General features: G+C 67.4%; 41 protein-coding genes and 7 pseudogenes. 25 read left to right on the top strand and 23 right to left on the bottom strand.

The genetic code is table 11. The annotated features are described in order from the left end of the window. Positions 1 to 150: pseudogene (locus ACIP93_RS37375) on the bottom strand (5,10-methylene tetrahydromethanopterin reductase); the annotation flags it as partial. Positions 151 to 450: 300 nt separating this feature from the next. Between ACIP93_RS37375 and ACIP93_RS37370 the strand changes: the two are divergent. Then, positions 451 to 1,182: a hypothetical protein gene (locus tag ACIP93_RS37370; RefSeq protein ID WP_401766837.1), complete on the top strand. Its 732-nt coding sequence runs from the start codon at positions 451 to 453 to the stop codon at positions 1,180 to 1,182. A 190-nt stretch (positions 1,183 to 1,372) separates the two neighbouring features. On the opposite strand, the gene ACIP93_RS37365 is transcribed toward ACIP93_RS37370, so the two are convergent. Beyond that, positions 1,373 to 1,855 (bottom strand): DinB family protein, encoded by a 483-nt coding sequence (locus ACIP93_RS37365; RefSeq protein WP_401766835.1) that lies wholly within the window; start codon positions 1,853 to 1,855, stop codon positions 1,373 to 1,375. A gap of 278 nt (positions 1,856 to 2,133) precedes the next feature. On the opposite strand from ACIP93_RS37365, the pseudogene ACIP93_RS37360 reads away from it, so the two are divergent. From ACIP93_RS37360 to ACIP93_RS37350, 3 genes and pseudogenes are all read left to right on the top strand, one after another. Then, positions 2,134 to 2,928: pseudogene (locus ACIP93_RS37360) on the top strand (helix-turn-helix domain-containing protein); the annotation flags it as partial. Between the two features lie 231 nt (positions 2,929 to 3,159). After that, the gene (locus tag ACIP93_RS37355) at positions 3,160 to 3,681 is read left to right on the top strand and encodes a hypothetical protein (protein WP_401766833.1); all 522 of its coding nucleotides are present in this window, start codon (positions 3,160 to 3,162) and stop codon (positions 3,679 to 3,681) included. Between the two features lie 144 nt (positions 3,682 to 3,825). Then, the gene (locus tag ACIP93_RS37350) at positions 3,826 to 4,041 is read left to right on the top strand and encodes a hypothetical protein (RefSeq protein WP_401766831.1); all 216 of its coding nucleotides are present in this window, start codon (positions 3,826 to 3,828) and stop codon (positions 4,039 to 4,041) included. Here ACIP93_RS37350 and ACIP93_RS37345 read toward each other — a convergent pair. Continuing rightward, a complete protein-coding gene (locus tag ACIP93_RS37345; RefSeq protein WP_401766828.1) occupies positions 4,031 to 4,351 on the bottom strand; it encodes a hypothetical protein in 321 nt (106 codons plus the stop codon). The two genes, ACIP93_RS37350 and ACIP93_RS37345, sit on opposite strands and share 11 nt — an antisense overlap. Before the next feature lie 159 nt (positions 4,352 to 4,510). Between ACIP93_RS37345 and tpg the strand changes: the two genes are divergently transcribed. The 3 genes from tpg (at position 4,511) to ACIP93_RS37330 (ending at position 5,981) form a co-directional block, all read left to right on the top strand. Beyond that, the gene (gene tpg / locus ACIP93_RS37340; protein WP_401766826.1) at positions 4,511 to 5,101 is read left to right on the top strand and encodes a telomere-protecting terminal protein Tpg; all 591 of its coding nucleotides are present in this window, start codon (positions 4,511 to 4,513) and stop codon (positions 5,099 to 5,101) included. 232 nt (positions 5,102 to 5,333) lie between these two features. Beyond that, complete coding sequence (locus tag ACIP93_RS37335) at positions 5,334 to 5,732, top strand: hypothetical protein (protein ID WP_401766824.1); 399 nt, start codon at positions 5,334 to 5,336, stop codon at positions 5,730 to 5,732. An 84-nt stretch (positions 5,733 to 5,816) separates the two neighbouring features. Then, a complete protein-coding gene (locus ACIP93_RS37330; protein ID WP_401766821.1) occupies positions 5,817 to 5,981 on the top strand; it encodes a hypothetical protein in 165 nt (54 codons plus the stop codon). Positions 5,982 to 6,905: 924 nt separating this feature from the next. On the opposite strand, the pseudogene ACIP93_RS37325 reads toward ACIP93_RS37330, so the two are convergent. Next, positions 6,906 to 7,062, bottom strand: a pseudogene (locus ACIP93_RS37325) (hypothetical protein); the annotation flags it as partial. Between the two features lie 202 nt (positions 7,063 to 7,264). Here ACIP93_RS37325 and ACIP93_RS37320 point away from each other — a divergent pair. Next, positions 7,265 to 7,762: a GNAT family N-acetyltransferase gene (locus ACIP93_RS37320; RefSeq protein WP_401766818.1), complete on the top strand. Its 498-nt coding sequence runs from the start codon at positions 7,265 to 7,267 to the stop codon at positions 7,760 to 7,762. A gap of 543 nt (positions 7,763 to 8,305) precedes the next feature. Beyond that, positions 8,306 to 8,842: a hypothetical protein gene (locus ACIP93_RS37315; protein ID WP_401766816.1), complete on the top strand. Its 537-nt coding sequence runs from the start codon at positions 8,306 to 8,308 to the stop codon at positions 8,840 to 8,842. A gap of 238 nt (positions 8,843 to 9,080) precedes the next feature. Here ACIP93_RS37315 and ACIP93_RS37310 read toward each other — a convergent pair whose 3' ends face one another. Both ACIP93_RS37310 and ACIP93_RS37305 read right to left on the bottom strand, forming a co-directional pair. After that, the gene (locus tag ACIP93_RS37310) at positions 9,081 to 9,497 is read right to left on the bottom strand and encodes an ASCH domain-containing protein (protein WP_401766814.1); all 417 of its coding nucleotides are present in this window, start codon (positions 9,495 to 9,497) and stop codon (positions 9,081 to 9,083) included. Positions 9,498 to 9,809: 312 nt separating this feature from the next. Next, a complete protein-coding gene (locus tag ACIP93_RS37305) occupies positions 9,810 to 12,713 on the bottom strand; it encodes an AAA family ATPase (protein WP_401766812.1) in 2,904 nt (967 codons plus the stop codon). A gap of 142 nt (positions 12,714 to 12,855) precedes the next feature. On the opposite strand from ACIP93_RS37305, the gene ACIP93_RS37300 reads away from it, so the two are divergent. Beyond that, entirely contained in the window at positions 12,856 to 13,167 is a 312-nt protein-coding gene (locus ACIP93_RS37300) for a hypothetical protein (RefSeq protein WP_401766810.1), read from the top strand. A 65-nt stretch (positions 13,168 to 13,232) separates the two neighbouring features. Then, positions 13,233 to 13,616, top strand: coding sequence for a peptidase inhibitor family I36 protein (locus ACIP93_RS37295; RefSeq protein ID WP_401766808.1), 384 nt, complete (start codon positions 13,233 to 13,235; stop codon positions 13,614 to 13,616). 514 nt (positions 13,617 to 14,130) lie between these two features. Here the strand turns inward: ACIP93_RS37295 and ACIP93_RS37290 are convergent. Continuing rightward, positions 14,131 to 14,733 (bottom strand): serine hydrolase domain-containing protein, encoded by a 603-nt coding sequence (locus ACIP93_RS37290; protein ID WP_401766806.1) that lies wholly within the window; start codon positions 14,731 to 14,733, stop codon positions 14,131 to 14,133. Next, positions 14,621 to 15,241 (bottom strand): serine hydrolase domain-containing protein, encoded by a 621-nt coding sequence (locus tag ACIP93_RS37285; protein ID WP_401766803.1) that lies wholly within the window; start codon positions 15,239 to 15,241, stop codon positions 14,621 to 14,623. The genes ACIP93_RS37290 and ACIP93_RS37285 overlap by 113 nt, the downstream gene beginning before the upstream one ends. Before the next feature lie 905 nt (positions 15,242 to 16,146). On the opposite strand from ACIP93_RS37285, the gene ACIP93_RS37280 reads away from it, so the two are divergent. Further along, entirely contained in the window at positions 16,147 to 16,524 is a 378-nt protein-coding gene (locus tag ACIP93_RS37280) for a DUF6415 family natural product biosynthesis protein (RefSeq protein WP_401766800.1), read from the top strand. 152 nt (positions 16,525 to 16,676) lie between these two features. Here ACIP93_RS37280 and ACIP93_RS37275 read toward each other — a convergent pair whose 3' ends face one another. Further along, positions 16,677 to 17,063 (bottom strand): DUF3052 domain-containing protein, encoded by a 387-nt coding sequence (locus ACIP93_RS37275; protein ID WP_401766842.1) that lies wholly within the window; start codon positions 17,061 to 17,063, stop codon positions 16,677 to 16,679. Positions 17,064 to 17,508: 445 nt separating this feature from the next. On the opposite strand from ACIP93_RS37275, the gene ACIP93_RS37270 reads away from it, so the two are divergent. Both ACIP93_RS37270 and ACIP93_RS37265 read left to right on the top strand, forming a co-directional pair. After that, entirely contained in the window at positions 17,509 to 17,985 is a 477-nt protein-coding gene (locus ACIP93_RS37270) for an ATP-binding protein (protein ID WP_401766797.1), read from the top strand. A 118-nt stretch (positions 17,986 to 18,103) separates the two neighbouring features. After that, positions 18,104 to 18,628, top strand: a complete 525-nt coding sequence (locus tag ACIP93_RS37265; RefSeq protein WP_401766794.1) for a DUF4231 domain-containing protein — start codon at positions 18,104 to 18,106, stop codon at positions 18,626 to 18,628. 405 nt (positions 18,629 to 19,033) lie between these two features. Here ACIP93_RS37265 and ACIP93_RS37260 read toward each other — a convergent pair whose 3' ends face one another. After that, positions 19,034 to 19,363 (bottom strand): hypothetical protein, encoded by a 330-nt coding sequence (locus ACIP93_RS37260; protein WP_401766792.1) that lies wholly within the window; start codon positions 19,361 to 19,363, stop codon positions 19,034 to 19,036. 350 nt (positions 19,364 to 19,713) lie between these two features. Between ACIP93_RS37260 and ACIP93_RS37255 the strand changes: the two genes are divergently transcribed. Together ACIP93_RS37255 and ACIP93_RS37250 are read left to right on the top strand one after the other, a co-directional pair. Next, a complete protein-coding gene (locus tag ACIP93_RS37255; protein ID WP_401766790.1) occupies positions 19,714 to 20,901 on the top strand; it encodes a hypothetical protein in 1,188 nt (395 codons plus the stop codon). Positions 20,902 to 21,235: 334 nt separating this feature from the next. Further along, a pseudogene (locus ACIP93_RS37250) lies at positions 21,236 to 21,424 on the top strand (transcriptional regulator); the annotation flags it as partial. A 15-nt stretch (positions 21,425 to 21,439) separates the two neighbouring features. Here ACIP93_RS37250 and ACIP93_RS37245 read toward each other — a convergent pair. The 4 genes and pseudogenes from ACIP93_RS37245 to ACIP93_RS37230 all read right to left on the bottom strand — a co-directional run. Then, a pseudogene (locus ACIP93_RS37245) lies at positions 21,440 to 21,673 on the bottom strand (DUF6193 family natural product biosynthesis protein); the annotation flags it as partial. Between the two features lie 51 nt (positions 21,674 to 21,724). Then, a complete protein-coding gene (locus ACIP93_RS37240) occupies positions 21,725 to 22,153 on the bottom strand; it encodes an Ig-like domain-containing protein (protein WP_401766840.1) in 429 nt (142 codons plus the stop codon). Between the two features lie 646 nt (positions 22,154 to 22,799). Continuing rightward, a complete protein-coding gene (locus ACIP93_RS37235; protein WP_401766787.1) occupies positions 22,800 to 23,153 on the bottom strand; it encodes a hypothetical protein in 354 nt (117 codons plus the stop codon). Next, complete coding sequence (locus tag ACIP93_RS37230; RefSeq protein WP_401766785.1) at positions 23,144 to 29,293, bottom strand: DNRLRE domain-containing protein; 6,150 nt, start codon at positions 29,291 to 29,293, stop codon at positions 23,144 to 23,146. The genes ACIP93_RS37235 and ACIP93_RS37230 overlap by 10 nt, the downstream gene beginning before the upstream one ends. A gap of 550 nt (positions 29,294 to 29,843) precedes the next feature. On the opposite strand from ACIP93_RS37230, the gene ACIP93_RS37225 reads away from it, so the two are divergent. Beyond that, positions 29,844 to 31,496 carry a lytic transglycosylase domain-containing protein gene (locus ACIP93_RS37225; RefSeq protein WP_401766782.1) on the top strand — a complete coding sequence of 551 codons (1,653 nt, stop codon included), beginning with the start codon at positions 29,844 to 29,846 and terminating at the stop codon, positions 31,494 to 31,496. A gap of 305 nt (positions 31,497 to 31,801) precedes the next feature. Then, entirely contained in the window at positions 31,802 to 31,927 is a 126-nt protein-coding gene (locus ACIP93_RS37220; RefSeq protein WP_401766780.1) for a hypothetical protein, read from the top strand. Positions 31,928 to 32,006: 79 nt separating this feature from the next. Here the strand turns inward: ACIP93_RS37220 and ACIP93_RS37215 are convergent, their stop codons facing one another. Next, positions 32,007 to 32,402, bottom strand: coding sequence for a transposase family protein (locus ACIP93_RS37215; RefSeq protein ID WP_401766778.1), 396 nt, complete (start codon positions 32,400 to 32,402; stop codon positions 32,007 to 32,009). On the opposite strand from ACIP93_RS37215, the gene ACIP93_RS37210 reads away from it, so the two are divergent. Further along, positions 32,322 to 32,582 (top strand): hypothetical protein, encoded by a 261-nt coding sequence (locus ACIP93_RS37210; RefSeq protein WP_401766845.1) that lies wholly within the window; start codon positions 32,322 to 32,324, stop codon positions 32,580 to 32,582. The genes ACIP93_RS37215 and ACIP93_RS37210 overlap by 81 nt on opposite strands. Positions 32,583 to 32,867: 285 nt before the next feature. Here ACIP93_RS37210 and ACIP93_RS37205 read toward each other — a convergent pair whose 3' ends face one another. Further along, complete coding sequence (locus tag ACIP93_RS37205) at positions 32,868 to 33,071, bottom strand: hypothetical protein (RefSeq protein WP_401766776.1); 204 nt, start codon at positions 33,069 to 33,071, stop codon at positions 32,868 to 32,870. A 200-nt stretch (positions 33,072 to 33,271) separates the two neighbouring features. On the opposite strand from ACIP93_RS37205, the gene ACIP93_RS37200 reads away from it, so the two are divergent. Then, entirely contained in the window at positions 33,272 to 35,461 is a 2,190-nt protein-coding gene (locus ACIP93_RS37200; RefSeq protein ID WP_401766773.1) for a GAF domain-containing SpoIIE family protein phosphatase, read from the top strand. A gap of 219 nt (positions 35,462 to 35,680) precedes the next feature. Here the strand turns inward: ACIP93_RS37200 and ACIP93_RS37195 are convergent. Then, a pseudogene (locus ACIP93_RS37195) lies at positions 35,681 to 36,842 on the bottom strand (IS3 family transposase). 442 nt (positions 36,843 to 37,284) lie between these two features. Next, on the bottom strand, positions 37,285 to 37,731 hold the full coding sequence (locus ACIP93_RS37190) for a peptidoglycan-binding protein (protein WP_401766770.1): 447 nt from the start codon (positions 37,729 to 37,731) through the stop codon (positions 37,285 to 37,287). Positions 37,732 to 38,043: 312 nt separating this feature from the next. Between ACIP93_RS37190 and ACIP93_RS37185 the strand changes: the two genes are divergently transcribed. After that, on the top strand, positions 38,044 to 38,364 hold the full coding sequence (locus ACIP93_RS37185) for a hypothetical protein (protein ID WP_401766767.1): 321 nt from the start codon (positions 38,044 to 38,046) through the stop codon (positions 38,362 to 38,364). A 100-nt stretch (positions 38,365 to 38,464) separates the two neighbouring features. On the opposite strand, the gene ACIP93_RS37180 is transcribed toward ACIP93_RS37185, so the two are convergent. Next, complete coding sequence (locus ACIP93_RS37180) at positions 38,465 to 39,037, bottom strand: HD family hydrolase (RefSeq protein ID WP_401766765.1); 573 nt, start codon at positions 39,035 to 39,037, stop codon at positions 38,465 to 38,467. Positions 39,038 to 39,060: 23 nt separating this feature from the next. Here ACIP93_RS37180 and ACIP93_RS37175 point away from each other — a divergent pair. Next, positions 39,061 to 39,345, top strand: a pseudogene (locus tag ACIP93_RS37175) (transposase family protein); the annotation flags it as partial. A gap of 349 nt (positions 39,346 to 39,694) precedes the next feature. On the opposite strand, the gene ACIP93_RS37170 reads toward ACIP93_RS37175, so the two are convergent. Beyond that, positions 39,695 to 40,561 carry a class I SAM-dependent methyltransferase gene (locus ACIP93_RS37170; protein ID WP_401766762.1) on the bottom strand — a complete coding sequence of 289 codons (867 nt, stop codon included), beginning with the start codon at positions 40,559 to 40,561 and terminating at the stop codon, positions 39,695 to 39,697. 320 nt (positions 40,562 to 40,881) lie between these two features. Between ACIP93_RS37170 and ACIP93_RS37165 the strand changes: the two genes are divergently transcribed. Then, complete coding sequence (locus ACIP93_RS37165; protein ID WP_401766760.1) at positions 40,882 to 41,007, top strand: hypothetical protein; 126 nt, start codon at positions 40,882 to 40,884, stop codon at positions 41,005 to 41,007. A gap of 141 nt (positions 41,008 to 41,148) precedes the next feature. Here ACIP93_RS37165 and ACIP93_RS37160 read toward each other — a convergent pair whose 3' ends face one another. Next, a complete protein-coding gene (locus ACIP93_RS37160) occupies positions 41,149 to 41,574 on the bottom strand; it encodes a tautomerase family protein (RefSeq protein WP_401766758.1) in 426 nt (141 codons plus the stop codon). A gap of 40 nt (positions 41,575 to 41,614) precedes the next feature. After that, a complete protein-coding gene (locus ACIP93_RS37155) occupies positions 41,615 to 42,319 on the bottom strand; it encodes an SDR family oxidoreductase (protein WP_401766755.1) in 705 nt (234 codons plus the stop codon). 176 nt (positions 42,320 to 42,495) lie between these two features. Between ACIP93_RS37155 and ACIP93_RS37150 the strand changes: the two genes are divergently transcribed. Continuing rightward, complete coding sequence (locus ACIP93_RS37150; RefSeq protein WP_401766753.1) at positions 42,496 to 43,131, top strand: TetR/AcrR family transcriptional regulator; 636 nt, start codon at positions 42,496 to 42,498, stop codon at positions 43,129 to 43,131. A 35-nt stretch (positions 43,132 to 43,166) separates the two neighbouring features. Here ACIP93_RS37150 and ACIP93_RS37145 read toward each other — a convergent pair whose 3' ends face one another. Then, complete coding sequence (locus ACIP93_RS37145; RefSeq protein WP_401766750.1) at positions 43,167 to 43,697, bottom strand: winged helix-turn-helix transcriptional regulator; 531 nt, start codon at positions 43,695 to 43,697, stop codon at positions 43,167 to 43,169. 56 nt (positions 43,698 to 43,753) lie between these two features. On the opposite strand from ACIP93_RS37145, the gene ACIP93_RS37140 reads away from it, so the two are divergent. Next, positions 43,754 to 45,328: an MFS transporter gene (locus ACIP93_RS37140; RefSeq protein ID WP_401766747.1), complete on the top strand. Its 1,575-nt coding sequence runs from the start codon at positions 43,754 to 43,756 to the stop codon at positions 45,326 to 45,328. Positions 45,329 to 45,510: the final 182 nt, after the last annotated feature.

The following is a 45,510-nucleotide window of genomic DNA, read 5'->3' as shown; positions in this document are numbered from 1 at the left end:
GGCCGCCGCCGACACCCCGCCGTTCCAGCGCAGGTCCTCCACCACCCACAGGTCGTCCGCGCCGAGCGCCTCGGCCCGCCGCGCGAAGGCGGGCAGCTCCTCGGGCAGCCAGTCGCGGTCGTACATCACACCGATCCGGAGATTCGTCATGCGACGGAACCTACGGTCCGACCGGAGAGGCGATCAATGGCTTTGCCGGTACGGGGCCGGCTGCCGCCGAAGCACTGGAAGCGGTGCTGGACACTCTGGTCCGGCGCGTCCTGGACGGCGGCACCGCCTCCGTGACCGGGTTCGGCAGGCTCCAGGCGGTCCACGCCGAGGACCGAGGGATGGGGGTCGCTGGGGTCGCCCGCACAACGGGGTTACCCGCATCACGGAGGCAGGGTTACCCAGGGGGAGTTGAGTACGGGTACTCATGAGCCGTCGACTGGACGATCACAAGATGTGCACATGAAGCGAACCGTTGGCGCTCGCCGCCACCTCCTCCCCGCTGTCGCCCTCTGCGCCCTGGCGCTCACCGCCTGCGGCACCACCCAGGCCGATGGGGCCGGTTCCTCGGCCAGGCCCGGCCCCGCGAAGAGCGTCGATGCCGCGGCGGCCCCGAAGGCGAAGTCCACGCCCGAGCCGCAGGAGGCCGAACAGTCGCTCGCCTACATGCGGTTCCTGAACAAGGTCGCCGCCCCCTGCTTCCCCGACCTCCCACAGGAACCGCCGCTCGACGACCAGGGGGCCGAGGAGGGCGAAGGTGCCGAGGGGACCGACTTCCCGCCGGAGCCCTCCCTCTCGGATGCGCCCCTGCCCAGCGAGCCGCCCCTCCCCAGCAGGCCGCCGTCGGACAGTGAGCTGAACCGGGGCTCCCACCAGTGGAGTGAGAAGGACAAGAAGGAGGAGGCGAAGCTGGAGGCCGGTCACAAGTGCGCCACCAAGGCGCACATCGACCGCGTCACCAAGGCCGTCAAGGGCCTCAAGGACCCCGCAGCGGTGAGCGGCGCCCTGACCCGGAGCGGTTACACAGGCCCCTTCGTCAAGACCCGCACCGCACCGAACGGCGGTACGTCCTTCTCCGTGGACCTGCGGATGTGGGGCAGCACCGAGTGCCTCGCCGGCACCGCCACGGGTGCGGTCCCGTCCGTCCGACAGCGCGACGTACTGGACCCAGAGGCCCCCTGCCCCCTCTCCTGAGCCCCCGCCCCTGCCCCGCCCCCACCGGTAAGGGCTTCAGCCCCGCACCGTCCTCGTCGACGCCCGGACGGCCGGTTCCGGGAGGCCCGCTTCCGCGGCAGGCGCCGCACGCTTAAGGCCGACGGTATGGTCAAGCCCGCCCGTACCGAAGTGATCGACGGCGTGACGTGCAGCAGCGTCCGCTGAGAACTCAATCGGCGGTAAGCAGCTGCTCCCGCAGGATGTCGGCGTGTCCGCAGTGGTGGGCCAGCTCGCGCAGGACTTGCAGGTACACCCAGCGCAGCGTGCGCGGCCCGGTACGGTGGCCGGTCACGACGGTGTCCAGCGACAGGTCGGCGGCCACCGCCCGGGTCGTCGCGCAGGCCTCCTGGTGGGCCGCCGTGACGGAGGCGACGGTGTCGTCGTCGGTGAGCCGAAAGGACTCGTCCGCGCTCTGGACCAGGCCGAGTTCCCGACGGGACGTGCCGCCGACGCATTCCTCGAACCACACCCGCTGCATCCACGTCACGTGCTTGAGCAGCCCGAGCAACGTGGTCGCCGACGAGACGAGTCGGCGACGGGCCTGCTCCTCGGTGAGGCCCTTAAGGGTCGCCTCAAGGGCGCTGCGGCCCTCCTCGACGAACGCATCGAGCTGGGTGCGTTCGTCATCCAACGGCACATCGAACGAACCCATCGGACTCCCCTCACGAGCACTGAACACAGGGCCGCCGTACACGCACAGCCGGTTCCCTGCTGTCTTCCCGGACAGCCAGCCCTCAACGATCACTCGGCTTTCGGTGGGAAAACCTATCGGTCGCCACCCTTCGATGACAACGCTCCGCCTTCACTGCGAGAGGCCAAAACAGCCTGTTGCACAGCTTGCCTGCCCCCATGTTGTGACCTCACCAGATGTGCGATTCAGCGTTCGATTCACGCGTGATTGGAGTATGGCGTCTATCGGAGGTGACCTCTGTGTCCACTGAGAACGAGCTGCTCAGCGCCGTCGATGCACTGCTGGGGCAAGTCGTGCCGGACGGTCTGCCGGATCCTGCGGAACGCAAACGTCTGCGGGAGGCAGCGGACCTGAGCCAGGCTCAGATCGCCACGGCGCTGGGCGCCCGCCGCGAGGCGGTCGGGAACTGGGAGACCGGGTGGACCGAGCCGCGGCCGCCGAAGCGCGCCGCGTACGCCCGGCTGCTGGAGGGCCTGGCCGCCCACTTCCCCACCCCGGCCGCCGACGCATCCGCCGCTGCGGTACCGGTGGTCCCGGAGGCGTTCACCGGCACCGCGCCTGTTCCCGCCCCGGCGACCGAAGCACTGGCAGCACCGGCACCGGCTGCTGCTGTGCGACCGGTACCCGCCGCGAAGCCCGCCGCGTCCTCGCGGTGCCCGGGTGCGAAGAAGACCACGGCGTCGGCGGCCGCCGCCGTCGACCCGCGCTTCGAGAACGGGCCGCTCGCCGTCGTCGACTGGGAGGACGGGCAGGTCTCGGCGTACTGCGTCGGCGGCTTGGTCCTGGACGTGCCCGCCAAGACGATCCCGGCCCTGGTCGACTGGACACGTGCGACCGACGACGCCCGGATCCGGGACATCACCCAGGCCCTGCCGCCCGAGTACGTCGACAAGCTGTTCACCGCACGGGAGCAGGGCCAAAACGAGGACCAGCTCCGGCAGATCGCCGCCGACGGCCTGGCCCGGATGTACTTCCGCGCCAACAACAGCCGCGCGCACGGCCTGGGCGTGGAGTTCACCGACGTGGAACGGCTCGACATCGAGCTGTGATCACCTGCCCACGGCAGGGGCCCCGATGTGACTGTGACTGGGCGCTTCCCCTGGCGGATGCGTGTTTCAGTTGGCGGGGCTGCGCGTCAGAGTTGGGTGCAGCGGTTGCCTTCAGTTCCCGCTCGCCGATCGTACGTGCAGTTACGTCTCGCGGGTGAGGAGGGATGGAACCGCAGGCTGATGTGTAGAACTGTCCCATCGGCGAGCCTGGCTCACATGCTGAAAGTCAACGCATTACCCGATGTGCCGCGCTGGGCCCGGCTCGCTGCGGTGGGCGCCGCCTCGACCAACGTGCCCTCGGCCCTTTGGCGCGTGGCCATCGCCGTCGGTGTCCCCGTTGGGCTGGCGCAATCCGAATACGATCAGATGGGGGCTCCTGGCCTGGGATCGTTGGCCCTCGTCGGCCTCAGTCTGATCTCCGAGGCCTTCGCATTCCTCACACTTGGGCTGGTACAGGACTGGGGTGAGGTATGGCCGCGTTGGATCCCACACCTCCGCGGGCGCCGAGTCCCCGTCATGCTGGGGACCGGTGTGGCGGGGCTTGGCGCGCTGGCCACGACTGTCTTTGGCGCACTGTTCGTCTACACGTCGCTCAACGCAGACTTGGCAGCCACCACCTGGGGCATCTGGCTGCTCAACATCGTCTACGCACCGTTGCTCTTGTGGGGCCCGCTGCTGGGCGCGGTCACAGTGCACTACTACCGGCGCCGGATGGCTGCATCTCTCGCGTCGGTATGAAGGGCCCGGATGCTGTGAGTGCGTCCTCGCAGAACGCGCAGCATGCCTGCCGCGCGGCGCCCCGGGCCTATTGGCCGGCCGGACTACTGGGGATCCGGGTCTGCCTCGTCCAGCGCAGCCGTCGTACGGCGGGAGCGCCGACGGATGACGTCGGGCATCTGGCTGGAGGCGGCGGCCGGGATGAAGAACAGCCCGATTATGCCGGGCCCGGTCACGACGGTGCTCAGCAGGCCCACCGACACCGACGGGTCGTCGACCGAAGCCACCCCGCAGAACACCGAGCTGACGGCCACGAACGCCAGCGACGCGAGGATCCACCGCTCCCGCAGCGGTGGCCAGCTCCTGCCCGCTACGTGGTGATGGCGAGGACGGTTGTCGGGACGAACAGAGCCAGAACGCTGAGGGACCAGTACGCACGTGGAGCAAGCGCCGACCTGCGGCGGAGCGGCTTATTGGCAAGCCACCAGAGCAAGGTGTACAGCCCGGCGATGGGGGCGGCGATGAGCAGCCAGCTCAGCATGCCGTCGTTCTCAGTCGGCTCCCGTACGGTCAAGCCAAGATCAGCGAGTGGCCAGTTCACCACGAAGTACCAGAGCAGCCAAATAGGCAGCGTGCCTGGGAGCCCAAGCAGAACATTCACCAGTAGCGGTGCCGACCAGTGCTTCGTCATCCGTCTCCCTTCGGCAGCGTGGCCAACTACGGCGCTCAGTGTGACCAACTGAAGCGCTCATTGGCCAACTGAAGCGCTGAGTCACAAGGGGCGGACACCGGCCGTACGGCGCCCCACCGTCGGCCTCTGTCCACAGGCCCAGTCGGGCCTGATGATCAGATGACTGATGACGACGTACTGCACGCGGCCCGGACCCGCGCCAAGATCCTGGAGGGCTTCGCCCGCGCGGAGCGCGCCCTGTTCACCCGGCCCGTGCCGAAGTCCGCGCGAGCGCAGATGAAATGCCTTCGCACGCGGGAGAAGGGTTCCACCAAGTCCCTGGCGGCGCGTCTGGATGTCTCCCGCAAGGTGGCGCAGCGCTATCTTGCGGGCGCGTCCACCAAGCCGAACAAGCGCCTGCAGGAGGCGCTGGTGGAAGAGACCGAGTCGGAGTGGCAGCCGCAGGTCAGGGCATGGGCGAGGCGGCGTATGGTGTCCTCGGGCGGGCTAGTCATCTCCTGCCGGACGTACTTCGGGTTCGGTCCGGGCGGCACCTCGGACGCGGGTCGCGTACGGGACATCACAGTCGCCGTCAGCCCTGCCCACGCGGCCGCCATCATCGCCGCACGGGAGGAGGGTGCAACGGAGATTGATCTGCATGAGGCGGTCGTGGAGGCCATCGCGGACGCCTGTTTCCGTCAAGGCGGTGGCGGACGTGCGGGCTTGGAGGTGAAATTCGCGGACGTGGAGTGGTTGAACATCAAGTTTTAGCAATGCGTAATCCGGGCGTGCTGTAGACCTGTGCGACCTGGCACGCCGAAACGAATTACCGGCCGGGCCCTCATTTCCGAATCCGGACTGAAAGCGAGTGCTGATGACCACGTCCGACGGGTGGTAGCCGCGCCGTGTCCCCGAGGTCGGCGGCCGCGCCGGCACCCCGCGCACGCCGGTCGACTACGGCGAAGGTCGGCCAGTTCTCGGTACGGCGCGCCGCGCGCGGGACATGACGCATGGCGAAGCGGCGGCGGCCCTCAAAGGAGCCGAACTCGACGCGCACCTGGCCCGCCGCAATGAGGCCGCGGTCGATGACAGCGGCCGCCGTGCTGCGGAGCTCGCGGAGTGGCAGCGCATCGTGCAGCTGCTCGCCGCGACCGGCGGCCCGTACGACCCGGACACCGACGCGGTCGTCCAGGAGGAGCTCGCCGCAGACCGCCGCCGCCGCGAGGAAGCCGAGCAGCAGCGCCGCCAGCAGCAGCAACTCGCCGACCGTGCCGAAGAACTCGCCCGGCTCGGCAGGGCCGGCCGACTCGACCAAAGTGTGCCGACCCGGGCCGGGGACGAAGCCGCCCGCGACCTCCTGGACGACCGCGGTGACTACCGCGCCGCGACGGTCGACGCCTGACTCGCCCGCGCCCTCGCCGACCAGTCCGGCCACTACGTCGACCCGGCCGCCCGCGCCGCCGCTGCCGGCTCGCTGCCCGCCCCGGTGCGTGCCCGTGCCACGCTGCTCGCCGCCCTCGCCCGCACCGGCGCCCCGGTCGACGGCGGCCTCCAGTTCGTCGGCCGCCTCGCCCAGGCCGACCCGGAAGCCGCGAACGCGCTCGCCGCGTGGCTCGACAACGCGGCCGCGGTGAAGGGAGGTACGCCGTGAGCGCGGCGGACAAGGTACCGGCGGCCGCCCTGGCGCGAGCACAGCGCGAGCGGCCACCGGTACGAGGACCTGCTCGCTGGCGGCTCGGTCCTCACCCGGACCGAGCTGCCCTTCGGCGAGAGCCCCTGGCCCGGCGACGACGGCTCCGACTGCAACCCGATCTGCCACTGCCCGCTGACCCCGCGCCAGTTCTGCATGGAGTGCGCCGGCTGTGCCGCGTGCGGGCAGTGCAGGAGCCCGCACGTCTGGCCGCCGATCCAGAACTGATCACTGACGGCTACCTCCCAGCTCACCGCGCTCCTGTGAGGTAGCTGTGAGCTGAGAGCCGGAAATGATCCTGTTGCCCTGTTTGCCTGTGAGGTGAGAACAACGAACCCCCAGGTCGACGCGTTGCTGTGAGGTGAGCTGGGAGTCTGGGAGGTGAGACGTACCGGACATCTGTGTCCTCCGCCAGGCGCCCTTGACCATTTGGCAGGCAATTTTGACGAACGTTGGGTTTCTGCCACCTGATCTTGATTGCTGACGGGGAGCTGGCGACGCCTACCGGCTGCTCCACCAGGCGGTGGCGGCGCCCATGGCGGTGGATGCCAGTGTGATCAGCCACACCGGTACACGTTGAACAGTCAGGTGCAGGCCGCCGCAACGGAACTCGAAGTACGGACGCTGCGCGTTGTTTGCAGTGTGGTTCCTGGGCAGCATGGTGGGCGGTCCCCTCGTAGGCCTGGCGGCTGCATCGGCGTGTACGCCTGTTGGCTCCTGTCGCGCGCCATTGGGTTGCACGGTGCGGTGACAGGAGACCGCATGCCTGCCCGCTCAGCCCGGCGGCCGACGCCGAGTCCAGTAGAGGCCCGGCATCGGTGCCCTCTTCCTGTGCCTTGCCGACGCTGTCGTCGTTGCCGACCACTGAGACCTGGCCGCAGGACCTTCAATTAGCTTGCCGGTCAGGTCACGGCGCACCGCCAGCTGGGGGTGGATCACTACGTGGATGCCGCGGTCCTGGCGGATCAGCTCGTAGGGAACTGAGTTGATCAGGAAGCGCGTCGTCGGTGACGACCTCGACGACGTTATGACCGCAGGACCATCAGGCACAGACATCGGCGGTGGTGGTCGAACTCGGCGACAGGGCGGATCCGATTGGAAGGCGCCGCAGTAGCTGCCACTGCGCGAGATGGGCACCGCCTACTCAAGGTTGGCCTCATTGCTGTCACGATCTGGGACTTCGTGCGCGTCCTATTCCCGAAAACCGTTGGGGAATGGCGCGGTCGTGATGGCAGGATGCGCGCATGCGCTCTGACGTCACTCTGCGGCAGCTCGATGAGGATCTGCTCCGAGACCTGCTGGATGTGGCCGTGGCCGAGGCGGACCCCCATGAGGTGATGCCCCCGGTGGCCGGGCCTGCTGGATGGACTGCCGAGCGTCGGACGGCGTTCTTGCGGTTCCATCAGTCGCGGTCTCTATCAGCCGATCCGGTGGAGGCCACCTATGTCATCGTCGTGGGGGATGCCGTGGTGGGGGCTGCCCGGCTGTGTCCCCTGGAGGGCGCAAAGCGTGCGGTCGAAGCGGGGGTGTGGATCGGACGTTCCTACCGCGGTAGCGGCGTCGGCGGCGCAGTGCTCAGCCATCTACTGACCCTCGCATGCGCCGACGGATTCGATTCACTGTTCTTGAGCACGACGCCCGACAACACGGCCAGCCAACGACTGCTTTCGGCACTGGGTGTCGATGTCGTCCACGAAGGCGACGCTGTCACAGCGTGGGTGGACCTCATCGCGGCCAGGTAGAAGCCAGGCCTCGAGGGGCGGAAGCAGCGCCGGCACTGCCCACCTGAGCGTTTGCGTCCAGGTCTCGCTGACTCGGCACCACGGCCCGCCCACCGTCCCGGTGGACAGGCCGTGGTGCCGAGTCAGCGGGCCGTGATCACGTTGCTGATCGGCCTATTGGGGGATCGGGGGATGGCCGGAGAAGCCAGTCGTCAGCCGGGCCGGATCGTCCGTACCCCGCTCCCGTCCCCGGCCCCGGCGGGGGAGGAGGCTACGCGACGGGTTCGTACGTCACGCTCTGCTCCGGGCAGGGCCCGGCGCCCACGGACCGCTCGGCACCCCGGCGCGGCCCCGAAGGGCCCGAGCAGCGCCGGGGGCGCTCGAAGTAGCCGTCCAGCCCGCAGCACCGCCCCGGGCACCCGGGGCGGCCACCGGACCCGACGGCTACCCCGTCCAGCGCGTCAGCGCCCAGCCGCCAGGCACGTACACCGCCTTCCTCGTGGAGGGCCGCCCGCGGCGCGCTGGATAAGGTCAGCGCACTTGTTCGATGCCCTGGGAGATTTCATGCTCAAGTCCTCGCTGCGCCGTGCAGTCGTCGCGGCCGTCACGCTGTCCGCGCTCACCGTTTCCTGCGGCGCCGACGCCAAGCCCGACCGTCCGCAGGCCGCCGCGTCCCACGCCGGCGCGGAGGGCGCTGCCACCCCGTCCGAGACGTCCGGGAAGGACGAACCTTCCGACCCCGACGACTCGTCCGACGAGTCGTCGGGATCCTCCGGTACGGCCACTCCCGCCCCCGAGGCCGTTCGAGACGCCTTCGCCGGGCTGCAGGCGACCCTCGACGACTCGTGCGCAGACCCGGGCAACTGCTCGTACGTCCTCAGCCGCACCTACGAGGAACTGCACGGCCTGGACGAGGCCATGAAGGCGGACCCGAAGGGCCCCGGCCACTTCCCCGAGCCGCTCGCCTGGATCAGGAAGCTCGACGCGAAGCTGGGCGGCGACCTCGGATTCGAGAACCTCAAGAAGAACCAGAAGCTGCTGATCAGTACCCGCGACAGGATCAACACCTGGATGCAGGGACACCCGGACGACTACCGCTGACCCCCGTCCCCACGAAGTCGGCCGGATCGCTCCCGCCACGCGTACCCCGCGCGAGGCGGCGTGGAGGGCGTGCCGGTGTACTGGCGGCCGGAGTCGGGCCGACGGAAAGGGTTCGCGCGTGCGCAGTGCCCGGTGAAAAGGACGCGGTGATCATCCGAAAGTGCTGAGGGGGCCGGTGTGCGGACGTCGAGGACGCCCGAGGGGTGGTGCTGCGGGAGTGGCGGGAGGAGGACGCCGATCACACGGGCTTGAGCACTCGGAAGCGTTCGGCGACGACGAGAGTGTCATCGGTAATGTCGGGGGTGCGACCCAGGAACTCGCTTACGCCATCGCTCTGGAAGAACTCTTCGTGGGCTGCTCGCCACTGTGCAACGTCGGAGTAGCCGCGCCCCTCGGCTCGCGCGAAGTCATCGTCGATTTCCTTCATGGGAACGACCCGCACGTCGACGAGTTCGATCGTGACGGCCGGACGACCCTCGGAATCGAGCACTGAGAACCGCTGGCCGCTCTGCGGCACTGCCTCTCCGGCGTGCTCATAGATCTCCAGGAGGCCTGTGAGCGCGGTCTTCTGACCGCTCAGGATCGCCGCCACGCCACGGTCACGTTCTGGTCCGGGAAAAGCGAGTTCAAGAGTCGGAAGATCGTCATGTCCCATCGGGAGATGGTACGAATCCGGGTCGCGTTGATCAACGGCCGCTTGTCCCGACACCCATAGCAAGCGCTTTCACAATACGCCCTAGTACAGCGGTCCTGGGCGCTTGGCCATGAGTGCGAGATGCACAGCCTCGGTCCCACCGCCGCGTGGCCCGCTCCCCGGCATCAAAGAGTGGACGCCGACCCGGAGGTTCTTGATCCGTCGACGGGCCGGTCCGGAACGCTTCGTACGCCCGGACGCCCGCCGAATCCCCGCCCTACCAGGACCAACCGTCCTGACAGGACCTGAGTGCCCACCCTGCGAACGCCATCCTCATTCCGGGTCCGAGCAGGGCGGACCGTAGTCCACGTCGGGGAAGTAGCGGTCCCACTGCGCGCGGGTGAGGGCGGTGGGTTCCCGGGCGCAGATCCGGGAGACGGCGTCCTTGGGGTCGGTCGGCCAGAGACGGGCGCCGTTGTCCGCGCTGCCCGTGAGCAGGGTCCTGCCGTCAGAAGACAGGGCCACGTCGTTGAGAGCGCCCCCCGGGCCGCTGAGCACGCCTGCGGGCCGGGGGCGGCGCGAGTCGGCGATGTCCCAGAGCCGCGCGACGCCGTCGTAACCCCCCGAGGCCAGGAGCCGGCCGTCCCCGCTGAGCGCCACGGAGATCACCACCTCGGTGTGACCGGTGAGCGCGGACAGGGCGGCCGGGCTCCCAGGCCGGGTGACGTCCCAGAGACGTACGGTGTGGTCGTCGCTGCCGGACACCAGGGTGTGACCGTCGGGGGCGAAGGCCAGGGACGTGACGAAGTGGCGATGGCCGGTGAGGACCGAGAGCCTGGCAGGGGTGCGAGGCCGGGTCACGTCCCACAGTTGCACCGTGCGGTCGTCGCCCCCGGTCGCTAAATACCTGCCGTCACGGCTGAACGCGACGGCCTTGACGTTGAGGCGGTGCCCGGTCAGTACGGCCTTTGCCGCGGGCCGGGAGCGCGTGGTGAGGTCCCACAGCCGAACGGTGTGGTCGTAGCTGCCGGTGGCCAGGGTCCGCCCGTCGGGACTGAAGGCGACGGCGAAGACCACCCCGGTGTGCCCGGAGAGAGTGGTGGCCACGGCGGGGCGCCGACGGTCGGACACGTCCCACAGCTGCACCCTGTGGCCGAAACCGCCCACGGCCAGGGTGTGACCGTCCGGAGCGAACGCCACGGACGCCACCGGACCGGTGCCCGTTACCTCACCCGTCCTCACTGGCCGATCGGTTTCGGGTACGTCCCACAGCTGCACGGTGTCGCCGCCCGTCGCCAGCCCGCGCCTCGTGGGGTCGAACGCGACCGCGGAGACGTTGCGGTTGCGGCCCGGGAGCGCCGTGGCGGCCGCGCCGAGCAGGCCGTCGCGGGCCTCCGCGGTGGGCGAGAGACGGTAGGCCGCTGCCATCAGCTGGGCGTGCAGCACGGGTTGGGTCTCGCGCAGCGGGTCCGCCTCGGCCACGACGTTGCGGGACAGGATGTCGTTGCGCTGCTGGGTGACTTCCCGCTGGACGTGCAGGGCGTACGCAGCCGCACAGGTGGCGAGGAGGGTCACCGCGGTCAGCAGGGCGACCAGTCGGCGCAACCGCCGGGTGTGCAGGGCGGTCTGCCGTTTCCTGTTCTCCTCGGCCGACACGCTGGCGTCGAGGAAGGCCCGCTCGCGCGCGCTGAGGGCGCTGAGGTGCTCCGGTTCGCCGAGGAGCTCCCTGGCCATCGCGAGTCGCGCACCTCGGTAGAGGGCGTCCTGGTCCCCGTCCAGGGAGTCCCAGAGCAGGGTCGCCTCGGTGAGCCTGCGGTGACGGCGAAGGCTTTCGCGGTCCTCGGTCAGCCACTGGTGCAGCCGTGGCCAGCACCGGATCAGCGCCTCGTGCGTGATCTCCACGTGGAGGTCGTCGAGGGTGAGCAGCCGGGCGCGGGCCGCCTGCTCCAGGACGGCGGTGGCATCGCCGCCGTGGTCGAATTCGTTGCGTGGCAGCCGTCTCTTGGTGTCCTCGGTGCCTTCGCCCAGTGCGGTCAGACGCAGGAACAGCTGCCGGGCGAGTTGCCGCCCGGTCGGGGTGAGGGAGGCGTAGAAGGACTCCGCGGTCCGTGCGAGGGCGCCTTCCACCCCGCCGGCGGCCTGGTGCCCGGCGAGTGTGAGCGCGTTGCCCCGGCGCCGGTGCCAGGTCTCCAGCAGGGCGTGCGAGAGCAGCGGGAGCACTCCGGGCCTGCCGTGGCACTCGGCGATGAGTGACGCCATGAGCGGGCCCTCGACGCTCAGCCCTGCGCGCACCGCGGGCTGGACGATGGCCTGGCGCAACTGCTCCCCGGTCATGGGGCCGAGGGTGATCTGGCTGTCGGCCAGTGCGGCGACCAGTTCGGCGTAGGGCGTGCAGTGCGCGTAGAAGTCGGCGCGTACGCTCAGGACGACGCGACACCGGCTGTTGGAGGCCTGCGTCGCGGTGCAGAGCGCGGTGATGAAGGAGGACCGCTCGTCCTCGCTCCGGCACAGGGTGAAGATCTCCTCGAACTGATCGACGACGAGGACCACCTCGGCCGTGGGGGGCCGCCCGGCCAGCAACTGCCGTACGAGCAGGTTCAGGTTCACCGGATCGTGCGCCAGCTCGGCGTGCAGTGTCCCGGCGGTGGTCCCGAGCTGCCCGGCCAGCGCGACCGCGCACTCTTCGAGAGGGTGCGGTCCCGGAGTGAGGAGCACGACGGCCTCCTGCTCCGCCTCCGCGCGCAGCCGGGGCAACAGCCCAGCTCTCAACACGGAGGACTTGCCCGACCCCGAAGCTCCGAAGACCGCCACCAACCGTCGTCTCGACAAGCTGTCGGCCAGGGCACTCGTCACCTGCTCACGTCCGAAGAACCGCTCGCTGTCCTCGGGTTGGAACGCGGCGAGTCCCGGGTACGGCGCACCGGCGGCGATGCCGTCGGCGCGGTCGCTCTCCGCCGGGGCGGCGCCCGCGGCGAGTTCCGCGGCGGTGCTGTGCCACAGCCGCTCCCACTCCTCCACGTCGCCGTCGCAGGCGCGGACGTAGGCGAGGGCGACCGGGAGCGAGGGCAGACTGCGGCCCGCCGCGGCGTTGGACAGCGTGGTGACGGAGTAGTGGGAGCGCTGCGACAGCACCCGATAGGTGGGGCTGCCCGCCTTCTGCCGCAGCCGCCGCAAGGCCGCCGCCCACCTCAACTCCGGGCTGTCCCCGTCCTCCAATGGTCGTTCGCTGCGCGGCACTGTCGTCCCCTCTCCGCCTGCGCCTTCCCACCCGTGATTGTTTCTCATCTGTTTGTTTCGTGCCTTGCTTTCGATGCCGGACAACGCGACCTGGCTAATTTGCCGAGGGTCAGCTCGACACCGAACTCATGGGAGGAACAGGATGTTCCGGAAACTCTCGACCACCGCGGCCGTGCTGGGGCTCGTGCTTGCGGGCCCGCTGATGCTGTCGGGCCAGGCCCAGGCTTCTCCGCGCGCGGCGGCCGCACCCGCTGAGATCTGCGGATACAACGACAACCTCGACGGGCAAGCCGTGTGGATCAACTGCGGAAACTTCAACCACCTGATCGAGACGTGGGCGCTGGGCTCGAGCAAGAGCTACCAGTGCGTCGCCGCCCATTCCCGGTACTACTTGGGGCCGACCTGGTTCATCAGCAGCTCCAAGTACGCCGGCGGGGAGGGCTGCACGCCGTGACGCCGCCGTCCCCCTCGGCCGTCTCTCCCTCGCTGAAAGCACCGCTGAACCTTCGGAGGAAACGTATGCGCAAGACCTTCGCCATGCTGGGCTCTGCCGCTGCCCTCGTCCTGACACTGGCCACGACTTCGGCCCAAGCGGCGCAGACGGCCCCCGCAGCCGGTTATGACCGCTGCCCCGCCGGGTCCTTCTGCATCTTCGACGGAGCCAACGGGACCGGCACCATCGCCTGGTTCCGTACCGGCTCGCCCGACCTGCGGGGGCAGTCGATGGACAACCGGACCTCGTCGTACTGGAACCGCACCAATGACGCATTCGCTCTGTACGACGGATACAACTACGGCGGAAGCTGCTGGTCGGTCTTCACCCACGAACCGTCCAACCTGACCGGGCGCTACCCCGAGTGGGACAACCGCTTTAGCTCCCTCACCAAGAGCGCCTGCGGCTGACCCACCCTCCCGCTGACGTGCCGGTGGATCCGCCCCCATGCCAATGAGGCGACGACAGGAGCGCGAGGGGCGGCGTCGCGTCACCGCCCGCCGTGCCGCTACGGCGGCACGGCGGATGGAGCGCCCCTGGGCGCCCCAAGCCTGTAGGGGCGGGGAGGATGCGTCGCGCGCGAATCCTGCCGCGGAAGCCGGGCGGGACGCTGCGGCCCGAAGACCGAGGCGCACGGCCCGCAGCCCGCCGGGGCACCGGTCTGCGGTGGGGAGGTGCCCCGGCGGATCCCCGGTTCGCCGAGAAGGAGCAGGACCAGGCGCTCCAGGGCAACAGCGAGGAGGTGCTGGACCTGAAATACGGACCGCGACCGATGACCTGCCCGGCCGCACTGGACACGCTGGAACGGGATGTGACCGGGCCGGGCTCCCGGACTGGACGCAGCAAGCAACGATGCCCCTCCACGCGGCGATGTCGCTCCGCGGCAACATATCCGAGGACGAGACCTCACCATGGCGCACATGGTCAAGGGCAGAAGACGCTCTCCACGGCCTTGCCCACCTCCAGCTCCACGGCGCTGGGTTTGACACTCAGGGTGAACGACATCGCGAGCTGGCGACGGCCGTCCGCCGAGTAGAAGGTCATGGCGACGGAGCCGGGGGCCGACCCGCCTGTGATGAAGAAGTCGTCGCCGCAGCGGCGGCCGCTGCCCCGGGGACGCGGCGTGGCGGGCAACCTGTCGGTAAGGATCCGCTGGAGTTCCGGCGGCAGCAGCCTGCCCTGGGTGAACGCCCGCTGGAAGGTGCTCATGTCCTGCGTGGTGGAGACCACCCCACCGGCTCCCGCTCCGGCGAGACTGGCGTTGAACCGGTCCACGTCGCGCAGCCTGCCGCCGGCGTCAGGGTAATAGCCGTGCCCGTGCGGCCCCTTGACGCCGTCCGGCGGCTTGACCATGAGGTAGGTCTTGGTCATCCTGAGCGGCTCGAACAGGTGCGTGCGCAGTTCGCTGCCCAGGTCATGGCCGGTCACTCTCTCGATGATCAGGCCGAGGAGGGTGTAGTTGGTGTTGGAGTAGGACCACTTCTCGCCCGGCTCCCCGGTCCGCGGCCGACCACGGCTCCACCTCACCAGATCCAGTGGGCGGTGGGGGGGTAGTGAAGTCGAAGACGTCGAACGAGGGTTCACTCTCGCTCCCGTCCGGGTTCGGCTTGCCCGCGTACCAGTCGGGGATGCCGGAGGTGTGCCGAAGCATCTGCCGTACCGTGATCTCGTCGGCCCGTGTCACCAGATCCTGCTCCACTACCGCGGGCAGCAGGTCGCCGAGCTTGTCGTCCACCCCCAGCTCGCCCTGTTCGACCAGTTGCAGCACCACGGTGGCCACCATCTGCTTGGTCTGCGACCAGATCCGGAAGCGGGCGTTCGCGGGTGTCGTGCCGCCCCGACCGTCCAGCAGCCGGGAGCCGGCGCTGCCCACCCCGACGGATCTCCCGTCGACGTAGGCACCGCCGACCGCCCCCACAACCCCAGGTGTCCCGGCCAGCTCCTCCATCGCTTTCTGCACATTCCCGATCCGGTCCGGGGCGGCGGTGGCAGGCCCTGCCTGAGCCATCATCAGCAGGGCGATACCGGCTGCCAACCCGGCCTTCTTCGCTGGCAGACGAACATTCCCGTACGGCACGACACGCCCCTTTTCGCGATCACCTTCCGAACCGGGGCATCGAGCCCCCGGCGCAGACCGCTGCGGTCCGCGTCCACATGAAAGGCGGAAAAGGGTTGCGGTGGCGTATGGGTTGGGCGATACACCCGCGATATGTTCAGCCCCCGGCGTACGGAAGAGAGCGGCGGACCGCCCCCCGCCCAGTCGGGGGACGCGAATCCGCAAGGACATCCCCGCCGACCAACTCGGTGCCATCGGCGACGGATGGATGATGATGTTCCCCATCGAACCGCAGCGATTCACACCGCATCGGGTCCAGGCACTCCTCGACGCAGCCCTCACCTTGATCACCCCACCGCCACGCAGCCACCAGAGCCCGGAACCCCGCTTGCCCTCATGAGCCAGGCACACGGACGACACGGCCCCACGTCCGCTGCCACCACGTCTCCGCGGAGCGGGAGGGCCTCGCGTACAAAGAAGAGCGGCGCCGCCTGAAGGCAGCGACCTGGCCGTGCCCGACCTGTGGCCGCAAGACCTACCCCGACGACGGAGCCGAAGCTCCCCACGGGGACTGCCGCGTCTGCCTCAACATCAAGAAAAGGGAACGCCACGAGGCTGAAGAGCGAGCTGAGCAGGAAGCCGCAGCAAAGCATGCCGGCTTCTTCGGGTTCCTCCACGGACGGAAGAACACGTAGCGCAGCTACACCGGTCCTGGCAGGAACGGGCTGTCCAGACACGATGGCGGTCGGCGTTGACCCGTTCGGACTGCGGTTTCCCCTGATTCGCAGAACGCCAAAACGAGAACCAGTCCACCAAGGACACTGGCAACGAATGCCCCAGTGGCGATGCCCGCCGTCCCACAAGTCCGAACAGCGAGGCCCTCTGTGCACACCAGCAGCTACACCGTCCTGCACGACCCCGACGGGCTGATCGAGGCGGAGCTCCCGCTGGATCGCGAGCCGTACGAGAGCCTCGTCAAGGCCGTCCTTGCGTGGACCGGCGAAGACATCCTCACCACCCGCGATCTGGAGCAGATCGCCCTCCAGCTCACCGGCCACGCCCGCGCGGTCACCTCCGACGTCCGCCGCCGCGCCGGCCAACTGCCCGAGGACAGCGGCCCCCGGGCGCTCGCCGACGTCGTCCTGCGCGAGGCAGAAGGCATTCTGTCCGCGCCGATCGAAGGCACCGTGCGCTGCGTCCACCACCGCGCCCGCCTCGTCCGCGCCCTCTACGAACGCCTGGACCGCCTGGAAGTGAAGTAACCGACAGCTGGCCGGGTTCACCGCCACCGAGACCGACAAGGACTGACCGGCCCGGAGCCGGACACACCACGGGCCCCGGTGATTTCCGGGGCCCGCCTCGGGGGTACAGCGTTCAACGAGGCCGCGCTGTTCGCGTTACACCGGCTCCAGGTTCACGAGGGACGGACCAGCTTGGTACCGATCCAGTCCTGCGCCGCCACCAGGCTGGTCCCCTGAGCCAGGCCGGCCACCTGCGCTCCTTCATGCACATCACCGGGGGCGACGTACCCGTCGCGGCCCGTCTTGGGGGTCACCAGCCAGATGCAGCCACCGTCCTTGAGACGGCTGGCGGCGTCCAGGAAGCCGTCGGCGAGATCTCCCTCATCGTCACGCCACCACAGCAGCACCACGTCGACGGTCTCATCCGCTTCCTCGTCGAGCAGCTCTGTGCCGGTCACCTCCTCGACCGACCCGCGCAGCTCGTCGTCGCAGTCGTTGTCCCACCCGATCTCTGCGACCGTCTGACCGGGAGTGAACCCCAGTCGCTTCGCCAGATTCATCTCCGTGGTCGTCACGACCAGCCCTGCCCTTCCTCGGCTTTCGAGGGGCGGCCCCTCTGCCCGCCCTGACGTTCAACGGGGACCGCCACCCGTACGTCACGCACGACCGCTGACCCCGGGCTGGACACGCCACGGGCCCCGGGGGATCACCCATGACATCCCCGGGGCCCGGTTGGGTTCCCACTGTCCAACGACCGCGCGGCCCCCGCGTCACATGCCTGTGCCAGAACGGCAGATTGATGCTCGGCTCCCAGGGTCTGCGGTCTGTGCCGACGGCCCCGAACGCACAGAAGCGGGCAGGAATGATGCGATTGAGCAGCTGTTTCCAAGCCCACCTGAAGCGTGACGGCGCCGCGTGAGGTTTCTGGGGCTGGCTGGGATGTGTGTCGATGTTCCAGGGGTAGACGCGATGAGTTGAATCGGGCCCCGGACTGAAGGCGGATACATGGATCTTCCCGCGCAGGACGAGGGTCTTGAGGCGGCGATTGTCCGCCCCCTCGCGGTTTCCGCTGCGTTTGAGGGCAGCGAGGAGATCGCGCAGGCGCGTGATCTGGCCCGGGTCTTCCTCACCTCGGTGCAGGCCGAGCATGGTCTGCCGGTGTCGAAGCGGGCCATGGGGATGACTCAGCTGGCGGTGAGCGAGCTGGTGACCAATGCCCGTAAGCACGCGCCCGGCCTGTGCGTGCTGTCCTTGCAGGTCGCGGAGGGGGCCGTCGAGGTCAGTGTGTGGGACAGCAGCACGACGCTTCCCGTGGTGCTTCCGGCAGACCCCTCGCGGGTCGGGCAGCACGGTCTGGAGATCGTGATGGCGATATGCCGGCGGTTCACCGTTCAGCGGGAGCCCGTGGGAAAGCGAATCACCGCGTCCATCGTGCTTGCCGACGATCCTGGCGGGAACGCTGCTGGCCGCCAGGCCATGTGAGTTGCCCCCTCCGCTACGCCAGGACGGCGGACACGCTCTCCAGCACGGCGCGCTGTCGCACGTCCAGCGGCACGTCGGCCGCTGTCACCAAGAGCGGCCCTGGAGCTGGCGAGCTTGCATGTTGGCGAATCGGGTGACACCGGCCTGCAGTGGTGATGATGATGCTGGCATGCGCAGACCGGCTTCGGACACTGAGCCCTGGACCTCCGCCTCCGACCCACTACTGGCACTGGCCGAGCAGGAGTTGGCGTTTTACCAGCGCAGGCGGGATGCCGCGCGGCGCGCGCACCGTGCAATCGAACTCGGTGCGCTGACGAGCGCTTCCGCGACGGTGGTAGCAGCCGGCCTGCACGCCCCAGCCTGGGTGACGACGGCAGTTGCTGGTATTGCCCTATTCTGTACTGGTTTCCGCCAGGTCTTCGCCCCGGGTCCCCGCTGGGTACTGGCGGCTCAGGCCCGGGAGTCTCTGCGCCGTGGGGTCAACCGCTACCGGCTGCTACCAGTGAGTGAACGGGACGACCAAGCACGGTCCCTGCTGCTCGCCGCCATTGAAGAAGTAGGCACCGAACAGGTCCGCCAATGGGCAGGGGGCCACGAGCAGACTTCTATCGGGGTGCCGCCCACCCCGCCGCCTACCATCTGACCTCGGGCTCCTCCGGCACGCGACCAGGACAGTCCCATGAGCTTCGCTGTCGCAGGACATCGGCCGGAGCGGATTCCGGCCCCGGTACCCGGCGATACCGTGGTGAGCAGCGCCAGTTCTGCCCTGTGGAGCCCTCGATGAGCGAACAGCCGGCCGACCCCGCCGCCCGGCAGCTGGAGCCCGCGGTCGCCGACGGATTGTGCGCGTACGCGGCCAGGGCCCGCGCCGACGCCGACCGGCTCGCCGCCGCCCACACCAACGCCGGACGGCTCGGCAGCCTCATTGTCGACGGCCCCGGCGCCCGCGTCACAGCTGCCCGCGCCGCCCAATTCCACGACCACCCGCCAGATGGGGGTGCGGCCGGTCCATGGTTATCGAGCGGGTGCACTGCGGTTCCCCGTGGCGCTAGGCCAACATGCGCTCTGCCGCGTAGGTGCCGTCCGGCAGCACCGCGTCGGTCAGTTCGAACTGCTCCCGCCTTCCTGCGGGGCTGCTCCAGGTGATCCGGGCGCCGGCGGGGCGGCTGCTGGGCCAGTGGACCGGCTGGCCGTCGGCGGCCCGGGCTCCGAGCAGCGTGTAGGTGCGGACCTGGCGCACGGTCTCGGTGGCCGGAGCTGCTCCGGGGGCGGCCGGGGTCCGGCGCCGCCGGAGCCAGCCCCAGGCTGTAGCCCCCGCCAGCAGCGTGAGGCCGCCCAAGGTCTCCGCGGTCCAGCCGGTGAGTACATCGATAAGCATGTGGTGTCCTTCTCTGTGTGTGACGGGCGGCGCGTGAAGGGCTGCGCTACTGACGTCGCGTCCTGGGCGGCACAGTGCGGGAGTGGGTAGTTAGCTCCGCAACTCCCTTCGAAGCGGCCCTTGTTGGGCAGCCGTCGACGGGTGTGGGATCAACTGCGGTTGCCATGTGGCCTCCCTGACGCCATTTCAGCGGTAGGGCCGCGCGGTGACCCGGCGGAGGTAGGGGGGCTCTAAACGAGGGGGGGGCCGCTACGTCATGGCGTTGGCCTCCGGCTGCCGTTCCACGGGCTGTCACAGGATGAGGTGACAGCCCGGCCGGGTCCGCGAGTGGTGCCGGTACCTTCCCGTGCATGTCCACTGACACCCCGAGCCCGACGGATCAGCTGCTGATCGAGCACGCGTTCCGGCACGGGTTCGCCGTGACCGCGAAGATGCTGGAGGTGTGGAGGAGCCGTCGGCTGCTGCCGGGCAACATCGCCGGCGGAGGCCTGGGCCGCGGCAAGGGCAGCACCTCCAGGCCGGCGCCGGAGAGCTTTGACCTCGTCCTCGGCCTCGCCCGTCACGGCGGCCGGGGTAAGCGGCCCCACGACGTGGCACTGCTCCTGTTCGGCGACGGGCTCCCGGTACCGGAGCAGACGGTACGGGCCGCCTTCACCGCGGCCGTGACCACCCTCACCGTCCCCGGCGACGACGAACCGGACACCGACCCGGAGCAGCGGCTCGACGCTCTCGCCGACCACATTGCGGACGCCACCCCGACCGTCACCCTGGTCCCGGCCCGGGCCCGGCGGGTCGACGAAGGCATCGCCCACCTCGTCCGCGCCGCCGGACACACCTGGCCCCCGGCCGAGCTCACTGCCCTCGACGCGAACCCCGGCACGTCCACCGTCACACCCAGGGACGCCGCGCTGGCCGCGGCCGCCGCCGCCATCAATGGGACGATGTCCCTGGAGGACATCGGGGACCTGTTCCGCGCGATGAACCTCACCGCGGTGGCCAACCCGATCGCGTCCCTCGTCGAGACCACCCGCAAAGACGTTCCCGAGTTCGCCGACGCGGTCCTCACCGACGACAACCAGCTGGCGCTGGGCCCCGTGCAAGATGCCCGCGATCATCTGCGCGACCTGGCCGCCACAGCCCCCTTTCAGAACCTCGCGGGGGCCTGGAAGACCGCCGAAGAGGTACGGCAGTGGGCCCTGGACCTCTGCGGCCGGGCCGAGGACGAACTCGCCGCCGGGCAGCTGGGCGAGGCGGCCGTGGAGTGGATGAACGGCCGCTACGCGATGGCCGGACTGGCCGTGCTCAGCACGCTGAAGGAGCGCGACCGGTCACCCGTCCGACACGCCCTCGACGCCTTGGTGCTCCTCTACCAGGTCGGGGAGTACCGGCGACTCGACCGCCTCGTGCCCGGCTGCCAGTGGCACCTCCTCGCCGCCGAGGGGCTGATGCCGCCGCCCACGCGCGAGCTTCTCCAGGACTTCATCAGCCGGAGCGCGCCCGGCGCCGGGGCGGGGGTCGGTGTCGGACCAGCCTCGTAGCGTTGGTGGCGAGGGTCCGGGCCGGACGGCGGGGCCCCGGAGGAGCGGACCGGTACCGCCCGCGGCGCCCTGGTCGCCGTCCAGGACACCCGCGACGTCCCCGGGGAGTACCGGGAGGCGGTCGAGTCCGCGAGGAACGAGCGGATGGGTGCGGCCCTGCACAAGATGTGGGACGCACCGGTGCAGCGCGGTTCAGTCCTCCTGATGGCCCAGGAGTTCCGGGCTGTCGTCGCCCGCACCGGCACCTGACCGGATTGATCACCCGCTCAACCACCAGGTCGACCGGGTCCCGATACAGCACTGCTCTTCCTCTCCCCGTCCACGGCCGCCCCAGGTCGACCAGCGCCTCAAGCGCGTCGTGGAGTACCGCACGATGAGCGTCCACCGCTGGGACACGATCGTCGGCTCCTGGGCCGCCAGCGACCACGCTGGCCTCGAAGCAGCCTGGGACGACGTCATCGGCGACCTCGGCTCCCGCTGGGGCCAGTACGAATACGTCACCAACGTGGGCTTCGCCGCCTGAGCTTGATTTTTAACCTCAGTCCGACTGCGGCTTCCGCGTTGTGGCTTCGTGAGCATCGAGTTCTTCCGGGGTTCCGACGAATGCCGGGCCACAGTGCGCTGGAAGGCGTTCGACCACCATGGCGATGGCTTCCTGCGCTGTGGCCGCCGGACCCACCGTCTCGGTGCGGAGGGGGCCGGAGACCCAATAGGTACCTTCGGCCGCAGGCTGGATGTAGGGAACGTCCCAGGTCCATTGGAACTCCGTGCAGCGACTGAAGGCAGCTCTCCCATCCCCGTCTAAGCACGCAGTGGAATGTGACTACTCTGCCCCATCGCCTACTGCAGGGGTATTCGTAGTGATGCGCACTACGGCGGTGCCCTCTGAAAGGCGGGTGCCCGTAGGTCCACGCTGGATCGTCACCTTATAGCTGAACTCGTCTTCACCCACATAAGTGGGAGACGGTGTGTAGGTGACATCATCCCCATTGATCACTGCAGATCCATGATGCGGCTCGCTATTTAGCGTCAGAGTATGGCTACTTCCACCCAGAGCGCTGAGAAGGGGCTTCCTGGCAGCACCGACGGGAGCAAAGGTGTCATTGGCCATTACACCGACAGTCACTGGACGGCCCCCGTCTATACTCCTCGCGTCGTCCACGAGTTGCACTCCGGAAGCGCCTTCGTTGGCATGAATCTCTTGAATGTTCCCCTCGACGCGCGGTGTGGATTCAGCACTTCGAGTGCCCATGTTTGGCTCAACGCCGTTACATCCGACCAGTACAGCAGAAGCCAAGAAGGCTGCCCCAACGGTGATAAGCGCTCTCCAGTTCAACTTATCTGCCTTCCAGAACATTGAGTTATTCCTCAGTTTCTAAATACTGTCGCTCCAAGAGCGATCGATAGTGTTAACCGGAAGCTATCCGGAACTGCGTAAAACCAATTAGATAGCGCACCCAGCTGGAGGCTTAATAATATTTCACTTAGTTAGTGGCGGGAGCTGTGGGCTTAGAACACAAGACATGTCAAAGATCCGACTGTGACTCCGCTAAAGGGTCTCTAATCACCTGTATGCAGGTGGATTAGCAAATAGACTTCTATCATCCTCCGTTACATAAAAAATCTTCAGGAGGTATTCGCCGTATAGCTCTTCCGGCTGCTTGGTAGTTTTTGATGTTGCGGTATGCGGGGTCGTCTCGATAGAGGACGACCCCGCATACACGTCTATTGCGTATCGTCTTTCTTAAGGGGCTACTTCACAGCCCTTACGGCTATCTACCGGTGCGCCCCTCGATGTGCTTTTCCGGAATTTGCCAGTTTTCTGACACGAGGCGGTCCTGGGAAGGGATCCGGCCATAGGGAAGCCCGTACCTCCACTCTGAGCTGCGAGACAACACCTAGCCTCGTCTCCCAAGGAAGCTGAAGAGCGAGCGGACAAGCTCACGTCTTCTGCGCCTCTTTCTCCATTCACTTCGGATGTCGAAGATTTCTCGTTCTACATCTTCATCCATCGAAGCGTCTACCCACTGCACGGCCATCTCCGCCACGATACCGGGAACTTCCTCATCAGAAGCCCAAAAGTCGTCAGACTTAATCGCTTGTGGTGATTTTTCATGCGGATCTTCACTGATGTAGAACGCCCACCAGCTATCGACCTCAACACTGAGCAAAAGGTAACTACCAGCGTAGTCGCCTTTCGTGATGAACCCGACGCGGCCTCCTGCGGGCCAGGAAGCACGATCTATTTCCATCGCCCCCACTGCCTAAACCTCACGTGGTTGATGTGGTAGTTGAAGTACAGGTGGGAGTTCCTTTCTTGGAACGTCAGGTTCGAAGACCTGCCCCATTTGCCCTTCTTTGCTGCACCGCGATAGGCGAAGTGTCCCTTGCTGCGCATCCTGGCACCATTTTTCGCAAATCCGCCAACGGCGCCGCGACCAGTCCACATGCGCCCCGCCAACCATGCGGTTGGACGGGATGCACGGCTGGCTCCATTGGCGAACTTCAGTTTATGGGCGAGGCGTGCAGCACGCACGACACGGTAGGCCCTGTATCCCCAGGCAACAGCACCCATTCCCGGAACGGCTATACTGAGGACGGTGATCGCGATGTCGACCTTGTGAGCCTTGACGATTTTCCAAGCCTTGCTCCAGAAACTGTTTCCGTCCAGGTCGTATGCGTTGATAGGGTCACTGGGGTATCCATAGGGGTTTTCTCCTCCTCCATAGACCGGGTCCGTGGACAGAAAGCGCCCCGTGGCTGGGTTGTAGAGGCGGGCCCCCATGAGGGTGAAACCTGTGAGCGTTTCAGTGGAACGCTGTTTCGCGCCCAGCCAGTTGTATCGCGGCAGTGCTTGCCCAGCGCGCGGATTTCCGTACTCATCCGCTTCCAGCGTGACGGGGGCCCGGGCAGCGTCGAGAGGGAGCCCCAAAGCTATGTCGCCATGGATGGTGCTGAGCTGAAGGACTACATCGCCAGTCTTGCTGGTGGTAGCGGCGAGGTCTCCAGTGGCAGAGTCGACGTTGCGAGTGAGATCACCGGTGGTGGTGTTTTCGGTGATCCAACGAGGGTTGTCGTTGTCGCCGTCGTAGTGGTTGACCTTGGCAGCCGTCCTGTTCCAGGTACCGGCGTTGTTGGTGTCAACAGTCCAGGAGCGGAAGCGCAGGGCCGGGTCGAGATCCCAGGTCTGACGCTTGTCGCCGCTGATCTGCTGGCGGACCCGGTCGTTGGTGTAGTAGGTGAGGGAGCTGCCCGGGAGGGTAGTGGTGCGGCCGAAGTCGTCGTAGGTGTACCCGTTGTCGACGAGGCGGTCGGCGCTGTCGTAAGTGTGGCTGACAGTGTTGGTGCCGCCCGTAGTGGGGCAGTCAGCACCGGGAGCGCCGGGCGTAGTGGTGAGGGCCTTCCGGTTGGCACGCTTGTCGAAATCGTAGTCGCGCCGGATACAGCCCTGCTCCGTCAAGTCACGGACGCCGGTGAGACGGCCTGCCTTGTCGTAATCGTACTGCTGGCGACCCCAGCCCTGATGAGTGGTCACCTGACCGTAGACGGATTCACTGACGGTGTCGCTGAAGACAGCAGCGCCGTCGCTGTCACGGGTGTAACTACGCGACAGCGGGGTGCCCGTGGTGTCCTCGGTGACGCTCAGGGTGTAGCCGCCGGGGAGCTTCTCGGTGGCGATCGACCCATCCTGGTCGTAGGTGGCGGAGAAATCGCCGGCCACGGAGTCACTGGTGCGGGTCACGAGGCCCCGAGGTTCAACGGCGTGGTCGTAGGTGTAGATGACGGTAGAGGGTACGTTGTCGGTGACCTTGACGGGCCGGTCGAGCAAGTCGTACTCGGTAGTCGTCTTGCCGCCGTCGGCATCGGTGTAAGAGATCTGCCGACCGAGCTTGTCATAGCTCTTCGTGATCGTGCCCGCAGTCGGCGAGGTCACTTTGAGGACCTTGCCGGTGACCTTGTCGTACTCAGTGGTCGTTTCGGGGGCAGGTTGGCCGATGCCGTTGTAGCTGGCGCTCTTCTCCGGACGCCCGGCAGCGTCGTACCAGGTCACCTCAGTCAGATTCTTTTCACCCGCGTCAGTGGCAGACTTAGTGATCTGGCCGAAGTAACCGTACTCACTGGTGGTGGCAGGCAACTGGGTGGGCTGGCCACTGCTGCCGGTGATGTTTCCGCCAGGACCGGTCCAGCACACGTTGTCCGCCCACTCGGGGCGTCCTTTGCACCAACCGGTACCGTCGGCCTCCCAGTACACTGTCACCCGGTTTGCCGCCCCCTCACCGCTTGTCCCTGGGAGGATCTGCTTGGTGATGCGGCCCTGGGCGTCGTACTGCGTTTCTGTGTCGAGGTCGAGGCCGCCCGCGTCCTGGATGGCGTGAGTGGGCACACCCTTGGCCCAGTCGTAGCGGGTCTTGCTGACGCGCAGTTCGCCCATGATCGAGTCGAAGTCGCGGACCCGGGCGCCGGTGATCACCGACGTGACCTTGTCCTTGACCTTGGCGGAACCGTCCGTGGGACGGTCTTCGTCGTACTTGTTAACTTTCCACGACCGGGCAGGTACAGAGGCGGCCTTACTGATCAGCGTTGTGGCACCGTCCTTGAGGTCCTCGGTCAGGTCGACCCGACGGATCGGTCCGAACTCTTCGATTTCCCGAGTACCGCCCTCGTCGAAGAAGGACGTGGTCGACAGCATGGCGGCTCGTTCATGCCAAGGGCGTTCGATGATGCCCAGGTCGGTGAGCTGCTGCTTCTGCTTGTCGGTGGCACCCAGAGCGAGTTCGCGGTTGGCCGCGCTCAATTCCCGGACAGTGTTGCCGAACCGGTCGTATTCGGTGACTGAGAGGCTGTTGCCGGGGGTGAGCGTGTTGACTTCGCGCGCCGAGGCGTTGAGGTAGTGGACGGTGGCCCGCCGGTAGTCGCTCTTGCCGAGGTCGCCGCCCGCGTGGGACGCCGGCACCTGGTCGGCAGGGAATACGGCGGTGGCGTCGGTGGGGCGGTCGAGCTGGCCCCAGTGGCCTGCGTCCTTGGTCTCGAACGGTGCTTTCACACCGGTCAGCGGGACACCGTAGACCACGGTGTCCACGGCGGCCGGGCCGGTCTCGTCCACGGTGCCCTGCTTGAGGGTCGGACGGGAGACCTTGACCAGCATGCCTGCACCGGGCGCGGCACCGGAGCCGATGGTGTCATAGCTGAACGTGTATGGAAGCTCCCCGGCAGGGGCCATCCACACAACCCGGTCCTCGAAGTAGGAGTATTGCGTGGCGGTCTCCTGGCCCAGGCGCGGGTCCCAGGCCTGGCGAAGGTTACCCAGCTTGTCGTAACGGTAGATCTGCACCGCTGAGGCGGTGGCGTTGCCCGCGCCGGGCTGGGTGGCCCAGAGCTTGATCTGCTTGACCTGGCCCGCGAAGTCGCCGAACTCAGCTGCGGTCTTGTCTCCGGTGGCCGTGGTGGCAGTGGCGTAGTCGAACTCCAGGATCCGGCAACCCTTGAGCGCTGGGTTCAGGTCGCAGGCCGCCTGAGTGGCCGCCGAGGTCGGGGCGATGATCTTCTTCGGGCGAGCCAGCTTCTTCCCGCCGACGGTGACCGTCTCGGAAATTACCTTCGTCGCCGAGTTGTCCGATGCCTCCACCTCCGAAGTGGAGACCTGCCATGTGGTGGCGGTGGCGTCTGGTTTGGCGAAGGTAGTGGTACTCCCCTCGGTGTCAGAAAGGGTGAAGGTGCCGGCGACGCTGCCCTTGAGGGTCAACGATTCTGAGCCGGTCTCCGCGACCCAGCCGGTCTTGGCCGCGTTCGCCGTGAAGTGGATCGCGTCGCCCTCGTCCGTCACCACGTCGAGAGCAGTGTCGGAGATTCGGCGGATATGGCTATATTCGGATCCCGATACTTCGGCAGTTGTGCCGGAGACCCATTGCTTGCCGAAGATCGGTGCCTGCCCCTCCTGGTACAGGCCCTTGGTGGGCGAGCGGGAGGAGAAGGTGCGGGTGGCGGTCAGGCCGAAGAACGAAGCGTCCGTGGCGTTCAGCGTGTAGTCACCGGTGAGCAGGTTCAGCGAACCCGGGCCGACCTCGGTGGAGGCGGCTCCGTCGCCGTCCTTGTCGACGATCACGCTCAGCGGTGCGGTGGTGCCGGTGGCCCCGCCGGGGCCGGTGAAGTCGGCCTTGATCTGGATGCTGCCGTTGACAGGAACCGTGGCGGTGGCGTTCCACACCAGCGGGGCGGTCTTGCCCACGGCGACATCGACCGGCCACGCGGTCAGCGCGGTGCCGCCCGCGGTGACACTGCCTGCGGGTATCTGCACCCAGTTGTCGGCGGCCGAGCGGCGCCAGGAGAAGGTGGCCTTGTTGAACTTGCCGGTCTCGGTCTCCACTGCCAGCGGCAATTTGCCCGCGGTGCGCTCGCCCTCGCCGGGCTGAGTGAAGCCGCTGGAGCCGGCGTGGAAAACGTACTCCTTGGCCTCGGACTTGTTGTCCGCCCGGTCCACACTGCGGACCTGGAGGGTATGGGTGCCGTTGCGCGGCGGGGTGACCTTGAACGTGCGGTCGGCGGCGCTGCCGCCGGTCTCGACCTTGGTCCAGTTCACTCCGTCCAGCGACCACTCGATCCACTGGTGGTCGGCGGCCGGGGGCTTGACGGTGAAGTTACCGGCCTGGCCCTCGCCCTTGACCCAGGCGTTGGTGGGGTAGTCGGTCGAGGTGACCGAGAGGGGTGCGGACGGGTTGCTGGTGTCGACGGCGAAGCGACGCCACTCCGACCAGTTGCTGTACGACTTCCCGTCATAGGTCTGCGTCTGGAACTTGTACTCCTTGCCGTTGGCCAGCAGCCCGGCCGGGACGGTCACCGAGGCCGCCTGCCCGGAAGGCACGAACGCGGAATCGATCAGGTTCCCGATACGGGTCGGACCGTCAGCCTCTTCGATCTTGAAAGCGGCGCGGACCTTATCGCCGTCCTTGTCCGAGAGGACGTCACGGAGCACTGGGGTGAGGGTGTTGACCGCGTAGGTGCCGTTGGCGGAGAAGAACGGCGGACCTGCTTCTCGTTTGGAACCAACGTTCGGTGCGGACGCGTATGTCACCATCAGCTTCGGCGTGTTCTCCGCCGCAGCCGCAGAGTTGACGGACTGCCAGCCAGACACCGACTTCTCGTCGGACGCTTTCAGGGCCAGAGTGCCTGCCGGTGCCTTGGCCTTCGCCCAGTCCTGCACCAGCGAAGTGACATCAGCGCTGGCCCATCCGCCCGACGCCGCACGGGACGCGGCCTGCTTCTCCTTCAATTGCGGACGCTTGTCCCAGCCCGACACGTCGGCGGCACTGCCGCTGGAAGACCACACCTCCCAACCCGCTGCCTTGGCCTTGGCGCTCTTCCCCGTGCCGAACATCTGCAGCTGGGCCCCGGAGACCTTCATGCCCGCCAGGGCCGAGGTGTCCAGGGTGAGGAAGGACTGGGCGGTCTGCGCCGCTCCGTCGGCACCCACCGTGCCCGGATTGCCCAGACCCAGCTCAGAACTGGCAGCCCGATTGCCCTTCACTCCGCGCTGAGCAACGGCTTGTGCGGGCTTTGCCTGGGCGGCGAACGCGGTCCCGATCGTGACCGGGAACTGGGTCTTGGGGTCCGCGAGGAACTTCGCGTCCGGACTCACCAACAGCGCCGTCGCACGTCCCTTACCGGTGACCTTGACCGATACCGGAATGCGGCGTGCCGGCTCACCTGGAGCGGAGTCTCGGGACGCGTCCCACATTTGTGGCGCGGACATGACAGCCCATTGCTTGCGCTTCTTGTCCAGCAGTACCAGGCTTCCATCCGCCTGCTGCTGAACCGTCACACCATCCAGCCCGAGCGGCAGCGTGTACGAGAACCCGGAGGCAGTCGGGCGCTTCTTCAGCACCACCGACTGTTCGAACCCTGTACGCGTCGCCTCCACCGCGACGTCCGCACCTGGCATGGCCTCGGCGTAGACCGCACGCGCACCTGACAGCTTCGGTGCGGGCAGCGCGCCCTGCCACTGCAGAGCGAGCTTCTGCTCACCGGAACCCAGCGACACCAGTGGCGAAGCAGCCTTCGCCGACTTCCCGCCGAGCGTCAGGCCCAACGGGTGGGCCGAAGCTCGCACCTCGCTGTCAGCACTGCGCAACGCGACGTCGATATCGGCCCACTTGCCGTGTTCCTGGAACCTGACCGGCGCGGCCGACAGCTCCGTTGACAGCGTCCCGTCCTTGTTCACCCATGTCGTCGACGTTTCGGTCCGCTCCGACAGGGCCTCGACTCGGTGCCCGGACAGGCGTGCAGCGACACGGGCGGAGGCGATGTCGTCTGCTGCTTGGGCCGCCGCTCTTTTGCTGGGTGCCGCCGGAGCTGCTGCCGCGGCAGGAAGTGCATTTGCGCCGTCGATCAATGTCATGGCCAGCGTCAGTGCAAGGCTTCCTGCTATGTAGCGCAAGCTCCCCGTCGGTCTGAGTTGTCTGTGCTGATATGGCGATGACTTATGTGTCGTCATTTCCGTTTTTTCTCAAGTGAGTTCATGCCGCGCCACAGCAAGTGGGTCCTGTGCGCGGCCGCCATCCGCACGGTTGCAGGGGCAATGCATCTTCACATGTTGATCACTTCATCCGCCGTCTTCAGGCACAGAGGGTTGTTATGGATTCGTGACGTTATGTGATCCTTTACCTTGCACTTACCGATGGCAGGGCAAACGATGGACGTAAAGAGCGCATAAGTAAACGATCCGTCACTCTCAGTGGTCAAAAGATGTTCTCTGGGGGGATCAAAGTGATCCACTCGTGATCTAGCAGAGGCGCAGGTTCCTAGCGCGCTGGCGAAAGTCCCGAACCGGCATAACATCTGGTCCGCCTGATCGCTGTTGCGGAGATTCTCCGCACTCGTACCTTCCGTACGACCTGTGCGCGGCCCGGCTCCTCTTATCAAGTCACCGCGTAGGGACAGCACTTCTCGTGAAGCAGTACAAAGCGCTCGCGCACCTCATATCCCGGCATGGTCTGTGCTCGGTCCTGCTGGCGACGACACTGTCGTCGGCCGTCGCGGCCTCGCCTGCCGCATCGGAGCCAGCTCCGAGCGCTTCCAGTGCTCAGTCGCAGCCACGTGGCTCGGGCCGCATCGAACTACCTCACATCACCGCCAACAGCCCCCTGCCAACGCCCCCCACGATGCCGTCCGCCGGCAATTCGGGTATCCCCGGCACCGCTCTGGACGCCTACAAGGTTGCAGCGGAGTCGGTGAAGGCGGCGTTGCCCAACTGCCACCTGCCATGGGAGCTGATCGCGGGAATCGGACGGGTGGAGTCAGTGCATGCGTCCGGCTACGGATTGCGGACCGGCGGCTCCACCGAACGCCCCATTCGCGGTCCTCGGTTGGACGGCAAGAAATTTGCGCTCATTAAGGACACCGATGCCGGCCGCTGGGACGGTGACACAGAGTTCGACCGTGCGGTGGGGCCCACTCAGTTCATCCCCTCGACATGGGCGAGCTGGGGTGCCGACGGCAACGCCGACGGCTCTCGTGACCCCAACAACATCTACGATGCGGCCCTGGGCACCGGCCTCTACCTCTGTGCAGGTGGTCGCGACCTGTCCCAGACGAACGACCGTGAGTCCGCGGTGCTCAGCTACAACCACTCGCGTGAGTACGTAAATACGGTGCTTGGCTGGATGCAGACTTACCAGCAGGGCCATGTCTCCGCAGTACCCGATTCCAGGACGGCGGAGGTGCCCGCTGCGGACACCTCGCCCGCCCAGCGCAGCACGGTGGCATCCGTACCCCGCAAGAGCGCACAGACAGACGTTGCGCGGCGCGCTGGCAAGCCCGAGCCAGCAGCCACTCCCAAGCCCGCATCCACCCCCACCACTCCTCCACCTCCGCAGCCGGTACCGACCAGGCCCACCCCCCAGAAGCCCATGCCGTCGCCCCTCGCGCGGTTGAGCCACCTCGATTCCACACAACTTCAAGCCGACCAAGGAGGGGTGTTCCTCGCCAGCCCGGTATTCCGTGCCACGACTGCATCCGGCACCCCGATCGCCGGAGCCCGGGTCCACTTCGACATCGTCGGTGACACCGAAGCGCGTTTCACCAACGGGAAACGCCGCGCGTCCGCTCTCACCAGCGCAAACGGGATCGCCGTCGTTCCCAAGATGAATGCGGGGAGCGCGGCGGGAACGTTCAAAGTGCGGACTACGGTCATCGAGAACCCTCAGCTGCAGGGAGAGATCGATGCGTCAGTGCGGCCTGCCGCGGACACCTTGAGAATGCACACCACCACCGCTCTGACGGCAGTCGTGGGCGGCTTCTTCCCGCAGGGGTCCGCGATCGAAGCCACGTTCCTGGGCCGTCCGGCCGCGGGCATCACGCTGACGATGAGCATCGGGGCGTACCGCGGGGACGCTGCAGAGTCTCAGAGGGAACCGTTCTTCGAGGACGAGGGCGGACGTCCCGCCGCCACCCTGAACCTTCCTGCCACGAGCGCCGATGGCTTCGTCCAGATGCCTCTACTTCATGCGGGTACCCAGCCGGGCCTCTACAAGCTCACGGTAGCTGCCTCGAATGGGACTTCCCTCGTCACGATGCTGGACGTCAGTCCGGTGTCTCCGTGACGCACTGAGCCATTTCAGAGTGTCTACTGGGCGCCCGGCAAGTTAGCCAGGACGAAAGGGTACCCAGGCTCAGCGGGGATACCGTCGTATGGAACGGGTTGGGGCTGCATGAGACCTAAGGGCTCGCAGAAGAACAACATGCGGACGAACAACGCGCTGACCTGCTGTGTCAAGGCCCAGAACCTACAGGTTGATTCTCTGCGAGCCCTAACGAGCTCGTGTGCGGTAAGCGGTGAGATGTCGAGGGGCAGTTCGGCCTGTGGTTTTCACCCGCGTGGCTCCGGTGTCAGGTCGACGCTCTGCTGATGGCTGAGGAGGCCGGTGATGGCCTGGGTGGTGTCGCTCATGTGTTCTCGGCGACCGAGGTGACGGGCCGGGGCCCGCCAGTTCTTGAGGTGGGCAATGCCGTGCTCGACTGGGATGCGCCGTGAGGAATGTGCCTTGCGCTGCCGTTCGTGCCTGTCTTCGTACCCGTCGGGGCGTTCTTCCTGGGCTTGCGGTGCGGAGATGTCACCACCTGGCCGCCGGTCTGGGCGCCGAGTCCCTAGTAGCCGGCGTCCCCGAGGACCACCCCACCACAGCTCCGTCGGCGGGGAGTTGGACCAGGCCGAGCTGGCGGGCGTGAGTGATGTCCGGGCAGCTCGCAGGCCGGGTCGGGCTGCACCACAGCACACGTCCGGAGTCGTCGGTGACGATCATGGACTTCACGGCGTTCTGCTTGTTCTTGTCGGAGATGGACTTCTCCCGGCCCCTGCTTCCGGCCGCGGGGCGCCGGACACGGATTTTTGTGCCGTCGATGATTCCGGTCTTCCCGCTCTTGCCGAGGTGGCTGACGGCCTCGGCAAGGGTCCGCAGCCGGACTCCTCGGCTGACGATGCAGTCCGGCTCGGCAAGCAGGGGCCGCACCTCGTTGACGGCACGGGTAATGGTGGAGCGGTCTATGCCGAACTAGCAGGCGAGTACGTCGTGGGTGGCTGCATGGCGCAGGTGGATCAGGGTGGCCGGCAGCCGGTCGACGAACACCAGCTGGTGCTTCGCACCAGCCCCACGGCACGCTTCCGTTGCCGAGAAACGAGCCGGGCCTGATGGCGAGCGTGCCACAACGGGCCCACCTCAGCGACGGGTTCGCCGATCACATCGGCCGTCAGGCCGGTGATCCGGCGGTTGCTGATGATCGCTGCCCGACCCACGTTCCCCACTACCCCTCCATGGTGGGCCAGGAAGGCCTCGACGCCTCACCGCTTACCGTGCACGAGCTCATTAGGGCTCGCAGAGAATCAACCTGTAGGTTCTGGGCCTTGACACAGCAGGTCAGCGCGTTGTTCGTCCGCATGTTGTTCTTCTGCGAGCCCTTAGTAGCTCGTAATAGGATCATGAGTGGGCCTTCTTGAGGTGGCGCCAGCAGATCAGGCTGCAGGCCAACGAGACGATGGCATCGTGGAGTTCGAGGCGTTGTTCCCAGCGCACGGCGAGGAGCTTGAACTGGTGGAGCAGGGCGAAGGTCTGCTCGACGACGTAGCGGAGCTTGCCGAGGCTCTTGATGTTGGGGGCGCCCTTGCGGGAGATCACGGGCATGTGGGCAAGGCCAGAAAGATCTCTGGGCTAGGCCCGCCGACCCACGGACGCGGTGAAGCAGCCATGTGGCAGCAGGACCGGGTCACATCGGTTTGGCAAAGAAGGTGGTTGCCGGGCGACAAATGTTGCCGTTGTGGTGGACACTGCCCAGAGGAATCAGCCGGCCTACCGGCACAGCGCCGGTAGGAGAAGCGCCCATTGTGATCACGCCTGACAGCAGACCCGGGGACATCCTGGGCACATCTCAGCCGACCGGGCTGCCCGCCGACGTGCTGCCGGCGGTCTTTGAACTACTGCCGGACGCCGTCACCGTGAGCGTGGCCGTACGTGACGTCGACGGGCACGCGGTCGACATGCGGCTGGTGTACATGAACGCCGCCGCCCGCGCCGGACAGCCGGACCGGACGGCTCCCCTGGGCGGCCTGTGCAGCGAGCTGTGGCCGCAGATGGTCGAGAACGGGACCTTCGCCGCCTGCATGCGTGTGTTGGACACCGGCCGCTGCGAGCAGGGAGCGTTCACCTGGACACAGACGAGCACGTACCGGGCCGCGGACTACGAGTACCAGGCGCTGCGGGTGGAACCGGACCACCTGCTGTGGGTACTGCGTGACAACAGCGAACGGGTCGTGCGGGCCGAGCTGACCGCCGAAGTCACCGCCGCCCTGGCTGCGGCCGACACCGTTGACGATGTTCTGACCATACTCACGACGCGCATCATGCCCGCCGTGGGAGCCGTGGTCGGTGCCGCCGTCCTGAGTGAGCCCGGCAGCGACTGCTACACGGTGCGCCATCTCCACGACTCCGACCGGGCCACCGAATTGCCCGCCCCCTTCGCGGTCGACGCCCCCTACCCCATGGCGCACACCGCACGGACCGGGCAGGCCCTGTTCTTCGCCGATCCGGCCGAACGGGCCCTCGCCTTTCCCCAGGCCGCCCATTTCTTCAGCGAACGCCACCAGTCCACGGCGGTACTGCCTCTGGGCGTCGGGGACCGCCTCTTCGGCGCCGTCAGTTTCCACTTTCCCGTACGCCATTCCTTCGCCCCGTCCGAACGGACCTTCCTGGGCGCTCTGGCAGGACAGTGCGCCCAGGCCATGGACCGCGCCCGGCTGCTGCGCGAATTCGCCGACAAGCAGGCACAGCTCCAGGCCCTGTCCGACGTCAGCCGCGTCCTGGCGACCTCCCTGGACCCGGAGACCACCTTCGCCAACCTCGCGGCCACCGCTGTGCCGCGCCTCGCCGACGGCTGCCTCATCCACCTCCTCGACGACACCGGCCAGCCCGCCCTCGCCGCCCTGGCTCACCGCGACCCCGCCCAGGAGCAGGCATTGCGCGCACTGCTGCACGAGCACCCGCCGCGTCTGGACGCGGAGGGCGGCATCGGAGCGGTGGTCCGCACCGGCCGGTACGAACTGGTCACCGACGTCGCCCACACCCTGGACCGGTTGGCACGCAGCGCGGACCACCACGCGGCGTTGCGTGCGCTGATCCCCGCGGCATCCTGGCTCGCAGTTCCGCTCAAGCTCGCCGGATCCGTCATCGGCGCCATGGTCCTGATACAGGCCACCCCGGCGCAGACGCCGTTCACCGAACGCGACATCCCCTTCGCTCAGGAACTCGCGCACCGCGCAGCTCAGGCAGTCGACAACGCCCGCCGCTTCACGGAACAGAGGCGGGTCGCCCACACCCTGCAGGAGAGCCTGCTGCCGGCCGGCCTGCCGCAGCTGCCCGGTGTCGACCTCGCCGCCTGCTACCACCCCGGGGAGCGGGGCAGCCTGGTCGGCGGTGACTTCTACGACATCGCCCCCGTCGGCCCCGGCAACTGGGCGCTCACCATCGGTGACGTGTGCGGCAAGGGCCCCGAAGCCGCGGCGCTGACCGGTCTGGTGCGCCACACCGCGCGCGCCGCTCTACACGCTCAGAGCAGCCCTGCCTCCGTGCTGAAGGCCGTGAACCGCGCCATCATCGCGGACCGCCCCACTCAGCGCTTCTGCACCGTGGCCCACGCGTTTCTCGACCTCACCGGCACCCCGGCCCGCCTTTGCCTCACGCTGGGAGGTCACCCGTACCCCCTGCTGCGCCGCGCGGACGGCACCATCACCGCCCTCGGCACGGCCGGCACACTCCTGGGTGTCCTGGACGAGCCCCGCCTGCACACCACCGAACACGAGCTGCACCCCGGGGACCTTCTCCTGCTGTATACCGACGGTGCCACCGAATGCCGGGGACCGGACGGCATGTTCGGCGAGGACGGCATACGGCGCAGCCTGACCCGCACCCGCCACGCCTCCGCTGCCGCGACGATCGACGCACTGAAGAGCGATGTCATCGGCTACGGTCCTACACCTCCGAACGACGACCTCGCGATCCTTGCTCTGCGCCTGAGCTGAGCTTTGCGCTTGAGGGGGCCTCAAATCCACTGGGTATAGCTTTCCCTGAGTGAGATCGCCTCGGCGGGTTGCTGCTGTCCGGGATCGTTCGCCGGATCGCCGTGTCCAGGGTTCAGGGCTGGGAGGCGGCGAAGGTGTCGTGGCTGGAGGAGTTGGAGCGACGCGAGACTGCTGCGCGGAATCGGTCGGGTCTGCTGCAGCTTCAGGTGACAGGTTCAGTCACACGGCCTGGAGGGCCGGTGTGGTCATGACGGTCTCGTATTCGATGGGGGTCAGCCGGGCGAGGGCGGCTTGTCTGCGGCGTCGGTGGTAGGTCCTCTCGGTCCAGGTCACGATCGCGATCCGTAGTTCTTCGCGGGTGGTCCAGGTGCGGCGGTCGAGGACGTTCTTCTGCAGAGGCTGAAGAAGGACTCCATGGCCGCGTTGTCCCCGGCCGCCCCGATCCGTCCTATTGAGCCGGTCATCCGGTGGCGGCCGAGCGCGCGGACGAATTTCCTTGATCGAAATTGGGATCCGCGGTCGCTGTGCAGGATGCAGCCAGCCACGTCTTGCCGCCGGGCGGCGGCGTTGTCCAGGGCGTTCACGGCCAGGCGGGACTTCATCCGGCTGTCGATGGAGTAGCCCACGATCCGGTTGCTGAAGATGTCCTTGACCGCGCAGAGATACAGCTTCCCTTCCCCGGTGGGGTGTTCGGTGATGTTGGCGAGCCATAGCCGGTTCGGCGCGTTCGCGGTGAAGACACGGTTGACCAGGTGGTCGTGGACCGGTGGGCCGGCCTTCTTGCCCCGGCCGCGTTTCTTGCCGAACACGCTCCACCACTGGTTGTTCCGGCAGATCCGCCACGCGGTGCGGTCGGCCATGGCGGCCCCTGCCTCGCGGGCCTCGTCGGCCAGGAAGCGGTAGCCGAACTCCGGATCGTCTCGGTCGGCGTCGAACAGGGCGTTCGCGCGATACGCCTCCTCGATGACGGCACCGGGCACCGGGTGGTCGAGCCAGCGGTAGTAGGGCTGTCTGGCGAGCTTCAGTGCCCGGCACGTCACCGCGACGGGCACCCCGCCCACGGCCAGCTCCTTCACGAGCGGGTAGATCCTTTTCCCGGGAGATTCGCCTGCGACAGATAGGCCGCCGTCCGCCGCAGGACCTCGTTCTCCTGCTCCAGCAGCTTGATCCGCCGACGGGCTTCCCGCAGCTCCGCACTCTCCTGGCTGGTTGCTCTCAGCCGGGCCCCGTCGTCGATGTCCGCCCGGCGGATCCACTTCTACAAGGTCATCGGATGGACCCCGAAGTTGGCGGTGACCTGCTCGATCGTCACACCCGGGTAGCGGTTCTTCGGGACCTGCACGACGTCCTGGCGGAACTCTTCCGGATAAGGCTTGGGCACAGCGTCATCCTTCCCACCCGCCCCGCAGGGCAAGTCAGTTCAGACGTCACCCGATCGTGCGGCAGACCTTTTTGGTGCCCGGTCTCGAAGGCGTAGTACGACCGTAAACGGAAAGGAGGACAAAGGACACCAGCAAGCCGCTCCACCCTCGCCCGGCGCCGCGGCAACGTCCTGTGGGCCATGATCCGCGACAAGGACACCGGTCTCTGCCGCACCACTTCACCCGGCAACCGCTCATCGTCGTACGAGTGGGTATGTCGTGTGAAGCAGGCCGCCGGATCGCCGGCTGCTGGCACCGACGCCCCTGCGCAGGGTCAAGCGCCCAATACCCCTGCATGCCAGAAGCCACTTGCGCCCCTGCCCTCGGCCGCATGACCGAGGGCAGGAACACACTTTCCGTTTTTCACTCCTGGAGCTACGCGCCGAAGCCGCAGCTACCTGATCAGCAGCCGGTGGCGTTGTACCGCCAGAATGCGGCCCTGGTCTGAGTGCCAGCGATGCCATCCTCGGCACCGGCGTTCTCTCCTACAGCATTGAGGAACCTCTGCAGCGCCCTGATCGTGTTGGGCCCCACGGCGCCGTCAACAGTACCGGCGTTGTGCCCCCACGCATTGAGCATTCGCTGCGCCGCCATCCAGCTCTGTGTGCCCAGCTGTCCGTCCTCAGCACCGGCATTGAAACCCCAGGCGTTCAGGCATTCCTGCCAGTTCTGGGCCCGCTCCTTGTTCAGACCAAGATTGTTCACGGCCATGATGGAAGCGCTCTGGCTCACAACCGCGTGGGTCGCGGCCTGAGGTGCCGCAAAGCTGGTGCTGGCGCCCAGGAGGCCGCCGGCCGCGAGTCCGGCGACGGCCGTCGTAGTGACAAGAGCTCTGACCAGGGAACGCATTGTCTCCTCTTTCCGTTGAGGGGAAGGCGCATCTGAAGCGCCCCTCTGACGTACTCGATCGGGAACACCTGATGCCGGAGAACTGATCACTTACTGCCGAATCAGGCGCTCTCCAGGGAGATTAGATATCCCACAGGTCTGCGGCATCAGGGATGACCCTGATGCTTGCACTCGTCGGAGGGAATGGCTGAATTCATAAAAAATATTTGAAGAATACGCAGAGATCACGGCCGAAAGATGCCTGGACCACGGAGAATCCGCACCCACTACCGACGTCGGCTGACGTGGATTCCACCCGTTGCAGCAGATCGGGTGAACCGAGGCAGCAGCTGTCGGCAGCACGTACATCGTGAGGCGCAGCAACATCAGGCCACTACCCTCGGCGGCACGCCCACCACCAGCCTTCTCGGGGCGGCGCTGCACGAGCTGTTCGGCACGGTTGTCCTGGCCCGGGTCTCCGCCACCGCCTGGCAGCGCCCTGCCCCGCTCGCGGGCCCGGCCCCGAAGCCGAGCCCGCGCTCGGGCCGCGGCCACGTCATCCGGCACGGAGAGGTCCACGGGACACAGGTGATCCGGATGACCGACGCCGACGTCGTCAACTGGCTCGCCGACCCGGGCGACCCCGCGAACTGACCTTGTCCGGCACACCACGGGCCCCGGAGATTTCCGGGGCCCGCCTCGGGGGTACAGCGTTCAACGAGGCCTCGCTGTTCGCGTTACAGGATGGAACTCATCAGTGAAGGAAGTTCTTCTGCCACTGGAGCGAGTCCATGCTCAGCGCGGCGTCGGCGAGGGCTTTCGCGGACGGTGTCTTGAGCAAGGCGAGGCTGGTGTCGATCCAGTTCTGGGTGAGGCTGTAGCCCTGCTCCCGGTACTCGACTGCCTGGACCAGGCATTCGAGCTTGTCGGCGTCGCGGGCGACGACCGCCTCCGGTGTTTCGCCGGCCTCGTACTCGTCGACGGCGCTCTGCACGCCGGTGCGTACGGCCGGGTGGGCGTTGGCGACCTGGTCGGCGGTCACCTCGCCGTTCGGGGCGGCCTTGATGTACCTCCGGCCGATGTGCGGGATGTCCCCGACCCGCGTCTCCTGCGAGTCGTGGAACAGGCACATCAGCGCGACCCTCGCGGGGTCGGCGCCTTCCATCATGGCGAGCACCGAGCCGATCACCCCGACGCGGAAGGAGTGCTCTGCCACGGACTCCGGCTGCTTGTTGCCGGTGAACCACCAGCCGGTCCGTGCGACGCGCTTGAGCACGCCCATCTCGGAGATGAAGCTCGCGGTGCCCTGGGTGGTGTCGTCGGCCATGCGGTCCTCCGGTGTCAGCGGGTGTGATCGAAAACGTAATGGACGTGGGTCAGTTCGCGCCTGGATCTTCCCGAGAGTGCTGCCCCGTCCAGGAGCTGACCGGTCCGCTCGCGGGATGGACCGGTCATGCTGCACGAGGAGGGGTCTGGAAGCGGGCCGCGGGTGCCGACGCCCGCCACCAGCTGGTGTTCGTCGACCGGCTGGTGGCCACGCTGATCCATCTGCGGCACGACCTGCCGCATTCGGTGCTGAGCCTGCTGTTCGGCGTCGACCGCTCCACCCTCACCCGTGCGTTCGCAGAGAAACGCGGCGTGCGCGTCCGGACCGCGGACCTGGACAAGGGGTAAGCGGCCCGGCTCGCCGCCGGGTTCGGCGGGTGGACAAGGGTGCCAGGTTCAATCCTTGCCGCCTGGTTCGCCCCTGTGACGATGCAGTGCAGTTGGCCAATGAGCGGGGCATACGTCCCTGGTCAGGGCGTTCTGACGCTTCGTAGTTGGCAAGAGCGACGCAGGCTAGTTGGCAATCAGTGGCCCCGAAGCCGCAGGTGTCCCGTCGTACTCCAGATGGCAGGTTGCAAGGCCCTGACCTGCAAGGCTGTCAGATGATCTGAAGTGCGGTCCGGCGCCATTCTCAGATGAGTTGGTCTCTGCGGAAGCCTCACGTGGTCGGCACACATGCGGGTTCAGCGGGGTCATTCCTCCAGACGAAGACCTCGGTGCTCGGCTGGCGTTCGGAGAACTGGCCCGAAGGGGAGGCCTCCCGCAGTAGGCGATGCAGGTCTGACTCGAAGTCGTCGCGGCGCGTCCCGAACAGGTGCGGAGCCGAGAACGACATCGAGAACACCCCCGCAACGAGGTCGTCAGCCGTGCGTTCCAGCGGTTGTCCGCCAGGAACGACGTGACGCTCGGGACCGGTGAATCCCGCCCGGGCGAGCACTGCGGCCTCACCGCCGGGTGTTCCCTGCGGCAGCAGGCTCCGGCCGGCTCGTCGGACCGGTCCGAGGTGATGCCTGACCAGCTCATCGATCGCCGCATAAGGCGCCGCTGGATACGGAAGACCGTCGACGGTTCGAGTCTCCGTCTTCAAGTCGGAGATGTGCACCAGTGCCCCGCCGGGCTGGAGCATCTCCCTGGTGCTCGCTGCCACCAGGTCGCGATCCATCCAGTGGAAGGACTGGCCAAAGGCCGCGACGGTGAACGTTCCAAGTCCTGCAGGCAGATCCTCGGCCCGGGCCTGGACCCACTGCGTTTTCTCAGTCACTCCGCGCTCGGCGGCTTCGCGAGTGGCTTCCGCGATCATCCCCGCGTCCGGGTCCACGCCGACGATCTCGTTGAACAAGTGCGCCAGGCTCAGGCCGAGGGTGCCCGGTCCGCATCCCACGTCGATGAGGCGTCCCCGCCCGTCGAGTCTCAGAACCTCGGCGAGCACCTCCGTCAGCCCGGGGGCATAGGGCAGCCTCCCGCGCCGGTAGTAGGTGGCCGTACCTGAGAACAGTGTGTCGTCCCACTCCCAGCCAGCAGCCATACCCGCCCACTACCCTTCACAGAAATCACAGTCCGGCGGCCCGATGATTCCACGGCTCGATGGCGCGAATTGGCCAGGGTCGATGCGAAGGACTGCGAATCTGCCAACTGGAACGCGACGGGATAGCAGGTCAGTGCCGTCCGGGTGGACCCTTTCTGGGCGTTTGCCAACCACCCTGCTGAATTGTCAACTGTGTTGCGTCGCCATAGCACCATCCTGTGGAGCAGGAGGAAATCTCTGGCCTGTGTCCACAGGCTGGCGGGTCGAATCTGCTGGGACATCGCCGTGACCGGCGCGGCGCCCGCAGTCGAGGAGACCTCATGCCGTACCTGATCCTGCCCCGTACCCCGCTGACACCCGAACAGGTGGAGCGCGGCTTCGACTACCTCCTGGCGCTCCTCGCCCGAACTATCCTCCGGGTCCAGGGAAGGTCTCCTCTTGCCTGAATGTGGGAACGGTCCAGTATGGAGCGGCCGTTGGTGCGTGAACTGCACGAAGCAATGAGTACGGGGCTCTGCTCGCTGTTGGCCAGCCGGTGCCAGGCGGCGGCCGTGCCTGGCACCAAAGCGTGCGCGGTCGTTTTGGGCTCAGTAGGGGATGGGCCGGTTTTCTTCGACCCAGAGTTGGTGGGCTTCGCTCTCGGGTGGGGGCGGGGCTATGCCGTCGAGTATCCAGAGGTCGCGTGGGGTTTCGTCGATGTGGAACTCGCAGTACAGGCCGCGTTCGGTGGTGTGGGGGGCGAGGATGCGTGCCAGGATCTGGCGGGTCCTGGCCCGGGTGTCGGGGTCTTTGGTGTGGACGGCGATGTGGTCGGCTTTGATCCTTACGGATGTGGCCGAGGGCTCGCCTCCGATGAGGAAGGAATCTGCGTCGATCTCCTGGAAGACGGTGACGACGTAGAAGGCCGGTAGGTTCCCGTACCGGGTGTAGAAGCCGGTGATGTCGGCGGAGAACTGCTTCTTCTGCTGGGGGGTGTAGGTGCCGGGCGGGTGGTAGATGGTCCAGAGCGGCATGTGTTCCTCCGGGTGGGGGCGTTGGAGTGCGGGCTGGGGCTCAGCGGCGCAGGGCGGGCAGGACGAGGTCCTCGACCGGGCCGGCGAGCGCTGCCTTGAACGTGCGGGTGACGTCGTCGACGAGGACCTCGCTCTCGCCGTTCTCGACGCCGTCCAGGACGATGCGTGCCACGTCGGTGGGCGCGATCTTCTGGGTGGGGATGGCCGCGACCATCTCGGTGTCGGCGAAACCGAGGTGGACGCCGACGACCTGGGTGTGCTGTGCGGCGAGTTCGATACGCAGGGAGTTCGTCAGCGACCACAGGGCCGCCTTGGAGGCTCCATAGGCGCCGCTGCCCGCTGCCCAGGACAGGAACGAGTGGATGTTGACCAGGGCACCGCCGCCGTTGTCGGCCAGGACAGGGGCGAACGCCTGGGCGACACGCAGCGGGCCGTAGACATTGGTGTCGAAGGTGGCGAAGACCTGCGCGAGGTCGCCAGTGAGCAGGGGAGCCGGGTGGAGCACGCCCGCGTTGTTGATGACGATGTCGACGTCGCGCGCCCTCTCGGCCACGTCGGCGACGGAGTAGCCATGGGTGACGTCGAGGAAGAGGGTCTCGAGGCGGGGGTCGTCGCTGGGGTGCGGGTCGCGGGCGGTGGCGTACACCTTCCTGGCGCCCCGGGCCAGGAGTTGGTCTACGAATGCCTTGCCGATGCCTCGTTGGCCACCGGTGACCAGGGCGATGGAACCTTCGATTGCCGTCATGCGCGTTCCTCGTGTGAGTCGTGTCAGGGCGCGTGTGATCGCGCCGCATGGTGGTTCGATCACGCGTGCAGTAGCCACACATTAGATGATTCTCATCATCTAAAATAGGGTGGTGCTGCCGTAGGCTGATCAGCGCGCGGCTGACAGGCCGGGAACACGGGAAAGAGGGCGCGGGCATGCCTCGTATGTCGCGAGAGGTGACGGAGCAGCACCGGCGGCAAGTGGTCGAGAACACATCACGGCTGATCCGCGAGAAGGGGCCCGAGCGCGTTACCGTGCCCGAGGCGATGGCCTCCGCGGGGCTGTCTCATGGCGGGTTCTACCGGCACTTCGCCTCGAAGGACGACCTCCTCGCCCAGGCGCTCACGGCGGCATTCACCGAGCGCCGCACCGCCATGGACCAGATCGCTGAGGAATCGACCGCCCCTGACGCCCCGCCAGCGCACGACGCTTTTCTCGCTGTGTACCTCTCGGAGCTGCACCGGGACCATCCCGCCGACGGCTGCCCGGCCGCCGCCGTGGCCGCCGACGCGGCCCGCGCCGAGCCCGGCTCCCCCCTGCGCACGTCATTCACCGCGGGCGTACGCGATCTCGCGGAAGGGCTCCACCGGCTGAACGGCAGCTCCGGACGCGACGCCGACGCGGGCGACCGCCCGCTCGCCGAACTGGCCCTCCTCGTAGGCGCCGTCCTGCTCGCCCGCGCCAGCGACGACGCCTCCCTCTCACGCGACATCCTGGACGAAGCCCGCGGCCTTCTGCGCGACCGCACCGCCCAGGAGCCCGCACTCCCCGAAGAGCCCTTCGCAGGCTGACACCGCGGCCAGCCGCGAACGCCGCCCCCTTGCGGCTACCGGGCCTGATCGTCGGCCGCGGGCCGGGAGGTGGTGAGCCGCGCCTCGGTCTCCTCGATGCTCACGTCATGGCCCGCCGCGCACCGCACGGCGGGCAGGAGTTGCTCGCCGCATCCGGCGTGCGCGAGTTCGACTCCGCCCCGCCCGCCGTCCGTCGCGCTTCCCCAGTTCATCAACGCGACGAACAACGGAAACAGGGAACGTCCCCGCTCGGTCAGCACGTACTCGTGCCGGGTGCGCGCGCCCGGCACCCGGTAGGGCCGACGTTCCATCAGGCCGTCGGCCACCAACTGCCGCAGCCGCTTGGAGGCGACCGTCTCCGCGAGACCGGTACGCCGCACCAGGTCGTCGAAGCGGCGCCCGCCGTAGAACGCCTCCCTGACCAGCATCATCGCCGAACGGGTACCGACCACATCCAGGGACCGCTCCATGGCGCACCAGCCGGCCGCCGTGAAGGCATCCCGGTCGGCGAAATCGCCCGTGCGCGTGAATACCGTGTCTTCATCTTGCAGGTCAGCGCGTTCCATGCACTCATCCTAACCTGGCTAGCTTTCTCACAAGTCAGACTGCTACCTTCCTGGCTATGCAAAACAGCAGCCAGCCATCCGGTGCGAGCACCGCACCTTCCCCCGCCGCCCCCACCACCGCGATACCCGCCCACCCCTGGCGCGGAGTGGTCACCGTGTGCCTCGGCGTGATGATGGCGTTCGTCAACGTCTCCTCCACCATCGGCACCCTCGGCGCCATCCAGCAGGACCTGCACCCGTCCGCGAGCACGCTGGTCTGGGTGACCAGCGCCTACTCCCTGGTCATCGCCACCCTGGTGATGTTCGCCGGCACCCTTGCCGACCTGGTCGGACGCCGCGCCGTCTTCCTCGGCGGAGCAGTGGTGTTCACCGCGGGCAGCCTGCTGGCCTACGCCGCCGACAGCGCGGGACTGCTGATCACCGCACAAGCGGTCATGGGCGTCGGCGGCGCAGCGGTCCTTCCCGCCAGCCTGTCGATCGTCAGCCACTCCTTCACCGACCCCCACCAGCGGACCAAGGCAATCGGCGCATGGGCCAGCTGCTCCGGCCTCGGCCTGGCCGTCGGCCCGCTCGGCGCCGGACTGCTGCTCGGCAGCTTCAGCTGGCACGCCGTCTACCTGATCGACGTCGTGATCGGCGCGATCACCGTGATCCTGACACCCTTTATGGTGCCCGAGACCAAACACCCGACCCGGCGCCTGGACCTCGCCGGCGTTCTGCTGGGAACCGTCATGATCGCGTCCGCGACCTACGCCATCATCGAGGGCGGCTCCTCCGGATACACCTCGGGCCGCATCCTCACCATGTACGGCGTCTTCGCCGTCTCCCTCGTCCTGTTCCTCACCGTCGAGGCCCGCCACCACGACCCGATGCTGGACCTGCGCCTCTTCCGCAACCCCTCCTACACCGCCGTGATGGGCGTCGCCGCGGCATCCATGTTCGGCTTCGTCGGCACATCCCTGCTCACCGTCCTGTACATGGAACGCGTCCAGCAACTCTCCGCACTGGCCACCGGCGTCCGGCTGCTGGCCATGTTCGCCACCTACATCATCGTCAGCGCCCTCGCCGGCCGCCTCGTCCAGAAGGCCGGCTTCACCCTCATGCTGACCGCGGGCCTCGTCATCCTGGGAGGCGGCGCACTCGCCCTCCTGGCCATCGGCCCCTTCACCGGCTACGACGCGCTCTGGCCCGGCCTCCTCATCGCAGGAATCGGCTCGGCCCTGCTCACCGCCCCCTCAACGGCCGCCGCCGTCAACAGCGTTCCGCGAATGCAAGCCGGCATGGCCAGCGCGACCGTCAACATGTTCCGCCAGATCGGCTCCGTACTGGGACCCAGCATCCTCGGAACCATCGTCACCACCAGATTCCCCCGCTACCTCGAAGAGCAGCTGATCACCTCAGGCATACCAGTCCCCGACGCCTTGAGGATCACCAACGGCGCTGTCCACGGCGACAGCCCGGCCTCACTGCCGACGGAACTCGCCCACACCGTCACCGACGCCGCAGCACGCGCCTTCACCGACGCCGTACACCTCGGACTACTCATCGGCGGCATCACCCTGCTCATCATCGCGATCCCCACAGCAATCTTCGTACGGCACCGCAACGCCCCCACCTCTGCAGCTAACTGACGCACAGCACGAACCCAAACAACCGTCCCGGCGAACGCGGCTTGCCGCGCTCACCGGGACGGTTCGCAGATGATCCAAACGAAACGGCCTAGTACTGCAACGGTGCTTTTCCTGATGGTTGGGCAGGTTCGGGTGGTGTGTGGCCGCGGCATTTGTAGTGGCTGATCCGGGCTTGGTGCTGT

This window comes from Streptomyces sp. NPDC088745 (genome assembly GCF_044751045.1).
Lineage (GTDB): Bacteria > Actinomycetota > Actinomycetes > Streptomycetales > Streptomycetaceae > Streptomyces > Streptomyces cremeus.
The sequence above is the reverse complement of the archived record's forward strand: the minus strand, read 5'-3'. Positions and strand labels throughout refer to the sequence as shown.

Coding starts and splice junctions, on each gene's coding strand:
- ACIP93_RS37370 (WP_401766837.1), top strand. CDS start 451: ATGAAGCGAACCGTTGGCGCTCGCCGCCACCTCCTCCCCGCTGTCGCC.
- ACIP93_RS37365 (WP_401766835.1), bottom strand. CDS start 1,855: ATGGGTTCGTTCGATGTGCCGTTGGATGACGAACGCACCCAGCTCGAT.
- ACIP93_RS37355 (WP_401766833.1), top strand. CDS start 3,160: ATGCTGAAAGTCAACGCATTACCCGATGTGCCGCGCTGGGCCCGGCTC.
- ACIP93_RS37350 (WP_401766831.1), top strand. CDS start 3,826: ATGACGTCGGGCATCTGGCTGGAGGCGGCGGCCGGGATGAAGAACAGC.
- ACIP93_RS37345 (WP_401766828.1), bottom strand. CDS start 4,351: ATGACGAAGCACTGGTCGGCACCGCTACTGGTGAATGTTCTGCTTGGG.
- tpg (WP_401766826.1), top strand. CDS start 4,511: ATGACTGATGACGACGTACTGCACGCGGCCCGGACCCGCGCCAAGATC.
- ACIP93_RS37335 (WP_401766824.1), top strand. CDS start 5,334: ATGACGCATGGCGAAGCGGCGGCGGCCCTCAAAGGAGCCGAACTCGAC.
- ACIP93_RS37320 (WP_401766818.1), top strand. CDS start 7,265: ATGCGCTCTGACGTCACTCTGCGGCAGCTCGATGAGGATCTGCTCCGA.
- ACIP93_RS37315 (WP_401766816.1), top strand. CDS start 8,306: ATGCTCAAGTCCTCGCTGCGCCGTGCAGTCGTCGCGGCCGTCACGCTG.
- ACIP93_RS37310 (WP_401766814.1), bottom strand. CDS start 9,497: ATGGGACATGACGATCTTCCGACTCTTGAACTCGCTTTTCCCGGACCA.
- ACIP93_RS37300 (WP_401766810.1), top strand. CDS start 12,856: ATGTTCCGGAAACTCTCGACCACCGCGGCCGTGCTGGGGCTCGTGCTT.
- ACIP93_RS37295 (WP_401766808.1), top strand. CDS start 13,233: ATGCGCAAGACCTTCGCCATGCTGGGCTCTGCCGCTGCCCTCGTCCTG.
- ACIP93_RS37275 (WP_401766842.1), bottom strand. CDS start 17,063: ATGAATCTGGCGAAGCGACTGGGGTTCACTCCCGGTCAGACGGTCGCA.
- ACIP93_RS37270 (WP_401766797.1), top strand. CDS start 17,509: ATGGATCTTCCCGCGCAGGACGAGGGTCTTGAGGCGGCGATTGTCCGC.
- ACIP93_RS37265 (WP_401766794.1), top strand. CDS start 18,104: ATGTTGGCGAATCGGGTGACACCGGCCTGCAGTGGTGATGATGATGCT.
- ACIP93_RS37260 (WP_401766792.1), bottom strand. CDS start 19,363: ATGCTTATCGATGTACTCACCGGCTGGACCGCGGAGACCTTGGGCGGC.
- ACIP93_RS37255 (WP_401766790.1), top strand. CDS start 19,714: ATGTCCACTGACACCCCGAGCCCGACGGATCAGCTGCTGATCGAGCAC.
- ACIP93_RS37240 (WP_401766840.1), bottom strand. CDS start 22,153: ATGGGCACTCGAAGTGCTGAATCCACACCGCGCGTCGAGGGGAACATT.
- ACIP93_RS37235 (WP_401766787.1), bottom strand. CDS start 23,153: ATGGAAATAGATCGTGCTTCCTGGCCCGCAGGAGGCCGCGTCGGGTTC.
- ACIP93_RS37230 (WP_401766785.1), bottom strand. CDS start 29,293: ATGACATTGATCGACGGCGCAAATGCACTTCCTGCCGCGGCAGCAGCT.
- ACIP93_RS37220 (WP_401766780.1), top strand. CDS start 31,802: ATGGCTGAGGAGGCCGGTGATGGCCTGGGTGGTGTCGCTCATGTGTTC.
- ACIP93_RS37205 (WP_401766776.1), bottom strand. CDS start 33,071: ATGCCCGTGATCTCCCGCAAGGGCGCCCCCAACATCAAGAGCCTCGGC.
- ACIP93_RS37190 (WP_401766770.1), bottom strand. CDS start 37,731: ATGCGTTCCCTGGTCAGAGCTCTTGTCACTACGACGGCCGTCGCCGGA.
- ACIP93_RS37180 (WP_401766765.1), bottom strand. CDS start 39,037: ATGGCCGACGACACCACCCAGGGCACCGCGAGCTTCATCTCCGAGATG.
- ACIP93_RS37170 (WP_401766762.1), bottom strand. CDS start 40,561: ATGGCTGCTGGCTGGGAGTGGGACGACACACTGTTCTCAGGTACGGCC.
- ACIP93_RS37165 (WP_401766760.1), top strand. CDS start 40,882: ATGCCGTACCTGATCCTGCCCCGTACCCCGCTGACACCCGAACAGGTG.
- ACIP93_RS37160 (WP_401766758.1), bottom strand. CDS start 41,574: ATGCCGCTCTGGACCATCTACCACCCGCCCGGCACCTACACCCCCCAG.
- ACIP93_RS37155 (WP_401766755.1), bottom strand. CDS start 42,319: ATGACGGCAATCGAAGGTTCCATCGCCCTGGTCACCGGTGGCCAACGA.
- ACIP93_RS37150 (WP_401766753.1), top strand. CDS start 42,496: ATGCCTCGTATGTCGCGAGAGGTGACGGAGCAGCACCGGCGGCAAGTG.
- ACIP93_RS37145 (WP_401766750.1), bottom strand. CDS start 43,697: ATGGAACGCGCTGACCTGCAAGATGAAGACACGGTATTCACGCGCACG.
- ACIP93_RS37140 (WP_401766747.1), top strand. CDS start 43,754: ATGCAAAACAGCAGCCAGCCATCCGGTGCGAGCACCGCACCTTCCCCC.